Raw genomic sequence first — 57,397 nt, forward strand, 5'->3', positions numbered from 1 at the left:
CCGCTGTTCCGCGCGGCCCTGCGCTCCGCCGAAGTCCGCAGGCGCATCGAGAGTTGAGCCAAATATCTGTTCCGCGCTACGCTGCGGCCATGCCAGGCACAGGCAACGACGGGGCGACACCCGCGGCGGCCCGCCCCTTCTACGTCTCGGTGGGCAATGAGGAACAGGTCTTCAAGGCCGCTTTCCGTCAAGGCCTCTCGGTGTTGCTCAAGGGGCCCACCGGCTGCGGCAAGACCCGGTTCCTGGAGGCCATGGCCCATGATCTGCAGCGGCCGCTGATTACGGTGGCCTGCCACGACGACCTCACCACCGCGGATCTGGTGGGCCGGTTCTTGCTGCGCGGTGGGGAAACGGAGTGGGTCGACGGCCCGCTCACCCGCGCCGTGCGCGAGGGCGCCATCTGCTACCTCGACGAGGTCGTCGAGGCGCGCCAGGACACCACCGTCGTGCTGCACCCGCTGGCCGATCACCGACGCCAGCTTCCGATCGAACGCCTGGGCGTGACACTGGACGCCGTATCCGGCTTTTGCCTGGTGGTGTCCTACAACCCCGGGTACCAAAGCGTCCTCAAGGATCTCAAGGACTCCACCCGGCAGCGCCTGGTGGCCATCGAATTCGGCTTTCCCGCAGCCGATGTCGAGGAAAAGATCGTCGCTCACGAGGCCGGCGTCGGCTCAGAGGTGGCCGCCGAGTTGGTGCGTTTGGCCCAAGCGATTCGGCGGCTGGAAAACCGCGGATTGCGTGAAGTGGCATCGACCAGGGTGCTCGTCGCCGCGGGCCGACTGATCGCCGAGGGGCTGAGCACCCGGGAGGCGGCCCGCGCCGCCGTCGCCGGCCCGTTGACCGACGACATGCACACCGGTAACGGCCTGTCGGAGCTGATCGATGTCTACCTGTGCGACACCTAGCCGGTGACGATTGACGCCGCGCCGCCCGCAGCGCTAATGTCAGAACAAATGTTAGGTTTGTCGGGTCGGACGCTGACGGAGATGCAGATTTGTCCTACGAGAGCACCGCGCAACCGATCAAGATCGGCTACCTGTTCGACTTCCTCCTGCCGGAGTTCTATCCGGAGGAGATGCGTGACGACCTGACCCGGCCGTTCGAGTTGGTATTCGCCGACGGGCTGCGGCAACGGATCATCGACCGTCCGGTGCAGATCGTGTACCGGGAAGTGGAGGGGCTGCCCAAGGGCACGGTCAAGGCCGTCATCGACGCCTACGGTGAGCTGGTCGACGAAGGCTGCCTGGCGGTGTTCGGGCCGCACATCAGTGAGAACGCGGTGCCGACCAAAGAGGCGATCGACGAGCGGTTCCGGGTTCCGGCCATCAACGTGTGCGGCAGCGACGATTGGTTGGGGGAGTGGACGTTCGCGTTCCCGCAGGGGTCGATGACCGATGAGCCGATCTTCTGGGCGGACTTGCTCGTCAAGGGCGGCCACACCGAGGTGGCCGTCCTGGTCGAGCAATCGCTGGTCGGCCAGAGCTATCTGACCAACTTCCGAAACGCGGCCCGGCGCAAAGGCATTCGCATTGTGGCCGAAGCGCAGATCGCCCAAACCGCCCAGGACGTCGGCCAGGCGATGCGCACGGTGCACGAGGCGAAGCCGTCCGCGTTGGTGCATTGCGGGTTCGGCTTCGGCGTCGTGTTCATCAACCCGGCCCTGGCCGAACTCGACTGGGATCCGCCACGGTTCACCAGCACCGCGTTTCAGAACGCCTGGATCAATCCGATTATGTGGCAAGCCTTGATGGGTTGGACGGGGATCGACCAGTACGACGAAGCCAACAGTGTGGGCCAGGCGTTCCTGGACCGCTACGAGTCGGAATATGGCCGGCGGCCCCAGTATTGCGTGCCGGTGGTCAACCACGACGTCGCGAACACGCTGTTGCATGCTTTCGCCGATGCCCACCCGCTGAGCCCGCGCGGCGTGAAGGAGGCACTGGAGCGGGTGAAGATGCTGCCGGCCGCCGCCGGCGGCCCCGGGACCAGGATTTCGCTGGGAAAGTGGACGCGGCGGGCCTGGATGGGGGCCAGCTACCTGGTGGCGCGGAGGCTGGACCCCGATGGCGTCAACTCCCATCTCGTCGACCGTTTCGGCGCTGGTTGAGCGATGACGACAACCACGCAGACTGCGCCGTCGACCACGGCCGCGCGCCAGCGGGGCTCCGGGTGGGCGGTCGCGTGGATATTCATGGCCGTCGCCGTGCTCGCTGTCGTCGCTTACTACGCTCGAAAGGGCGCGGTGTCACCGCGAATTCGCAATCCGGAGGTCACCGGCGCGCCCCGCCCGGTCGAGCCGCTGTTCGGTTACCAGCATTGGCTGGGGCTGTTCCAGATCTTCACGATCATCTCGATGTCGATCATCATCGCGGTCTACGTGGTGGCCTGGCGCCGCTACCCAGCCCACCCGGTCCTTTTGATGGGCATCGTCACCACCCTGATCGTCTGGCAGGACCCGATCATGAACTGGGCGCCCTACGCGGTTTACAACCCGCAATTGTGGCACTGGCCGGAAGACTGGCCGTTGGTGTCGCTGTCGCCCACCGTGGAGCCGTTTCTGGTGATCGGCTACATCATGTTCTATCTGGGCCCCTACTTCCCGGCCATCTGGATCCTGCGCAAGGTTCAGGCCCGGCGCCCGCTCGGCTCGTTCGTCTGGCGGCACCCGCTGATCACGCTGGCGGTGATCATCCTGCCCGTGGGCATGGTCATCGACGCGATGCTGGAGATGACGCTGGTGCGCACCGGCTTTTATATTTATTCCCAGGTCATTCCGTTCGGGTCGGCGTTCGCCGGTCAGACCTACCAGTTCCCGTTCATCTGGGAAACCGTGATGGTGACTTTTGTGATGATCCCCGCGGGGGTGCTGCTCTACCGCGACGACACCGGCCGCACCGTCGCCGAAAAGCTGGCCCAGCGAGCGCGCATTTTCCCCCGTCGGCCCAAGCTCGCGATGTTCGTGGTGATGTTCGTCCTGATCAACCTCGCCTACTTCGGCTACGGCACCGGCTTCGCCATCATCAAATGGACCAGAACCGCTACCTCCGTCGCCTGCCCGTGGCCCTATCCGGAGGCCAAAGTCTATGACCCGCAAGGATTTTACGAACGCAACGGTCAGCCGGGCCCGTATTCGGTGGGCATCTGGTCGACCTGGATGAGCGCGCAACCCCACGGCCGCCCGGACGTGACGCCGCCGGCCGACGGTGGCCGCTGTGGGTGAGCCGCCGGCCGTCGTCATCACCGGCGCGTCCCGCGGGCTGGGCCTCGCGTCGGCCGCGCACCTGTACCGGTGCGGCTGGCGGGTGGTGGCCGCGATGCGGTCACCGGATTCCGGCCTGGTGGCATTGCGATCGACGGCCGGTGCCACAGCAGAGGAGTCGCGGCTGATCCCGGTTCAGTTGGACCTCACCGACGCCGCGTCCGTCGAGGCCGCCGCCAAAGCGATCGAGGCGGCGGTCGGCCCGCCGCGGGCGCTGGTGCACAATGCGGGCATCTCCGCGGCCGGAACCGTCGAGGAGACGCCGATCGACCTGTGGCAGAGGATGTTTGCGACCCATGTGTTCGGGCCGGTGCTGCTGACCAAGGCGCTGTTGCCGGCAATGCGCGCTGCGGGCCAAGGGCGCATCGTCATGATCTCCAGCCAGGGGGGCGTGCGCGGCATGCCGGAGATCGCGGCGTACTCCGCGGCCAAGGGCGCGCTCGAGCGGTGGGCCGAATCGTTGGCCTCCGAGCTGGCGCCGTTCGGACTCGGCGTCACCGTCTTGGTTGCCGGAACCTTCGACACCGACATCATCACCGACGCCGGAACGTCGGATTACCGCGACCTGTCCGGGCCCTACGCCGCGCTGCACGGCAAGGTCGACCGGCGCGGCCGGGCCGCCATGCGATTGGCGCGCCCACCCGAGCAGTTCGCCGCAGCGCTGGCCAGCGCGCTGGAAGACCGCTCGCCCTTTGCCCGGCACGCCGTCGGTCCCGACGCCCGGATGCTGATGGTTGCCAACCGGCTGCTTTCCGGTAAGGCTCTCCATAGGGTGACCCGGCTGGTGCTGGGCCTCCCGCGCTCTGGGGCACTACGAGCGCCAGAATAGTGAGCCTCGTCTGAAGAGAACTGAACAAATATGGCTGACACTGTAAAGGTCCGGTTCGAATCGCAGATGATGATCGACGGCAAGCTGGTCGATGGACAGGCCGGCACCTTCACCAACATCAACCCGGCCACCGAGGAGCCGATCGGCGAGGTCGCCGACGCATCGAAGGCGGACATGCACCGGGCCATCGACGCGGCCCGACGGGCCTTCGACGAGACTGACTGGTCGACCAACCGCGAATTACGTAAACGCTGCCTGCTGCAGCTTCAGGAGGCCATCGAGGCCGAGCGGGAGGAGCTGCGCGAGGAGCTCATCGCCGAGGCAGGCGCGCCTCGGGCGATCACCTTCGGACCCCAGCTGGATGCGCCGCTGGCCGATGCGCTGCGCTATCCCGCCAAGCTGATCGACGAATACCCCTGGGAAACCGACCTGGGCGACGTGCTGGTCAGCATCACCGGGCAGCTGACCAGCCGCAAGGTCTGGCGGGAACCGGTCGGGGTGGTCGGCGCGATCGTGCCGTGGAACTTCCCGTTCGAGGTCACCATCAACAAGCTCGGCCAGGCGCTGGGCACCGGCAACACCGTGGTGCTCAAACCCGCGCCGGACACCCCGTTCAACGCCACCCGCCTGGGCCGGCTGATCGCCGAAAAGACCAACATCCCAGCCGGTGTCGTCAACGTCGTCACCGCGTCGGATCACCTGGTCGGCGAAGAGCTGACGCTGTCGCCCAAGGTCGACCTGATCTCGTTCACCGGTTCGACCGTCGTCGGGAAACGGATCATGGAAAAAGGCGCGGCGACGCTCAAGCGGCTGTTTCTCGAGCTCGGCGGCAAGTCGGCCACCATCGTGCTCGAGGACGCGGAGTTCGGGTTGGCGTGTGCGATCGGCATCGCGCCGTGTATGCATGCCGGACAGGGCTGCGCCAACCCGACCCGAATGCTGCTGCCGCGGTCCCGCTACGACGAGGGTGTGGCGATCCTGAAAAGCATCTACGACAACGTCATGCCGGGCGACCCCCGGGACCCGGCCACGTTGTGCGTCCGGTGATCTCGGACAAGCAGCGCAAGCGGGTGCTCGGCTACATCGACAAGGGTGTCGAGGAGGGCGCCACCTGCCTGGTCGGCGGGCCCGACGCGGCCACCGGTTTCGATCGTGGATTCTTCGTCAGGCCAACGCTTTTCGTCGACGTCGACAACTCCATGACCATCGCGCAGGAAGAGATCTTCGGTCCGGTGCTGTCGGTCATCCCGTTCGACGACGAGGAAGACGCGATCCGGATCGCCAACGACAGCGCGTACGGGTTGGCCGGCAACGTGATGTCGGGTTCGCTCGAGCACTCGCTGGCGGTCGCCCGGCGGCTGCGGGCCGGCTTCATCGGTGTGCAGGGCGCCGCGCCGTACGGTGCCGACACTCCGTTCGGCGGCTACAAGGACAGCGGGGTAGGCCGGCAGAACGGTATCGCCGGGTTCGACCAGTACACCCAGATCAAGTCGGTGGGCTATCCGGCTACCTGAAGGGGGCGCGCATGCAACTGTTCGACGATCTCGAGGATTTCGGGGCCTTCGACGACGTGGTCTCCGGCGACGTCCGGGATCCCTACACCGAGCTGGCCCGGTTGCGGCGCGAGGAACCGGTGCAGCGCATCGACTTCTCGGCCATGCCGCACGAGGAATCCAAGCCCGTTTTCATCGTCTACCGCCATGAAGATGTCGCGCAGCTGCTGCGGGACAACGAGACGTTCTCGTCGGCGATCATCATCGACGCCTTCGGTGACGTGCTGGGCCGCCACGTGATGCTCGGCATGGACGAACCGGAACACGGCCGCCATCGCGCCCTGGTATCAAAGGCGTTCTCGCAGAAGGCATTGGCGCGCTGGGAGGACGGATTGGTCAGGCAGGTCGGCAACCAGCTGATCGACCGGTTCGCCGGTTGCGGCCACGCCGATCTGGTCAAGGAGTTCACCTTTCCCTATCCGACGCAGATCATCGCCGGTCTGCTAGGGCTGCCGCGCGAGGACTATCCGCAGTTTCAGCGCTGGTCGATCTCACTGCTCAGCTTCACCATCAACCCGGAGCGGGGCCGCGCCGCTTCGCAGGCGTTGCAGGAGTACTTCGCGCCGATACTCGCCGCGCGGCGCCGGGAACCGCGCGACGATCTGATCAGCGGCCTGGCCCAGGCCGAGATCGACGGGGAAAAGCTCTCCGATGAGGAGATCTTCTCCTTCCTGCGGCTGCTGCTGCCGGCCGGAGTGGAAACCACCTACCGCTCGCTGGGCAACATGCTGTTCGGATTGCTATGCAGCCCAGAGCAACTCGAGATCGTCCGGGCCGACCGCTCGTTGCTTCCGCAGGCGATGGAGGAGGCGGTGCGCTGGGAACCGCCGTTGTTGACCATCACCCGCGTCGCCACCCGCGACACCGAGTTGGGCGGGGTGCCGATTCCGGCCGGCTCCTCGGTGATGCCGATGCTGGGGGCGGCCAACCGCCAGGAGGACCGCTATCCCGATCCGGATCGGTTCGACATCTTCCGCCCGCCCAGGGCGCACATCGGCTTCGGCCACGGCGTGCACGTCTGCCTGGGCATGCATCTGGCCCGGCTGGAGATGCGGGTGGCGCTCACCCTGATGTTCGACCGGTTGCCTGGCCTGCGTCTTGATCCCGCGGGTGACGATCCACACATCCGCGGCCAGGTTTTCCGCTCACCGACCTCGCTTCCGGTGTTGTTCGAGACGACGTGCGCCGGGGTGTCCTGATCGGGCCTATGCCGATCGTCCTCTTGATGAGATCCGGGAATCACCCGGATGATCGTCGGGAACAAGGAGGACACCATGCCGCAATACGCCGCGCTGACCTACACCAGGGACGTCGACTGGTCAGCCCCCGAGCAGGCCGCCGACATGGCCGAGTACATGAAGTTCGGCCAGGACCACGCCGCCGCGATCCGTGGCGGCGCAGCGCTGTATCCGACCGCGACCGCGACGACGGTGCGGGTCACCGGTGCCCGCGGCGGTGACGTCGTCACCAGCGACGGTCCGTACGCCGAAACGAAAGAGGCCCTGACCGGCTTCTACCTCATCGAGGCGGCCGACCTGGACGAGGCACTGCGGATCGCCGCCGAGATCCCGGCCGCCTGGGACGGCGCTGTCGAAGTGCGTCCCATCATCGATTTCGGTTGAACGCGGAATCGGCGCTCGCCGAGACCGTCCGGATCGAGGGGACCCGCATCCTGGCGACCCTCGTCCGGACGGTCGGCTCGCTGCAGGTCGCCGAGGACGCGGTTCAGGAAGCGGCACTACGCGCGCTACGGGACTGGCCACGCAACGGTGTGCCCGACGAACCGCGGGCCTGGCTGACGGTGACCGCGCGCCGGGTCGCGATCGACCTGCTACGACGCGAGGGCGTTCGAGCGCACAAGGAGCGTGCCAGCGTGGAGCTCGCGGTCCCCGACCTGCCGCCCGACAGCATGGTGGCCGACGACCGGCTACGGCTGATCTTCACTTGCTGCCATCCGGGGCTGGGGATGGAAGCCCAGGTGACCCTCGCGCTGCGCACCTTGTGCGGCCTGTCCCCGGCGCAGATCGCGGCGGTGTTGCTGATCAGCGAGGCCGCCGTCGCCAAGCGCCTGACCCGGACGCGCGCCAAGATCGCTCGGGCCGGCATCCCCTATCGCGTCCCGGCCGACGAAGAGCTGCCCGCCCGGGTCGCGGCGGTATGCGCGGTGGTGCATGCTTCCTACACGATCGCCCACACGGCGGCCGGCGGCGACCGGCTCACCGACGTCGACGGGACTCGTGAGGCACTGCGTCTGGCGCGGCTGGTGTATCAGCTGATGCCCGACGAACCGGCGCCGACGGCGGTGTTGGCGCTGTTGTTGCTGACCGAATCCCGGCGCGCCGCACGGCTCGACGATGCCGGTGATCCGGTGCCGCTGTCCGAGCAGGACCGCTCGACGTGGGACACCGGCATGATCACCGAGGCACTTCGTCTGCTCGACGAATCGCTGCGCCGCACGGGTGCGATCGCCGATCCCTACCAGCTGCAGGCCGCGATCGCGGCCGAGCATGCCCGGGCCGCGTCGTATGACGCCACCGACTGGGCCGAGATCGTCCGGCTCTACGACCTACTGCTGTCGGTGCAGCCGAGCGCTCCCGCTGAGCTGGCCCGGGCGGTCGCCGTCGCCGAATCCAACGGGCCCGCCGCGGGTTTAGCGGAGCTGGAGGAGCTCCAGCCGGATCAGCGCTGGCACGCCGTCCGCGGTGAACTGCTGGCCCGTCAAGGTAAGTTCGCCGAGGCGGTCGCGGCGACGCGGCTGTCGTTGACCGATGCGATCACCATGCCGGAACGCCGATACCGCCAGCGGCGTATTGCCGAATGGTCTGCGCGACAAGGAGTGACATGAAAGTGGACGTGACAAGTGAGATCCTGATCGCCCGGCCGCGCGCCGAAGTCTTTGCCTATGACTGTGATCCGGACAACGCAACGCCATGGTACGCCAATATCAGATCGGCACAATGGAAATCGTCAAAGCCGTTAGTCATCGGCTCGCAATTAGCTTTTACCGCAAGGTTTCTCGGTCGGTCGCTGAGCTACACCTATGAGGTTGTGGATCTTCAGCCGGGTGCCAGGTTCGTGATGCGCACCCCGGAAGGGCCGTTTCGTATGCAGACGACCTACCTGTGGGAAGACGGCCCGAACGGTACGACGAAGATGAGCCTGCCAACCGGGTGAGCCGTCCGGGTTCTTCGGACTTGCGCCACCCGTTTTGGCCAAGGCAATCAAGCGGGCCAACGGCAAGGATGTAGCCCGGCTCAAGGCAGTGCTGGAATCGGCGACCTAGCGACCCTTGGTCGCTAGTTTTAGCGGGGTTTAGCGGGCTTGATGACCCGCAAGCGATGCGAATGATCCTGGTGCAGATCCTCACCGGACGCCGGGCCAGCGAGATCCGCACCCGCGATTCGACTGCCTCTCCGCCGCCCCGAGAACTACCGCGACTGGCGATGACAACGACCAAACGCTGACCATGTTCCGTTACGCGCAAGGCAAGATCGACGTCGCACCAGACATCATCCTCGTTGACCACGAGGTCACCGAAGTCATTGCCGAACAACATCGTTGGATACAAACGCAATACCCCGACAGTAGCAGACGCTTCCTGTTTGCTCGGCGCCTGGGCAACCGCCGCGGCGACACCCTGTCCAGCAGGCACCTACAACTGGGTACTGCGCACCCTCAGCGACCTCGTTCGAATCACCGACGCCAAGGGTCAGGCCGTGCGGTTAAGCCACACCCACCGCTTCCGCCACACCCGGCTGACACGGCTGGCCGAACTCGGTCTGCCGATCCACAGCGCTATGCCCAGGACTCCACCACCCGACGATGACCATGCACTACATCGCCGCCCGCGACGAACACGCCGAGCAAGCGTTCCTGGCCACCGCCAAGGTCGGGTGAGATCCGGGTTGCGGGGTTGTGCACTGCTGGCATGGGTGAACTCCTCGCTGAACCCGCTCAGCTGGTCGGTATCACAGCAGTCCGAGCAGTTGCAAGTCGGTGACGTATTTGATGATGATCGGCGCCGAGATGTGTGGAATATCGTTGTTGGAGCCGATTTTGGCTTCTTGTACCGCAGCCCGGAATCGGTCGGTCGGCGCGAAGGACCCGCGGCTCGGCTGCGCGGGCTGCAAATATTCGGAATTGCTCAACAGCAATAGCTCCAGCAGCGAGTGGTCGCGCTGTTGATCCGGCAGGGCACGCAGGGCGGTCTCAAACCGCTGCAACCACTCCCCAAAGTCATCGATGCGCTCGATCGGGTAACCGGCCTCGATCAGCCAGTCGACATATTCGTCGAGCCCGATGCCGTCGTCGTGCGGGTTCATCACGTGATAGGTCTGGTATCCAGTTGACGATTCCCGGCCTATCTGGGCGCCCAGCGTGGCGATCGCCTCGGCGACGAACTCGACGGGCAGCCCGTCAAGGTGTGCACGTTGCCGGTTGCCGTCGGCCGGATCCTCCGGGGGCCGGTAGAACGAACTGGGCGCGATACCGGTGGCCACCACGCTCAGCACCATCCGGGTGAACATGTCCGACATGTTGAGCTGGCCGGGATAGGTGGTGTCGGCCAAGATCATGCTGCAGCGAAACACCCCGACCGGCAGCCCGCACAGGTCGTTGGCCTCACGCAGCAAAACCTCGCCGGCCCACTTGCTGTTGCCGTAGCCATTGACGTAATTGTCGTCGGTGATGCGAGTGGGACTGATGACCCGGATGTCGGCATCTTCGGTGAACGCCGACGGCTCGATCTGATCACCCACGTTGGCAGTCGACACAAACACGTAGGGCTTCAGCGCGGTGGTCAGCGCGAGCCGGATCAGCTCGGCGGTGCCCACGACGTTGGGCCCGAACAGCTCGCTGTAGGGCAAGACGCCGTTGACCAGGGCTGCGGGGTCGACGATCAGATCGACGGTGTCGGCCAGCCGCTGCCACGTCGTGTCGTCTAGGCCCAGGTTGGTTTCGCCTTTGTCGCCAGCGATGACCTCCAGATGATCGGCGGCCAGTTGCTGGAAGTGCCGCTGCAATTTCGGATCGCCGGTGTCGAAGGTCTTTTCGAGGCGGCGCCGCGCCTGTTCGTCGGAGTCCGCCCGCACCACACAGATCAACGTGCCGCCACGCAGCTCCATCCGTTGCAGCCATTCCAGCGCCAGGTAACGCCCGACGAAGCCGGTCGCCCCGGTCAACAGGACCGTCCGCGCCTCAGCGCTGGGGCCGGGCAACGCCGGGGCGGCGGCCAGCGTCGCGGCGTCGATGAACTTATCCAGCGTGAGGTCAGCGGCGTGCACCTCGGTGGCCCCACCCGTATTTGACGGGCCGTGCACAGACACAAAGCGGGCATCGCCGACATGTCTGTCCAGCTGTTGGCTCAAGGCGCTCACCGACGGCGCGTTGAATAAGGCGCACACCGTAAGGTGCGCATTCAACGACTTGTTGGCCGCGGCGATCAGGCGCATCGCGGACAGCGAATCGCCGCCGAGGTCGAAGAATGAGTCGTCGACCCCGACCCGGCCGAGCCCGAGGACTTGGGCGTAGATGGCGGCCAGGATCTCCTCGACGGCGTTGGTCGGGGCGCGGTAATGCTCGGCGTCCTGGTATTCGGGTGTTGGCAGAGCACGGGTGTCGAGTTTGCCGTTGACGGTCAGGGGCAGCGCCGGCACCACCGCGACCGCGGCCGGGACCATGTAGGCCGGTAGCCGCTCGGCCAGCACGCGACGTGCGGTGACCGGGTCCACCGCCCCGGTCACCGACTCGGTGACATAGCCGACCAGGCGCTTGGTGCCGGGGCGGTCTTCGCGGACGATCACCACCGCCTGATCCACCCCGTCGAGTGCGGCCAATGCTGCGCGTATTTCACCGAGTTCGATGCGATACCCGCGGATTTTGACCTGCTCATCGGCGCGCCCCACATAGTGCAGTTGCCCATCGGTGTCCCAACTCACCAGATCGCCGGTGCGATACATCCGTGTTCCGGGGGCCTCCGCACCGCCGAACGGGCAGGCCACAAACCGCGACGCGGTCAACGCGGCCCGACGCACATACCCGCAGCCCACGCCGCGGCCGGCCACATACAACTCACCGACCACACCGGCCGGCACCGGCCGCAACCATCGATCCAGCACAAACAATGCCGCGCCCGCCACCGGCGAGCCGATCGGCACCACGCCCGACCCGCGTGTTAGCCGCGCACTGGTCGCCACGCACAGCGTGGTCTCGGTCGGGCCGTAGGCGTTGATCATCACTCGCCCGGGCGCCCACCGATCCACCAGCTCGGCCGGGCAGGGCTCAGCGGCAACCACCAACGCGGTGGATTCCAAACCCTCAGGGGACAGCGCCGCTACCGCAGAGGGGGTCTGATGTAAGACGGTGACGTGTTCAGAAACCAGCAAGGCATGGAAGTCTTCCGGTGAGGCCGCCACCGACTCGGGCACTACGACCAGCCGCCCACCATGCAGTAGCGGACCCCAGACCTCTTCAACTGAGGCGTCGAAAGCAGGGGAATACCATTGCGTCCACACCTGTCCCGGTGTCAGCAGGCTGGGCTCCAACGACTGAATCACTTGGGTTACGTTGTGGTGGGTAACAGCAACGCCCTTAGGGACACCGGTGGTGCCCGAGGTGTAGATGATGTGGGCGACGTCATCGGGAGCCGGCGCCGGTGGTGCGGTGCTGGGTTGGGTGTCAATTGCTGGGTCATCGACGTCTATGACCCGCAGGTCGGACTCGTGCAGCCGCCCACGCAGCCCGGCGGTGGTGACGGCGGCCACCGGTGCAGCGTCGTTAAGCAGAACCGCGATCCGCGCTGTCGGATGCTTCGGGTCGATGGGCACATAGGCCGCACCGGTTTTCAACACCGCCAGTATCGCCACGACGGCCTGTGCTGAGCGCTCCAGGAGCAGCGCCACACACTCGCCCGGGCCCACCCCATCGCCGATCAGCATGTGCGCCAACCGGTTTGCGGCCTCATCGAGTTCCCGGTACGTCATCGACCGGCCGTCGAAGGTCACCGCCACCGCCTCGGGCGTGCGCGCGACTTGGGCGGCGAACAATGCCGGAATGGTCGACGGCGTGGTGACCGGCTGGGTCAACACCGCCCGGTTGCCCCACCCATCCAGGCGGACCCGCTCACCGGCATCCAGCACATCGATCGACGAGAGCCGCCGGCTGGGGTCGGCGGTGACGGCCACCAAAACCCGCCGCCACCGCTCGATCAGCGCCTCGATGCTGCCGGTGTCGAACACGTCGGTGCGAAATTCCACGCCTCCCCAAATCCCTGCGGGCTCACCAGCTTCGGTCCAGCGCTCGCCAAGGGACAACGCGAGATCTGTGCGGGCGGTGTGGGTGTCCACCGGCAGGAGGGTGACCTGCAGATCCCCCAAGGCCAACCCGGCAGCGGCGCCGTCATGTTGCCAGGCGAAGTTCTGCCAGGCCAATACCACCTGGATCAGCGGGTGATGGGTCAGGCTTCGGATGGGGTTGAGCCGCTCGACGAGCTTTTCGAAGGGCACGTCCTGGTGCTCGAAGGCGGCGAGGCTGCGCTGTCGCACCTGGGCGAGCAGCTCGGCGACGGTGGGATCACCGGTCAGGTCGACACGCAGCACCAAGGCATTGACGAAATAGCCCACCAACTCATCGAGCGCGGGGTCGCGGCGCCCGGCGATCGGGAACCCGACGGCCACATCGGTGCTGCCGCTGAGTTCGGACAGCAACACGGCCAGGGCGGCCTGGATCACCATGAAGCTGGTCGCATTGTGTTCGCGCGCCACCTGAGCAACCTGGTGCTGCAGCTGCGGCGACCACTCCACAGCCACCCGAGCGCCGCGATAATCAGCAACCGGCGGATACGGACGATCGGTGGGCAGCTGCAGGCGTTCGGGCATGCCGGCCAGAGCATCCTCCCAGTAGGCCAGCTGCGTGGAGATAGGGCTGTGACTGTCTTCGAGATCACCAAGCTGCTCACGCTGCCACAGCGTGTAATCGACATACTGCACCGGCAACGGCGTCCAGCCTGGAGATTGTCCCGCGCACCGGCTGTCATACGCCACACCCAGATCACGCATCAGCGGGGTGATCGACCAGCCGTCGCCGGCGATATGGTGCACCGCGGTCACCAGCACGTGTTCGTTGTCGGTGACGGTGAAAAGCCTTGCCTGCAACGGGATCTCGGTTTTCAGGTCAAATGGGTGACCGGCCGCGGCGTCGACGGCCTCATCCAGCCGGGCCGCTGACCATCCGGTCGCGTCGATGGTCCGCCAGCCGAAGTCGGCTCGTTCGGCGGGGACCACCAGCTGCTGGGGTATACCTTCGACCGCCACAAACAGTGTGCGCAGGCTCTCATGGCGGGCCACCACATCGGCCAGCGCCGCGCCCAACGCATCGACATCGAGCCGCCCGCGCAGCCGCAACGCCGCCGCCATGTTGTAGGTCGGTGAGGGGCCTTGCAACTGATCCAGGAACCACAATCCGCTCTGCGCAAACGACAACGGCACCGCGGCGGGCCGCTCACCAGCCACCAACCGCTGCAGCCGCCCGCCGTCCCCACCAATGCGGGGCGCCAACTGGGCAACCGTGGGCGCCTCGAACACAGTGCGCACCGAAAGGTCGGTGTCCAGGCTGGCGTTGACCGCGGCGATCACTCGCATCGCCGACAGCGAATCCCCACCCAAATCGAAGAATGAGTCGTCGACGCCGACGCGCCCGAGCCCGAGCACTCGGGCGTAGATGCCGGCCAGGATCTCCTCGGTGGCGCTGGCTGGGGTGCGATAGCCACCACCGGCATCCTGGTATTCCGGTGCCGGCAGAGCCCGTTTGTCGAGTTTGCCGTTGGGCGTGAGCGGCAGCGCATGCAGCGCCATTATCGCCGCCGGAACCATATAGGCGGGCAGCCGCTCGGCCAGCGCGGCACGTGCCTGGGCTGGGTCTGCTGTGCCGGTGAGATAGCCCGCCAGGCGCTTATCGCCGGGGTGATCCTCGCGGGCGATCACCACCGCCTGCTCGACCCCATCCATCCCAGCCAAAGCTGCCTGGACTTCACCCAGTTCGATGCGATACCCGCGGATCTTGACCTGCTCATCGGCGCGCCCCACATACTGCAGCTGCCCGTCGGCACCCCAACACACCAGATCCCCGGTGCGATACATCCGTGTTCCGGGCGCCTCCGGCCCGCCGAACGGGCAGGCCACAAACCGCGACGCGGTCAAGTCCGCCCGGCTCACATATCCACACCCCAGCCCGGCGCCGGCCACATACAACTCACCGACCACACCGGCGGGCACCTGTCGCAACCACCCATCCAGCACAAAAAAGCCAAGATGCGTTAACGGCACCCCGATGGGGCTGGCCTCGCTGTCGACGTCGCCGTCGATGATCTCCCGCAACGACGCATGCACCGTCGTCTCGGTGATGCCATACATGTTGACCATGTGCGGCAATCCCGGGTGGCTGTGCAGCCACGCCCGAAGACGTTGGGGTTCAAGCGCTTCGCCGCCGAACACCACAGTCTCGAGTTTGAGTTGTTGGCCTAGCTCGGGGGAGAGCGCATCGGCGGTGTGCAGTGCATAAAACGCCGAGGGGGTCTGGCTCAAGACGTTGACTTGTTCGCTAACCAGTAAGGCGTGCAGGTCGTCCGGTGAGCGGGCCACTACTTCGGGCACCACCACCAGCCGCCCGCCGTGCAATAACGCCCCCCAGATCTCCCATACCGAGAAGTCGAAGGCCAAGGAATGGCATTGCGTCCACACCTGTCCCGGCGACAGTTCCAGGTCAGCGTCGACTGCCTCCAGCAGCCGGGTGACGTTGTGGTGGGGGATGGCCACGCCTTTGGGGCTACCGGTGGTGCCGGAGGTGTAGATGAGGTACGCGATATCGTCGGGGGTCGGCGCTGGTGGTGCGGTGCTGGGTTGGGTGTCAACAGTGGGGTCACTGACGTCGATGACCAACAGGTCATGCCCGTCGAGCCGGTCGGCCAGCCCGCTGGTGGTGATCGCGGCGATCGGCGCGGCATCGTCGAGCACGAAGCCGATGCGGGCTGATGGATGCTCCGGGTCGATCGGCACATACGCCGCCCCGGTTTGCAATACCGCCACAATCGCCACGACCGCCTCAGCCGACCGCGGCAACAGCAACGCCACGCACTCACCCGGGCCCACACCGTGGCCAGTCAACAAGTGCGCCAACCGATTCGCGGCCTCGTCGAGTTCCCGGTACGTCATGGAGCGGCCCTCGAAGGTCACCGCCACCGCATCCGGTGTGCGCGCGACTTGGGCGGCGAAGAGCACGGGAATCGACGCCGGCGTCGTGACCGGCTGGGTCAATATCGCCCGGTTACCCCACCCATCCAGGCGGGCATGTTCGCCGGCATCCAGCACATCCACCGACCGCAAGTGCCGTGTCGGGTCGGCGGCCATCGCCATTAGCACTCGCTCCAGCCGCCCCGCTAAATCGCGGACATCGCAATTCGGAAACAGTTGTCCCGCACCCGCTGTGCTGAGAAACAGTTGATCGTCGATCCGAAAAAAGACCAGCCCGAACTGATCCACGAGGCCAGAATTGGTCATTGTCCCCGTCGCCGCAGCACCGGCAAAATAGCCCAAACGTGTCGTTGGAATGATGTTGACAACGACCCGATTCGACGCAGGCCCAGCGCCGCGGAGACGCGCCTTGTTTTCGATAGCGTGCACCGGGAACCGTTGGTGCTGCAGCGCTTCGCGCATCCGCGTGTCGACATGGTGGCAAAAGTCAGCAACCGCGGACCCCGGCGACGCTTTCAATACCAGTGGCACCACCCCGGAAATCATTCCGGGCATCGTCTGCGCCCCTGGGCGCACACGCCGGTGTACCGGAAAATCGAGGACGACCTCCGAACTCTCAACGTCGTAGCCTCGCACCAGCAACGCGCACGCCGCGGTAATCACCGACGCGCTACGCACCCCCAACGCCTGCGACAGTTCGTGGATTCCGCCAACGACCACAGGGTCCAATTGAACCAGCGGGGGAAACTCATCCCGATCACGTACGTCAGCTGCGGTGTGCGGCAACCGATAACCGGCGCCGGTTTCCGGCGGAAGGTTCTTCGTCCAATAAGCCTGATCGTCAAGGTAATCGGTGGACGCTTCGTAGTCTGACTCGCAATCAACCAGATCACTCAGCGACCCAAGAAAAGCAGGCGAAATCGACGTGCCAGACGCAAGCGCTGAATAAACATCGGCCATCCGATGGCAAACCGCGGCAAGGCCGATCCCGTCGATCACAATATGATGGCAGCACGCGAACAAATAAAATTCGTCTACCCGCGTCTGCAACAACGCAAATGTGAACGGCGGGCCATCCAGCGGCATCACCGTGTCTTGGATCGATGACGCTAACCGATAGGCTTCCCGTGCAGGATCCCGGCAGCCCATGAGATCATAGCGAGCAAGCTCAACGTGAGGGTAATCAACCACTTTTTGGAAGACCCGGCCATCGGTCTCGAAGAAGGCAGCTCTGAGTGGTTCAGCCTCGCGCACCACATGACGGACCGCCTGCTCGAGCAAATCAGGCTCGATCGGACCCGCGATGTGTACGAGCACGCCCAGCTGCCACTTCGCGGCGGAGCGACCCCTTTGCTGCGCAAGCCAAATGTCTAGCTGTCCGCGCGTCAGTGGAAGTGCGTGCCCGTCGAGTTCCATCGAACTCCCCCCATCATTTAGCTATCAAAAGCACGGCCCTCGGCCAGCCGCCCGCGCAGGCTCTTCGGCCGGATATCGGGCCAGTTCAGTTATGTGGTCCAGACACGCGGCGCGGTCCGCTTCGCCGTATGCGACTCGCCAGCCCGCCGGAATGTCAGCGAACGTTGGCCACAGGCTGTGCTGTTCCTCATCGTTGACCAAGACCACGAAGCTGCTGGTGTCGTCGTCGAACGGATTGGGCTGCATCAGATCACCCCAGTCGTTGGGTAGGTAATTTCGTGAGGCCGTACGCGCGAGCGGACGTACCGGGTTCAGCGATATGCCTACGCAACATCTCGCGAAGGCTCTCCGGCGAAGTCTTGGCGTCGCCCGCCATAGCTCGCGTCGGTCCCGACGTTGCGTTGGCCGGCATGGGTATCGAGGTAGCCGCCGCGTCGAAAGAACTCATAGCCGCGGCGCTCGACTCCGTCCATGCAGCGAATACGAGTGATCACCAGGCCGCGGTTGCCGCCCCGATATGCATTGGGCCCCGAGACCACTACGCCGCCTTTCTCCTGCACGATCACCCGGCCAGGCGTACCGCCGTAACAGGCCTCGGAAACGCGCGCCTCGAGAACCTCAATCCGTTCACCTCGGTAGAAGGTGAACGCGCGCGGATAAGGGTCGGACAATGCGCGCACGAACCGTTCGAGATCCTCGGCCGGCCAGCTCCAGTCGATCAAACTGTCGCGCTCCGAACGCTTGTGGAAGTACGTCCGCTCGGCCTTGTTCTGCGGCCGCCAGACTGCCGTCCCGGACTCCAACGCGGTCAGCGCTTCGGCCAGCACACCCGGAATCAGATCCATACTCCGCATGACCAATTCGGTGCCGGTATCGGTAGGACCGATCGGCAGCGCACGCTGGATCAGAATGTCCCCTGTGTCCAGACCGTCATCCATTCGGTGCACCGTCAACCCGAACTCAGACTCGCCGCTGATCAACGCCCACAACGGTGGCGAAAATCCGGTGAACCTCGGTAAGAGCGAATCGTGCAGGTTCAGCGTGCCGTGCGGCGGCAGGGTGTACAACTCTGGCGGGATCCAGTTGTACCAACTATTGACGACGATGACGTCGGGTTCAGCGCGCTTGACCAAGTCGATGGTCTCGGGGTCAGCCCGTTCGGTCAGATGCACCGGGATGTCGTGCTCGCGGGCAAGCTCCTCGACCGAATCCGACCAGATCGCCTTATAGGATTCCTCGCTAGCCGGATGGGTGACGGCGAGCACGACGTCGTGATCCAGATCGATCAGCGCCTGCAGGGTCTTGCATCCCCAGGTCTGGAAACCGAACGACACGATGCGCATCCCGCAAACCTCTCTAAATATTTGCCGCTGGCCATCGGGTCTATAGCCCTTGCCCCCGAGCATCATCCACAGGCAAAGGACCTTACGTTAGCCTTACCTAAATTAGCAAGTCTTCGCGGCTGTCGCGCCGAGCGTGACCGGATCGATCCTTTTGCTCGACTTACTCGTGCCGGAAGACTGCGGGCCATCCGGGCGACGAGATCGAAAGTCCTTGAGCCCGAGGCGGTTTTAAGGAACGCAGTCTGGATCCGCAGATCTCCCTCGGCCTGCTCGCCCGCGCCGCCGGGCTCCGTCAACGGCAAGATTTTGGGTTACCCAGTAAAGCAATGCCGTTCGCGACCGCGGCACGCACACTGGGACAGCGGCCGAAGGCAAGTGCTGTGAAAACGTCCGACACGATTGGTTCGGCTGTTTCCTGGTGGCTATGACGCGCGCTGCACCCACCGCTTGGCGGCGTTATTGCTCAGCAGCTGCCGGGCTCGCACGTAGGGCAGCTGTTCTTCCGGGGTTTCTGGCGGTACCACGGTGGCGTAGTCATCGAACACCGGCGGGATCGCCGAGGTGATGGTGAGGCCGACCGACGTGGCTGCGTCAATTCACGCGACATCCGCAAGCATGCCGAGCAGCCAGCTCCGGTCGTCTCGGATGACGCGATTCACTGCACCGGCCAACACCGATAGCGCGCTCGCGCCAGGTCATCATCGCCTCATCGTGGGGGATTTCGCCCGCCACTCCGCGGCGACACAAAGACCGCTCGCCCCCGGCATCAAGGCGGCGCCCTAGCCTGGAGTCCGACCCCCAACCCCTGCCCGCTGATTACATTGGTTAACAATGTACTCAATATCACTCTGTCAAAGGAGACATAGTCATGGCTGAAGCCGTCATCGTCGAGGCGCTACGTTCCCCGATCGGCAAGCGAAACGGCGGGCTGTCCGGGGTGCACCCGGCGGACCTGTCCGCCCAGGTGCTCAACGGACTGGTGCACAAGGCCGGCATCGACCCCGAGCTCGTCGACGACGTCATCTGGGGCTGCGTCATGCAGGCCGGTGAGCAAGCTCTCGACATCGCCCGCACGTCCCTGCTGGCCGCCGGCTGGCCCGAGACGGTCCCCGGGGTGACCGTGGATCGCCAGTGCGGGTCGAGCCAGCAGTCCGTGCACTTCGCCGCGGCCGGGGTCGCGGCCGGTCACTATGACGTCGTCGTCGCCGGCGGGGTGGAGTCGATGTCACGCACCCCGATGGGCTCGTCGCTGGCCAACGGCGGACGGCCCTATCCCAAAGCCTTCCTGGAGCGCTACGAAGGCAAGATCCCCAACCAGGGCATCGGCGCGGAGATGATCGCGCAGCAGTGGGGCCTCGACCGCCTCGCGCTCGACGAGTTCTCCCTTGGATCGCACGAAAAGGCCGCAGCCGCACAGGATTCCGGTGCGTTCGACGACCAGATCGTCGGCATCAAAGACCCGGACGGCAATACCGTCCTCAAAGACGAAGGCATTCGCCGCGGCACTCCGATGGAGAAGATGGCGTCGCTGAAGCCGGCGTTCAAGGAAGACGGCGTGATCCATGCCGGCAACTCCTCGCAGATCTCCGACGGCTCGGCCGCGCTGCTGTTCATGTCCGCGGAGAAAGCGAAGGCGTTGGGGCGCAAGCCGATCGCCAAGGTGCAAACCGTGGCGCTGGCCGGGGCCGACCCCGTCATCATGCTGACCGCGCCCATCCCGGCCACCCAGAAGGTGCTCAAGCGCGCCGGGCTGTCCATCGACGACATCGGGGCATACGAGGTCAACGAGGCGTTCGCCCCGGTGCCGCTGGCCTGGCTGCACGACATCGGCGCCGACGAGAAGAAGCTCAATCCCAACGGCGGCGCCATCGCGCTCGGTCACCCGCTCGGCGGCTCGGGCGCGCGGCTGATGACCACGCTGCTTTACCACATGCGCGACAAGGGAATTCGCTACGGCCTGCAGACGATGTGCGAGGGCGGCGGTCAAGCCAACGCCACCATCCTGGAGCTGCTGTGACCCAAGCCGACGGCCAGCCGGCAGCGCTGGTCGAGCACCGCGGCAATGTCATGGTCATCACGATCAACCGGCCTGAAGCCCGCAACGCCGTCAACGGCGCGGTCAGCATCGCCGTCGGGGATGCGCTGGACGACGCCCAGCACGACCCCGACGTGCGGGCGGTGGTGATCACCGGCGTCGGCGACACGTCGTTCTGCGCCGGCGCCGACCTCAAAGCCATCGCCCGCCGGGAAAACATCTACCACCCCGACCACGCCGACTGGGGCTTCGCCGGTTACGTGCACCACTTCATCGACAAGCCCACCATCGCCGCGGTCAACGGCACCGCGTTGGGCGGCGGCACCGAACTGGCGCTGGCCAGCGACCTGGTGGTGGCTCACGAACGGGCCAAGTTCGGGTTGCCGGAGGTCAAGCGTGGACTGATCGCCGCTGCCGGTGGCGTCTTCCGAATCGTGAACCAGCTGCCCCGCAAATTGGCGATGGAACTGCTGTTGACCGGCGAGCCGATCACCGCAGCCGACGCCTACGACTGGGGCCTGATCAACCAGGTGGTCAGGGAGGGTTCGGTGCTGGACGCCGCGCTGACGCTGGCCGCGCGGGTGACCGTCAACGCGCCGCTGTCGGTGCAGGCCAGCAAGCGCATCGCCTACGGGGTCGACGACGGCGTCATCACCGACGAAGAAGCGGGCTGGCAGCGCACCGTGCGCGAGATGAGTTCGCTGATCCGATCCGAGGACGCCAAGGAGGGACCATCGGCGTTCGCCGAGAAGCGGGAGCCGGTCTGGAAGGCGCGCTGAGTCGCCAGTCTCAATTGGGCAAGCGAGCAGCCCCCTCCCGAAGAGACGAATGTGGCGGATGTGGCCAACCCGACCCACACGCTCGTTCACTGCGCCAGCGTGTTAACCGCCCACCGGAAAACCGAGGGCAGCAGCGCACCAGCCGGCACGATGGCCCGGCGTGCCGGGTAAGGCGTACTGGCCAGCACCAGACCCCGGGTGAGCCACCGGTAGTTACGGGTAACCCGGTGCCAGGCAGCCTCATACGACGCGGGTGCGTCGTCGACGATGGCCTGCACGGCCGCGGCCGCCTGCTTGACGGCAAGGCTGATGCCCTCACCGGTCAGGGCGTCTTCGTAGCCGGCCGCGTCGCCCACCAACAGCACCCGCCCGGCGACGCGGCGGGACACCACCTGCCGCAGCGGGCCGCAGCCGCGTGCGCGCCCGGGTTCGGCGTCGCGCAAATGATGGGAAAGCCAGGGAAACCAGGAGAGTTCGGGACGCCGACGGGACAGGATCGCCACGCCCACCAGGTCCGGTTCCACCGGCGTCACGTACGCCTCACCCCAGCGCGACCAGTGCACTTCGACGAACTCCGACCACACCGGCACCCGGTAATGCCGGCGCACCCCGTAGCGCCGTGGGCTACCCGCCGTCGCGGTGATTCCCACCGCCCGCCGCACCCCCGAATGCAATCCATCGGCCGCCACCAGCCACCTCGCGCGCACACCGGCGGCCGTCACACCGTGGGCGTCCTGCGACACACCGGTCACCCGCGTCCGAATCCATTCGGTGTCTTGTTCTTTGGCGCGCGCCGCCAACGCCGCGTGCAACGTGGTGCGCCGCACGCCGCGGCCCGGACCGCTGCGAAACCGCGCCTCGGCGCGGCGATTTTCGCTGACGTAGGCGATGCCGTGAAACGGCATGCCGGCCGGGTCGACGTCGAGCGCTGTCAGTTCGGCCAGACCGCCGGGCATCAGTCCTTCGCCGCAGGCCTTGTCGATCGGGCTCTCCCGGGGATCGGCGACGATGACCGAAAGTCCGTGCCTGCGTGCGTGCAATGCCGTGGCGAGACCTCCCGGGCCGCCGCCGACGATCAGCAGGTCGGTGTCGTAGCTCATGAATAGCCCAAAACGGAGTTCTCCACCCGCAGGCGCACCGTCAACAACATCGCGTTGGCCACCGTGAAACCGAGCGCGGTCAGCCATGCGGTGTGCACCATCGGCAGCGCGAACCCTTCGGCCACCACTGCAACATAGTTCGGGTGGTGCATCAGCCGGTAGGGCCCCCGCCGCACCAACGGCTCGTGCGGCAGCACGATGACCCGGGTGTTCCAGCGTCGTCCCAGCGACTTGACGCACCACCAGCGCAGGCCCTGGCTCAACACCAGCACACCGACCATCGGCCACCCCAGCCACGGGATGAACGGCCGGTGCAAAGCCCAGGGTTCGACGAGGCAGCCGAGCAGCAGCGCGGTGTGCAGAATGACCATCACCACGTAGTGCGGACGACCAAACTCCTTGCCTCCCTGGGCAAAAGACCAGCGCGCGTTGCGTCTGGCCACGATCAGCTCGGCGAGTCGTTCCACGCCGACGGCCAGGATCAGCAGGTAATACATCGCCTACCAGCCGAGCAGAACGAATTCGGAAGAAAAACCCGGGCCCATGGCGATCATGATCCCAAACGATCCCGGTGGCGGCGGCGGATCGGCCATGGTGGCCCTAAGCACGTCCAGCATCGACACCGACGACAGGTTGGCATTGTCGCGCAATGAGTCTCGGGTGGGATCCAGGGCGTGAACGGGTAGCTCGAGGGCATTCTCGACGGCGTCGATGACCTTGGGCCCGGCCGCGTGCAGCACCCACGTCGACACGTCGGCGGTGGTCAGCCCATGGTCACCCAGGAAATTGCGGATATCGTCGGCCACGTATTTCTCCACGACGGTCGCCACCTCGACGGACAACACGATCCGGAACCCGTCACTGCCGATCTCCCAGCCCAGTACGTCCTCGGTGTCGGGATAGGTGCGGCTGCGGCTGGCCAGCAGCCTGGGCCCGGCCCGCAATCCGGAAGCCAGCTCGGCCCCGGTCGCGACGACGGCGCCGGCGCCGTCACCGAACAGGCTGGACGCGACGAGATTGGCCACCGAGTGGTCGTCGCGCTGAACGGTCAGCGAGCACAGTTCCACCGCCAGCAGCGCTGCGACCTGGTTCGGGAAGCCCGCAGATAGTCATGTACGCGCGCCACCCCGGCGGCGCCGGCCACGCAGCCCAACCCGAACAGCGGAATGCGTTTGACCCCCTTGGGCATCGCTGCAGGTCGGCTCTGTTAGCAGGACCAGCTACCGGGCAGCGATAGCCGGCTGCCAATCCGCGCTGACGCTACGATCGCCGCATGGCCGACCAGGAGCCATCTGACGGGTACCAACCGGACGAGATCGACGACGACATGCCTGACGCGGGGGAGGATGAATCGACCCCGGCGAGGCGGGTTGCCGGTTGGCAACGCGCGTTGCCGTGGGTGGCCTGGCTAACTTTCCTGGGCCTGGCGATCGCCAACTCCGACCGCGAATCCTTCGGTCCGCTGGAGTTGTTGGTGCTAGCTGCGGCGATCGGCGTCAGCGTCTGGTCCCTGGCCAAGCCGCTGGGCAGGCCCCTGGTGGCGATGGACGAAGCGGCCGACGTGCACGGGACTTTTGTTTCCCGGACGAACTGGGGGCTGGTCTTGATCGGTGTGGCCCTCACGGTTGGCGGCATTGGCGCCATCGGCGCCATCGTCTACGACCTGTCCACCGGTCGCGCGACCGTCCATGACGTGCTAACCGACATGGGGACCTTCGTTGCGGGCTGGACGTCCGAAGCGCTCAGCGGCTGGTCCTATGACGCCCACCTGCAACATACCCATGCCTACGCCCTGTTTGTCCTGGTCGTGCCGGGTCTCCTGCTCCTGTGGTGGATGCGAGTTTCGGGTGGAACCCGATGCTTCGATTTCAGTCCGCGGCCCGCGTGGGTGGGGCCAGCTGCTCGAATACGACTATGCGGCCGTCACCGCCGATGGAACGACGATCCGGTTCACCCCTGCCGGTGACGCGACACCGGCCATCGTCCTTCCGCAGGCCCGCGTGTTTTCCCGCGTGACCGGCACGCGGCTGCGTAGTCAGGTGAGCGCAGAGCTATTTCAGCAACGCCTGGCCCGCCACGGCTTCGCCATCGAAGTGATCGACGCGAAACGCGGCAGCTTCCGCGGCCGTCGCGGTTTAGGCGCGATGTACGCGATGTAGTCGTGCAAGTCAGGCGATCATTGCACGTGATGCGTCCGAACCCGTTATCTGGGTTGGCGTGCTGATCACTGCGGGCACATCACGCTCGAGGTGATCGGTTCGACCGTGCTCGACGGCCGTTGCGGTGCCGACGCCATTGCGCGGCTAGCTTGGATGTCATGCGGATTCTGGTCACCGGCGCCACCGGCTACGTCGGATCGCGTCTGGTGACAGCGCTGGTCGCCGACGGCCACGAAGTCCTGGCCGCCGGGCGGAACCCGGCCCGGCTGCGACAGTTGGGCTGGTTCGACAACGTGACACCGGTACTGCTCGACGCCTCCGACCCCGCGTCAACGCACGCGGCGATGACCGCCGCGGGTCACGTCGACGTGGTCTACTACCTGGTCCACGGCATCGGTCAGCCCGGCTTCCGCGACAGCGACAACGCCGCGGCCGCCAACGTGGCCGTCGCCGCCCGCGCTGCCGGAGTGCGGCGCATCGTCTACCTGGACGGGTTCGTGCCCGACGCCGCCGAAAACGAGGCGCTGTCGCAGCACCTGACCAGCAGGGCCGAAGTGGCCGCGGCCTTGACCGTCGAGGACGGCCCGGAACTGGTATGGCTGGGCGCCGCCATCATCGTCGGCGCGGGTTCGACGTCGTTCGAGATGTTGCGCTATGCCGGGGATCGCTTCCCGGTCATGCCGATGCCGAATTGGATGGACAATCCGATCGACCCGATCTCCGTTCAATGACGTGCTGCATTACCTGGTCGCCGCGGCCGACACCGACCGGGTACCGGCGGGCGGCTACGACATCTGCGGCCCCGACACCACGTCCTACCGGCGGCTGCTCGAGGCGTACGCCGGCATGTGCGGCAGATGGCACGCGGCGGTGCCGGTGGGCAACGGGCTCGACACCGCGACAGCGTCACGCATCACGGCGGCCGCGCTGCCCATTCCGCAGGGCCTGGCCGCAGACCTGGTCGAATCACTGGATCACCCGATGCGGGCCTCCGCGAGCGGCCTGCGAGACCAGGTGCCCGATCCGCCGGGTGGCTTGCTCGGCATCGAGGATGCCATCGCGCTGGCCCTGGCCGACGCCCCGCATGCGCCGCCGGCTCCGGTTAATGCGCTGGCCGATCGCCATTGCCTCGCTGATTCCGACCCCTCCTGGGCTCAATGTCGTCCCCGGCCCGCTTGCCGGGGCGCTGCGAACTAGTCTGGACATCCTCATCACCCTGCCTCCGAAAGTTCTGCCCGCATGAGCCAGTCCACCGCACCCCGCCCCCGGGCGATCCACGACCTTCGCCGCGCGATGACCAATGTCGCAGTGCCGCATCACGAGTCACCCAAGGCGGTGCTGCGCCGGCGCATCGTGGTCTGCGTGGTGCTGCTGATCGGTGCTGCGGTGCTAGGGCTGTCGATGAGTCGCCGGCCCGGGGAGTCGACGTTTCACTGGCTGACCCTGGCTCTGGCCGTGGTATGGGCCGTCGGGGCGCTGGGGTCGGGACCGTTGCATCTGGGCGGCATCTGCTGGCGGGGGCGCAACCAGCGCCCGGTGATCACCGGGACCACGGTGGGGCTGGTTCTCGGTGGCGTGTTCGTCCTGGGCGGTTTGGTCACCAGGGAAATCCCGGCCGTGTCCGACCTCACTGTCCGCGTCCTGCGATTTGCCGAGCACGGATCTGTGCTGGTGGTGCTGATCACCTTGATCAACGGCGTCGCCGAGGAGATGTTCTTCCGCGGCGCGCTCTACACCGCCCTGGGCCGGTTCTATCCGGCGCTGCTGTCCACCCTGGTGTACGTCGCGGCCATCATGGCCACCGGCAACCCGATGCTCGGATTCGCCGCGGCCATCCTGGGAACGGTGTGTGCGTGGGAGCGGCGTTTCACCGGCGGCGTGCTGGCACCGATCCTGACCCATGTCGTATGGGGCCTGATCATGGTGCTCGCGTTGCCGCCGTTGTTCGGCGTCTGATCGGCTGTCCGGCCGACGCGATGATGTCATGTGCCAGCGCGCGCAGCGCGGTGGTGTAGAGCGGCCGCAGCATCGACCAGTACAACCGCCCCGGGATGCCGCGGGGAAAGACAATCACCCGCTGCATGTACCTGCTGCCGTCGGTTCGCCGGGGCGTGACCCTGATCTCCAGCCACGCCGGCCCGGGCAACCGGGTGGCCGTGGCCAGCCGCAGTGTCGTCGCGTTGCGTTCTGCCACCGTCCACCGCTGCGGCGAGCGCCGGCGCCGCGGCGCCAAGGCCAATGAGTACCACCGGCCACTGTTGGCGGCGTTTTGAGCGGATGCCCAGATGTCCTCGGGTTCGGCGGTGGTCACTGCGGTACGGACATCGGTGTAGACAATTTCGCCGGCCCACTTCGGGTCGCTGGGCAGCAGGTCGGCGGGCTCGCAGTGCAGCGAGTCCCAGCTCGCGTCCGGCAGTCCGCGGGCCGCGCGCGTGAGCGCCAACGCAACCGCCTGGCGGTAACCGGTCAGCCCGCCCCGCGGCGGCGCGACGAGGGTGTCGATATCCGAGTTGCGCATCACCGCATCGCATTCCAGCGACTCGATCAATGGGCGCGCCAGACCGGACGGGATCGGCGTCACCGTGCCGACCCACAGGCTGGCAATGCGCGGCGTCAGAAAAGGCAGCACCAACAGGTAGCGCCGGTGCAGTCCGGCGACCTCGGCATATATCCGCATCATGTCGCCGTACTCCAAGACCTCGGGACCGCCGATGTCCCAGGTCCGAGATGACGGCAGGTCCACCGTGGCCGCCGCGACCAGGTAGTGCAGCACGTCCCGAACGGCGATCGGCTGAATTCGGTTGTGCACCCATTTCGGCGTGGTCATCACCGGCAACCGGTCAGTGAGGTGCCTGATCATTTCGAACGACGCCGATCCCGATCCGACCACCACGCCGGCTTGCAGTACGACGGTCTCGATACCGGATTCGATCAGAGCCACGCCTACCGCTTTGCGCGACTCGAGGTGGGGCGAAAGGTTGCGTCCGTCGGGGTGTAGACCGCCGAGATACACCACGCGCCGTACTCCGGCACGTCGCGCCGCTTCCACGACGTTGCGCACGGCCCTGGTTTCCTCGACGGCGAAGTTCTTGGCGGTGCCCATCGAATGGACCAGGTAATACACCACCTGGACCCCGTCGAGAGCTGCGACGAGCGAATCGACATCACCGAGGTCGCCCCTCGCCACCTCGGCCCGATCCCGCCACGGCACGCCCGCCAGCTTGTTCGGGTCGCGGGCCAACGCGCGAACTCGATGGCCCTCGTCCAGCAGGCGCGGCACCAGTCGGGCACCGATGTAGCCGGTCGCTCCAGTAACGAGGCAGTTGACCTGTCCAGCCGACAATGGGATCTCCGGGGGTCTTTTTCGTTGTCCAACGTTATTCGGAGCCGCCGTCGGTAAGGATTGCCGCTTCGTCCCGGAGTCGGGAGGCCGCCCCTTCGGCCCACTCGCAACGGCAATCAGAGGTCTGGCCCGGATCGCCCGGTTGATCTCCGCGATGGTTTCGGTGCGGGACTTGCCGCGGACAACATCCTCGGCGCTCATCCCGGCTCCCGAACTGAAGCCGCGGCCCCTGCCGCCCAGGCGCACCACCCGTACCCGCGGATCGGTGGCGCGCGCTCCATCGCATCGGCGATGCCCGCCAGCACCGCCGCCGTCAGGGAATTCAGCGTCGCAGGCCGGTCGATGGTCACCGACAGCACACCGTCGGTCAGTTTGACGTCAAGCCCCGCGACTGGCGCCAGCGTGTCGATCCCGGTCTGCGGCATGGGCCCCACCCTAGGGGACCGCAACTGCACGGCCGTCGCAGCCGGCTGCAAAGATGCGAAGGCGTCCAGGCAGACGAAAGGCCGGTAGATCAATGGCAGGACCGCTGAACGGGTTGCGTGTTGTAGAGCTGGCGGGGATCGGGCCCGGCCCGCATGCCGCGATGATCCTGGGGGATCTGGGTGCCGACGTGGTGCGCATCGACCGCCCGTCAGCCGGCGGCGGCGCAGGCACCGCCAACGACGCGATGCTGCGCAGCCGGCGCATCGTCACCGCTGACCTGAAGTCCGACCGGGGACGCGAACTCGTCCTCAAACTCGTCGCCAAGGCCGACGTGCTGATCGAGGGCTACCGCCCCGGCGTCACCGAGCGGCTGGGTCTGGGACCCGAAGACTGCGCCAAGGTCAACGACCGGCTGGTCTACGCCCGGATGACCGGCTGGGGTCAGGCCGGGCCGCGCAGCCAGCGGGCCGGTCACGACATCAACTACATCTCGCTGAACGGCATCCTGCACGCCATCGGCCGGGTCGACGAACGGCCGGTGCCGCCGCTGAACCTGGTCGGCGACTTCGGCGGCGGCTCGATGTTCCTGCTCGTCGGCATCCTGGCCGCGCTGTGGGAGCGCCAGAGCTCCGGCAAAGGTCAGGTCATCGACGCGGCGATGGTCGAGGGCTCTAGCGTGCTGGTGCAGATGATGTGGGCGATGCGCGCCACCGGCATGTGGACCGACGTGCGCGGCACCAACATGCTCGACGGCGGCGCGCCCTACTACGACACCTACGAGTGCGCCGACGGCCGCTATGTCGCCGTGGGTGCCATCGAGCCGCAGTTCTATGCCGCCATGCTGGCGGGGCTGGGTCTGGACGGGGCCGACTTGCCCCGGCAGAACGACGTGACCCGGTGGCCCGAACTGCGGGCGGTGTTGACCGACGCGTTCGGTCGGCACGACCGTGACCATTGGGCCAAGGTGTTCGCCGACTCCGATGCCTGCGTGACGCCGGTGCTGGCGTTCGGCGAGGTGCAGACCGAGCCGCATATCGCCGAGCGGAACACCTTCTACGAGGTGAACGGCGGCCTGCAGCCGCGACCGGCGCCACGGTTCTCGCGCACCGTGCCGGATCAACCGCGGCCGCCCGTGGCGCCGGTGACCGGCATCGAAGCGGTTCTCGAGGACTGGGTATAGTCCCGACCAACCGGTAGGTCGGGTGCGCGACGAAAGGACTCGCATGGAAATCAGGGACGCTGTAGCCGTCGTCACCGGGGGCGCATCGGGGCTGGGACTGGCCACCACCAAGCGGCTGCTGGACGCGGGGGCGCAGGTGGTGGTGCTGGACCTCAAAGGCGACGACGTGGTGGCCCAGCTTGGCGATCGCGCGCGGTTCGCGCAGGCCGACGTGACCGACGAGGCCGCCGTGAGCGCTGCGCTGGATCTGGCGGAATCGCTGGGGCCGCTGCGCATCGTCGTCAACTGCGCCGGCACCGGTAACGCGGTGCGCGTGCTGGGCCGCGACGGTGTTTTCCCGTTGGCCGCGTTCCGCAAGATCGTGGACATCAACCTGGTCGGCACCTTCAACGTGCTGCGCTTGGCCGCGGAGCGCATCGCCAAGACGGAACCGATCGGAGAGGAGCGCGGCGTCATCGTCAACACCGCGTCGGTCGCGGCGTTCGACGGCCAGATCGGACAAGCCGCCTACTCCGCGTCCAAGGGCGGCGTGGTCGGCATGACCCTGCCGATCGCCCGCGACCTGGCCAGCCACCTGATCCGGGTGATGACCATCGCGCCCGGCCTCTTCGACACTCCGCTGCTGGCCGGCCTACCCGAACCGGCGCGCGAGTCGCTGGGCAAGCAGGTGCCGCATCCGTCGCGTCTGGGCAACCCCGATGAGTATGGGGCGCTGGCCGTGCACATCATCGAAAATCCGATGCTCAACGGCGAGGTCATCCGTCTGGACGGCGCCATCCGGATGGCCCCGCGCTAACGCCCCGGAAACGGAAAACCCCCCGCAATTGCGGGGGGGCTCACGTTGGGAAAAGCATTCAGTTATCGACGAAACCATCTGCTGATGGCAGGTTCGGCAATGAGTAGCCGTGCAAGCATGCCCATAGTGTGCCTCAGCTTGCCGTAGGCAGCGGGTGCCAGTCTTCGAGCTGCTCCGAGGTCTCGCCTTCCACCAGCATGTCGCCGTGGTAGAGAGCCTCGAAGTCGGCTTTGATGACGTCGGCACTCGAGTCGTCGATCCACATGTCACTGAGCGTAGGAGTCACCCTTAAGGAATCGCTGAGTCACGATTCGGAAAATGGTGGCAATTCTTACCTGTGGGTAGGGTGCGGCGTCCACGGAATCAATGCCGTTCAGGCGGCGCATTCGCCTCCCGGTGAACCGTAGCGGTACCCCGGTTCGTGAGTAGAGCAGGCGTTGTTTGACGCCTGTAAGTTATCGCTGGTAAGTTACCGCCGATACGGTGGGCCGCTCGGGGACGGCCGGCGCCGGCGCTGGAGGGGACGCATCATGTTGCAGGGGATCGCTCGACTCGCCATAGCGGCGCCACGCCGAATCATCGGGATTGCCTTGCTGGTGTTCCTGGCCGCCGCGGTCTTCGGCATCCCGGTCGCAAAAAGCCTGTCGCCAGGGGGTTTCCAGGACCCCGGCTCGGAATCGGCCCGCGCCATCACCGTGCTGACCAACAAGTTCGGCCAAAGCGGGCAGCAGATGCTGATCTTGGTGACCGCTCCGGCCGGTGTCGGCAGCGAGGCCGCTCGCAAGGTCGGTACTGACGTCGTCGGCCAGCTGCAGCGGTCGCCGTTGGTCTACAACGTGACGTCACCGTGGACGGGGCCGCCGCAGGCGTCCGGCGACCTGGTCAGCACCGACGGCAAGTCGGGGTTGATCGTGGTCAACATCAAGGGCGGCGAGAACAACGCGCAGCAGAACGCCCAGACGCTGGCCGACGAAATTGTCCACGACCGTGACGGTGTCACCGTCCGCGCGGGCGGGTCGGCCATGGAGTACGCCCAGATCAACAAGCAGAATCAAGCGGACCTGCTGGTGATGGAGGCGATCGCGATTCCGCTCAGCTTCCTGGTGCTGGTGTGGGTCTTCGGTGGCCTGTTGGCGGCGGCGCTGCCGATGGCGCTGGGCGCCCTGGCCGTGGTCGGCTCGATGTCGGTGCTGCGACTGGTGACGTTCACCACCGAGGTGTCGATCTTCGCGCTCAACCTGAGCACCGCGTTGGGTTTGGCGCTGGCCATCGACTACACCCTGCTGATCATCAGCCGCTATCGCGACGAGCTGGCCGAGGGCAGTGACCCGGAGCAGGCCCTGATCCGGACCATGGCCACATCCGGTCGCACGGTGCTTTTTTCGGCAACCACGGTGGCGTTGTCCATGGCTGCCACCGTGGCGTTCCCGATGTACTTCCTGAAGTCGTTCGCCTACGCCGGTGTGGCCACTGTCGCCTTCGTGGCGACCGCGTCGATCGTGATCACTCCGGCCGCGATCGTGCTGCTGGGTCCCCGTCTCGACGCATTGGACGTTCGTCGCTTGATACGCCGCATGCTGGGTCGCCCGGAGCCGGTGCACAAGCCGGTGGAGCAACTGTTCTGGTATCGGTCCACCAAGTTCGTCATGCGCCGGTGGTTGCCGATCGGTCTGGCGGTGGTCGCGCTGCTGGTGCTGCTGGGACTCCCATTCTTGTCGGTGAAGTGGGGTTTCCCGGACGACCGGGTGCTCCCGCGTACGGCTTCTGCCCATCAGGTGGGTGATCAGCTGCGCAAGAACTTCGCCCATGACCTGGCGATGGCTGTTCCGGTCGTCGTCCCCGATGCCCGCGGTCTGACTCCGGCCGACCTTGACGGCTATGCCGCCGACCTCTCGCGGGTACCCGACGTGTCGTCGGTGACCGCCCCGAGCGGAACGTTCGTCGGCGGGACTAAGGTGGGCCCGCCCGCGGGAGCCGCCGGGTTTGGCGACGGCAGCGCGTTCCTGACCGTCAACAGCACCGCGCCGCTGTTTTCCCACGCCTCCGACACCCAGCTCACCCGCTTGCACCAGGTGGCCGGCCCGGCCGGGCGATCCGTCGAGATGGCCGGCGTGGCGCAGGTCAACCGGGACAGCGTCGATGCGGTGACCGATCGGCTCCCGCTGGTACTGGGCCTGATGGCCGTCATCACGCTGGTGCTGCTGTTCTTGCTCACCGGCAGCGTCGTGTTGCCGGTCAAGGCGCTGGTTTGTAACGTGCTGTCGCTGAGTGCGGCGTTCGGCGCGCTGGTCTGGATCTTCCAGGACGGCCATCTGGGAGCGCTGGGCACAACCCCGAGCGGGACGCTGGTGGCGAACATGCCTGTGCTGTTGTTCTGCATCGCCTTCGGGCTATCCATGGATTACGAAGTGTTCCTGGTCGCCCGGATCCGCGAGTATTGGCTGGCTTCCGGGGCTGCCCGTCCGGCAACCCTGAACCCGGCCGAAGCCCACGCCGCCAACGACGAGAGCGTGGCGCTCGGGGTGGCGCGTACCGGGCGGGTGATCACCGCGGCGGCGTTGGTGATGTCGATGTCGTTCGCCGCGCTGATCGCCGCGCACGTGTCCTTCATGCGGATGTTCGGTCTGGGCCTGACCCTTGCCGTGGCCGCCGATGCCACCCTGGTGCGCATGGTCTTGGTGCCGGCCTTCATGCACGTGATGGGCAGCTGGAACTGGTGGGCGCCTAAACCGTTGGTGTGGCTGCACGAGCGGTTTGGCATCAGCGAGGGCGCTGTGGTCGAGCATGCGGCCGGGACGACGGGCCGCTGTGACCAGCCGGCGATCCCCGCAGCGTTGACGGGTAAGGGTTGACGTGTCGACGGGACTGCGCCGCACACGTGCCCCCCGCGGATCGGGTGACCGGCTACGCCGCGAAATCCTGGACGCGGCCACCGAGTTGCTGCTGGAAACTGGGCAGGCGCGGGCGGTGTCGATCCGATCGGTGGCCCAACGTGTGGGCGTCACACCGCCGTCCATCTATTTGCACTTCGAGGACAAAGACGCGCTGTTGGACGCGGTGTGCGCACGCTACCTGGCCCGGCTGGATGCGGAAATGGAGCGGGTGGCCATCGGTCAACTGTCCACCGTGGACGTGCTACGGGCGCAGGGCCTCGCCTACGTGCGGTTCGCGCTGCAGACCCCGCAGTTGTACCGCCTTGCCACCATGGGGGACTGGCGGTCGGGCAGCGACGTCGATATCGCTCTGGACAGCTCGGCGTTCAAGCACATGCGGGCCTCCGTGCAGGCGCTCATGGACGAGGGCGTCTACCGCGTGGACGACCCGACCATGATTGCCCTGGAGCTGTGGACCGCCGCGCACGGGGTGGCTGCCCTGTTGATCACCAAACCGCATCTGCCGTTCGGCGATGTCGAAGCCTTCGCCGACCGGGTGCTCAGCGCGGTGCTGTGTGGACATATGGTGGCCGGCCTGGTCGGCTCGCACGCGACGCCGCGGCAACTGATCGATTGGGTCCGGCAACATCGCACGTCGGAGGTAACCCCCGTATGACCGGCGCCAAAATCGAGCACCCGTTGTTCGCCCGCATCTGGCCCGTCATCGCCGCCCACGAAGCAGAGGCAGTTCGAGACCTGCGCCGGGAGAATCTGGCCGGCCTGTCGGGCCGGGTACTGGAAGTCGGTGCCGGTGTCGGGACGAACTTCGGCTACTACCCGCAGACCGTGACACAGGTCGTGGCCGTGGAGCCCGAGCCGCACTTGACCGCCAAAGCCCGCGCCGCGGCCGTCGATGCGCCGATTCCCGTGCTGGTGCTCGGCGATACGGCGGAGGACTTCAGCGCCGGAGAGCCCTTCGATGCGGTGGTCTGCTCGCTGGTGCTCTGTTCGGTGAACGACCCGGTCGGGGTGCTGCGACATCTGCGGTCATTGCTACGGCCGGGTGGGCAGTTGCGGTATCTCGAGCACGTTGCCAGTACCGGTGTCCGGGGTCGGTTTCAGCAGTTCGTCGACGCGACATTCTGGCCGCGGCTGGCCGGCAACTGCCACACCCACCGCGATACCGAACAGGCGATCGTCGCGGCGGGATTCGGGCTGGACACCGCACGGCGGGAGTGGACACTGCCGGCGTGGGTGCCGCTGCCGGTCTCGGAGTTGGCGCTGGGCCGGGCACACCGGCCGTTGCCCTGACCCCGAAACTGCGCTCAGCGCGCGACCCGGTGGGCGAAGCGTGATGTGTGCGCAGGGTCGATGCGATTAGCGCAGGCTCGACGCGCGAAACTCCAGCGCAGCACGGATCCGATGAATGATGTCGGCAGGGTTATCCGTTGCCACCACTCGGACGACGAGCCAGCCGAGCCGCTCCAACTCCTCGCTACGCCTGATGTCCCTGGTGTATTGCCAGCGGTCGAGGCGGTGATGCTCGCCGTCGTATTCGACGGCGACCATCAAATCCGGCCAACCCATATCGAGGTAGTACATCCGGGTGCCGTCCGGTGTTGGCACCGGGACTTGCGTGGTCGGCCGGGGCAAGCCGGCGCGGCTGACCAACAGCCGCAGCCAGCTCTCTTTGGGCGACTGCGAACCAGTGTCGACGAGCTTCAGCGCGGTTTCCAGTTGCCTTAAGCCCCGGGCACCGCGATGCCGGTCGGCCACTTCCGCGACTTCTGCAACGTTGACGCTGGTTGCCCCCAGGAGAGCGTCCAGGTGTGCGATCGCGGCGCCCATCGGCTTTCGCCGTCCAATGTCGTATGCGGTGCGTTGCGGTGTGGTCACCGGGATGCCGCCGACGAGGTCGTACTCTTCGGGTCGGAGCCGCACGTCATAGGTGTGCAGGCCCCGTGGCGGTCGCGCGTTGGACCACACCAATTCGATGGGCAGGCGTTCGTCGATCCATTTCGAGCCGTGCCACGCGGCGGCGGTCAGCCCGGCGAGCACGCCTCGGCGGTGCGACCACAGCCACGCGGCAACCGCACGGTGCCGCAGCGTCAGTTGCTGGTCGCGCCGGACGTAGACGTCGGGATACACCAACCGGAATCGGGAACGCAGCTGGTGGGGCCGCTGCGCACCGCTTCGCTGCCGACAAATGGTTCTTCGCTGGCCATGACGGCAGCATCACCTGCCCCGCCGACGTCGGCTCACCGAAACTGCGCTGAGCGCGCGGTCCTGTGGGCGAACCGCGATCTGTGTGCAGATTCGATGCGACTACCGCAGACTCAACCCTTCAGCAACGAAGGCAACCGCTGCAACAATCCGGGCAACGCCCGACTCGCCGATTGGCGAACACAGATCGTCGCGCTCCCGGACAGCGGTGTCGGCTCAGGATTGACCTCGATCACCGGAATGCCGCGTGCCAGTGCCAGCTCCGGTAGCCCGGCAGCCGGGTAGACGATCGCGGAGGTCCCCACCACCACCATCACATCGGCGGCTTCGGTCGCCTCGACGGCATGTTGCCACGGCCCTTCGGGCAGCGCCTCGCCGAACCACACGATGTCGGGCCGGATCAGGCCGCCGCAGCGGCAGACCGGCGGCTCCACTTCGATAGCCGGTTCGGTCATCACCGGCAGCGCCTCGGTGTAAGGCATACCGCAACGGGCACAACGGAATTCGAAAAGGCTGCCGTGCAGGTGGTGCACCGGTGTGCTACCGGCTCGCTCGTGCAGGTCATCGACGTTCTGGGTGACGACGGTGACGTCGGCCGCGCTCTGCCAGGCGGCGATCGCGCGATGACCCTCGTTGGGTTCGACGGTGGCCACCAGGTAGTGACGCCACAGATACCAGCCCCACACCCGCTCGGGGTTGCTCTCCCAGCCGCGTGTGCTGGACAGGTCGTAAGGGTCGAAACGGGCCCACAATCCGTTTTTGTCGTCACGAAAGGTCGGTACGCCGCTTTCCGCCGAGATCCCCGCCCCGCTGAGCACCGTCACTCGCATCCCACAAAGATAGCCGTGCTTGGTAGATACTGGATGGGTGGAGCTGCGCGACTGGTTACGGATCGACGTGAAGGCGGGCAAGCCGCTGTTCGACCAGCTCAGAACCCAAGTTATCGACGGGGTGCGAGCCGGCGCGTTACCGCCGGGAACCCGGCTGCCGACGGTGCGCGACCTGGCCGGACAGCTCGGGGTTGCCGCCAATACGGTGGCCCGCGCCTACCGGGAGCTGGAGTCGGCGGCGATCGTCGAAACACGCGGGCGCTTCGGCACTTTCATCTCCCGCTTCGACCCGACCGACGCGGCGATGGCCGCCGCGGCCAGGGAATACGTGGAAGTCGCCCGCGCACTGGGCCTGACCAAGTCCGACGCCATGCGCTATCTCACGAACGTGCCCGACGACTGAAGCCTCAGCCGAACTCGAGCAAGGTCAGGCACGGACGCAGCGCGTCGAAGACGGGCATGCGGTAGACCGTCGGCAGCGCGGCGTTGAACACCAAGCCGCGTCCCGTGGGCAACGGCACGTCGCGAACCGCGCGGATGCCCGGCACCGTGTTCACCAGGTCCGCGGCCTGCCCGACGGACAGGCTGAACGGCATCGGCGGAATCTTGTAGCGCAACGACGTCCGGATACCGAGCCGGCTGAAGATACTAAACCAGCGCGGCGGCAGGTCGAACAGCATCTGGGCGCCCGGAAAGTTCTTCGCGCACTCGCTGATCAACTCCAGCGCCTGCTCGGGCTGCAGGTACATCAGTAGCCCCTCGGCGGTGATGAACACCCCGGCGGATGAGTCGACGCAGTTCATCCAGCTGTAATCCAGCGCGGACTGGGCGCACACCGACACCCGGGCAGGCGTCGGCAGCAGCCGCGTCCGGATATCGATGATCGGTTCTAGATCGACTGTGAGCCAACGGAATTGGTTGACCGGAAGGGCCGCGTCCAAGCGCCAGAAGCTGGTTTGCAGGCCTTCTGCCAGCGCCACCACGGTGGCTGACGGATGCCGGCTCAGATAGGACAGCGTCGCGGTGTCGAACGCCCGGGCCCGCAGGGCGATGTCCTGGCGGGTGGGGCCGAATTTGGCAAAGTCGAAGTCGATCGAGTCGACCAGGGCGATGGCCATCGGGTCCTCGATGATCGGGTCGCTGCGGCAGGCCTCCGCCGCCCTGGCGTTGAGCGTCAGCAGGGCGGTCTCGGAGACTCCGGTGAGGGTGACCTTGTGTGGGGAGGCTTCGTTGGCGTGGGTCATTTCAGCACCTTGTCCAGGGTTCGCAGATTGCGGGTGGTGGTCGACGACTTGTAGCGCTTCTTTCCCATTGTTTGGCCGATGGCGCTGTCCAGAGTGCTTCCCTTCGGTACTTGCCAGTAAACGACGCCGTCGCCGCGGCTGATCTTCTCCTCCGGGCCAGCTGCCAGCGCCGTGAGTTCGTCGAGCAGTGCGGCGTCGCTGACAAACGTGACGTACGACTGGTATCCGTCGACCTCCCGGTCGAACGGGTACCCCTCGTCGATGGCGCGCACCGTGTCGATGTCGTAGACCAGCACCCACGCGTCATAGCCGAACCGCTCGCGTAACGCGGCCTCCGCCGTGGCGCGCACCTGCGCGGCATCCAAGGATGCCTCCAGCAGGACGTTGCCGCTGGCCAGGACGGTGCGTACGTTGGTGAACCCGGCGTCGGTCAAGGCCGCGGCCACGTCGGCCATCTTCAGGTTGACGCCCCCGACATTGACGCCGCGCAGGAATGCCGCGTACCGAGTCATCATCCGATTCCACCAGGTGGTCTTGGACCGTCGCGAGGCAACGTAGGCTTTCGGGCATGGGACGCCACGTCTTCGACGACAAACTGTTGGCCGTGATCAGCGGCAACTCCATCGGAGTGCTGGCCACCATCAAACGCGACGGACGTCCCCAGCTGTCCAATGTCCGGTATCACTTCGACCCGCGCACGTTGGTGTTTCAAGTGTCGATCACCGAGCCGCGGGCCAAGACCCGCAACCTGCGTCGCGACCCGCGGGCGTCGATCCTGGTCGATGCAGACGACGGATGGTCCTATGCCGTCGCCGAGGGCACCGCGGAGCTGACGCCGCCGGCGGCCGCGCCCGGCGACGATACGGTGGAGGCGCTAATTTCCTTGTACCGCAATATCGCCGGTGAGCATCCGGATTGGGACGAATACCGCGAGGCGATGATCACCGATCGGCGGGTGGTGCTGACCCTGCCGATCTCGCATGTTTACGGTCTGCCGCCGGGTAAGCGGTAGACACTCGGGTTAGGCTGCCGAGTATGCCTGAATCGAAGTCCCCCGAGGACGAGACCAAGCGTAAGTTCCGCGAAGCCCTCGACCGCAAGCTGGCCAAGTCGGCGGGTGGATCGGATCACAAGGACGGCGGCGCCAAGCAACCGCGGGCGCACGGTCCGCTGGAGAGCCGTCGGGAATTCCGCCGCAAGAGCGGCTAGTCACGGCAAAGCCTCGGCCGGGCAAGCCAATTCGATGTTGTACCGATGCTCTGCCGGCGGGCCGACCCTCGAGTTCTAGACTATGTGGGTGCCGAAACTGCAGCTTGTGCAAGAGCCGGCCGCTGACGCGCTGCTCGATTCCAACCCGTTCGCGCTGCTGGTCGGGATGCTTCTCGATCAGCAGGTTCCGCTGGAGACCGCGTTCGCCGGGCCCAAGAAGATCGCCGACCGGATGGGCGGCTTCGACGCCGGTGAGATTGCGGACTACGACCCGGACAAGTTCGCCGCACTGTGCTCGGAAAAGCCTGCGATACACCGCTTTCCGGGCTCGATGGCCAAACGCATCCAGGCGCTCGCGCAGATCGTCGTGGACCGCTACGGCGGGGACGCGGCCGCTGTGTGGACGGCCGGCGATCCCGATGGCAACGAGCTACTGCGGCGGCTCAAGGGGCTGCCCGGTTTCGGCGAGCAAAAGGCCCAGATCTTTCTGGCGTTGCTGGGCAAGCAATACGGCGTGACGCCGCCGGGCTGGCGGGAGGCCGCCGGACCGTACGGTCAACCCGGCACTTATATCTCCGTCGCCGATATCGTCGACGCCCGCTCGCTCGGGCAGGTGCGCTCGCACAAGAAACAGATGAAGGCAGCCAAGGGAAAGGCGGCAACGTGAAGACACACATAACGTGTCCGTGCGGCGAAGCCATCGTCGGCAAGGACGAGGACGAGTTGGTCGAGCTGACCCAGAAACACCTTGCCGACGTTCATCCCGGCCTGGAGTACGACCGCGACGCAATCTTGTTCATGGCGTACTGATGTCGTGAACCTCTAACGGCGCGATCGCCGGTCATGACCGGGGCAGCACCCTCCTAGGGAACCACCGTTGAGCCGATGGTCGGCATGAATTGGCACTGCCGTTCCTTGGTGGTGACCTGACCGAAAATCGTCGACATGATGCTGCCCGCACCGGTGTCGGCGATCACTGTCAATGTGGTCGGCCCGTCCGGATTGATGTCCGGCCGGGGCTTGAGCGTGGCGCTGCCGGACCTGCCGGTGGTCAGGTTCACCCAGGTGACGTTCAACGGCAGCCGCTGCACCTCGGCGGGTCCGGGGGTCCCGACTGCGGTGAACACATAGGCCGTCTGGCCCGGGCCCGGGCCGGGTGACGGAATCTTGGCGGGGCCCGCGACCGAGAGTGCGGTGGCGATCACGTTGCTGCCGTCGGCCAGGCAATTCGTGCCGATCGAGGGGTACATGAAGTCCTGTGTGGGCGGGGCGTCGGGCCCGAATCCGGGGGCCGCCGCCGGAGCCGCGGCCGGCGCAGGTGGGGCCGCGTCGGGGGCCGGCGTCGGGACGGCCGACGGTGGAGCCGGCGCGGGTGGCCCACCCGGTGCAGAAGCCGCCGCGTGCAGGCTCGACGGAGAAGCCGGTGCGGGTGCGGCGACCGGCGGGGGAGTCGCAGCGGGAGGTGCCCCACCCGGCGGGGATGCCGGTGCGGGAGCCGCAGCCGGCGCCGGGCCGGCGGCGTGTGCGGGATCAATCCCGGTCGGCAGATGCGCCAGCATGCCGGGCTCCACACCAGGCGGTGGCACGTGTGGCACCGGGGCGGTCTCGGGAGCCGGCGCCGGCGCCGGCACCCCCAGCGCAGGCGAACCGGGATTGGTCGGCTCCGCCACGAACTGGTTCACCGAAGCCGCGACGTTCTTGGCCTCGGCCGGCGCAGCCGGATTGTGGACAAACGCTTGCGCCGCGGCCATCAACAGCTGCGTCGCCTGTCCAGGGTTGCTGGCGGCCTGCTGGATTATCGGACTCAACTGGGTCAACGCCGGCAGGCCCGGTAGCTGCTGGTTGGGGTTGGGCTGCGGCGCCGGATCGGCTGCCGCGGCCGGGCAAAGCCCGAACGCGGCAGCCGAGGTGACGACGGCGGCGGCCAAACCCTTGGACAGGCTCCACGTGCTTGCCACAGTAGTTTCTCCAGTCCTCGGTGATGGTCAGCCGGTTGACAGTTGGGTCAGGGCAGGGCAGCTAGCAGCGTCTGGGGCGGACCTGCCGGTGCCCCAGGCGCGGGTGCCGCGGGCGCCGGGGCAGGGACAGCGGCCGGTAGTCCCGGAATGGCGCCCGAAGCCAACCCGGGCAGAGCGGCCTGGGCGAGACCCGGAATCGCCGATGCCAACCCGGGAAGCGCCGCTGCCGGCGCCGCGGGAGCCGCCGGGGCCAGCGGGGCGGTGACGCCCGGGATCGGTGTGGTAACCCCGGGAATGGCCGGCGTTGCCGCCGCTGCGGGAGCCGTCGGAGCCGCCACCGGTGCGGTGATACCGGGGATCGGTGTGGTCACCCCCGGAATGGCCGGAGTTCCGGCCGACGTAGCCGGTACCGCCGGTGCCGCCGGAGTCAATCCCGGAATCATGGACGCGATGCCGGGGGCGCTGAGCGCGGGTTCCGGAGCTTTGGGGACCGGCGGGGTGGCTCCCAGGGCCGTCGCAAGGTTTTGCAGAATTTGCGGCGCGTTGGCGGCCGACGCGATCAGCTGCTGCGGGATATTGGAAACCGGATCCGGCACCGGCGCCGGGTCGGCATGGGCGATACCGCCCGTGAGTAAGGCGGCGGACGAACCGACCAAGACGGCGGCGGCGCGTACGTAGGTCCAGATGGTTGGCATGACTCTCCCTGGTTAGCGGTGACAGGTCCCGCAGCCGAAGCTATCGCGGTACAGGTGTGACTCAAGTGACACGTGTGGCGTTTATGTGATCGTTACCGATACGAGCGGCGGCGGTGACCCGGCGCCCGCGGAACCTGCCCCACTAATGTCATGCGGGTAGACAGCACTTCAGCCGTCCCGACGGCGAGAACCACCCGGTGGGAGATGCGGGCAGCGCCGCTGCTGCTGATCCTGAGTGTCGCCACGCGATTCGCCTGGACCTACCTGGCGCCCAACGGGGCGAACTTCGTCGACCTGCATGTCTATGTGGGCGGGGCGGCGGCTCTGGATCACCCGGGCACCCTGTACAGCTACGTGTACGCCGACCAGACGCCGGACTTCCCGCTGCCGTTCACCTATCCACCGTTTGCTGCGGTCGTGTTCTATCCGCTGCACCTGCTGCCGTTCGGTCTGGTTGCGTTGCTGTGGCAGATCGCGACGATGGCCGCGCTGTACGGCTGCGTCCGGATCAGCCAGCGCCTCCTGGGCGTGCGGGCCGGTCACGGTCATCGGGCGGCGATGCTGTGGACGGCGGTCGCCATCTGGCTCGAGCCGCTGCGCAGCACCTTCGACTACGGGCAGATCAACGTCTTGCTGATGCTGGCGGCGCTATGGGCTGTTTACTCCACCCGCTGGTGGCTGTCGGGTGTGCTGGTCGGGGTGGCGGCCGGGATCAAGCTGACGCCGGCGATCACCGCCGTCTATCTCGTTGGGGTAAGGCGCTGGCTTGCCGCGGCCTGTTCGGCGGTGGTGTTCCTGGCCACCGTCGCCGTGTCGATGCTGATCGCCGGCGACCAGGCGCGCTACTACTTCACCGACCTGTTGGGCGATGCTCGCCGGGTCGGGCCCGTTGCCACGTCGTTCAATCAGTCCTGGCGGGGCGCGATTTCCCGGATTCTCGGTCACGACGCCGGTTTCGGTCCGCTGGTGCTGGCGGCCATCGCGGTCACGGCGGTGCTGGCCATCCTGGCCTGGCGGGCGCTCGACGCGTCCGATCAGCTGGGCAAGTTGCTGGTGGTCGAATTGTTCGGCCTGCTGTTTTCGCCGATCTCATGGACCCACCACTGGGTATGGCTGGTGCCGCTGATGATCTGGCTGCTGCAGGGCTCACTGCGGCAACGCCTCGGCGCCCGGATCATGGGCTGGGGCTGGTTGGCGCTGACCATCATCGGTGTGCCGTGGTTGCTGAGCTTCGCGCAACCGACCATCTGGGTGATCAGCCGGCCCTGGTATCTGGCCTGGGCCGGGCTGGTCTATCCGGTGGCGACGCTGGCGACCCTGGCCTGGGTGGTCGCGACGCGTCGAGCGTCGCGGCAGCGGAGCGGCGGGTCGATCACGCCCCGATGATGGCGTCGATATCGCGTGCCATGTCGATATCATGTTGGGTGATCCCGCCCTCCGAATGCGTAACCAACGCGAAAGTTACCGTCCGCCAACGGATATCGATATCCGGGTGGTGATTCTTGCGTTCCGCGTGCTCGGCCACCCGGCGCACCGCGTCGATGCCGTCGACGAACGCCGGAAACTTGACGGACCGGCGCAGGGCACCGCCGGCGCGCTCCCAGCCGTTGAGGTCGGGCAGTGCGGCGTCTACTTGCTCATCCGTTAACACAGCCATAACGCGACGGTACCCCGGTCGCAGCGAATCTCCCCAAAGCAGCCACGGCGGGCCGGGCAACCCGGTATGGTCGCCATCGGGCTAGCTCTGTCAACCGCAGCACGCACAGGACGTTAAGTGTCTGGGGGCCCGCATGTTTCGTTCGTTGGCCGTCGTGTTAGTCGTCGTCGCCGCGGTGGCGTTCGGTCCGAAAACCTCAACCGCGTCAGCCGCCGGGTTGTGCCCGCCGGGCAGCTATCAGAATTCGAGCGGTGTTTGCGTTCCGCGTCCGGACAACTCGAACGACGACGTCACCGCGATCTGCCGGGACGGCTCGCATTCGCACAGCCAGCACCGCAATGGCACCTGCTCCGGTCACGGCGGAGTCGGCCAATGGTGTCCGTGCACTTTCCCATCCGGATACTGGCAGCCAGCGCCAGGGTCGCGACGGTATACCGTGATTGCCCATGCCGGCGCAGATCGTCGTGGCGGGAGCCATCATCTGTGGCTCGGCGGTCTTGGTGGCGCAACGGGTAAGGCCGCCGGAGCTGGCCGGGCGCTGGGAGCTTCCCGGGGGTAAGGTCGCCGCGGGCGAAACCGAGCGCGCCGCCCTGGCCCGGGAGCTGGCCGAGGAGCTGGGGCTCGACGACATCGCCGTGGGCGACCGCTTGGGCGACGACATTCCGTTGGGCGCCAACGTAATACTGCGGGCCTACCGGGTGCGGCTGCTCGGTGGTGAACCGGATGCGCGTGACCATCGTGCGCTGCGCTGGGTGACGGAGGAGCAACTGCACGATCTGGACTGGGTGCCGGCCGACCGCGGCTGGCTGCCCGATCTCGCGAAGGCGCTCTGACGACGGTTCCACAGCCGCCTTCCAGCTAATGTCCAGGCCCACTCAAGGTCGCCGCCGTCCACTGGAACAAGGACGTGACAAACCAATAACCTGGGATTTGCATGCCGGTAGCGATTGCGGCGGTCCGCTGGACGTCAGTGGCCGGCTGCCATGCCGATGTTGACGCGACTTTCAGCCAACACACCGTGCGAGCCGATTGTGGTCGGCCACGCGCCGGCTTCGACCGGCCCACGAGCGCGATCGACTGCTTCCGCGCCGGCGTCGGGTCGTCCATGACGAGGAGGGTCAGCCCTTGACCATCACACCGCACGTCGGCGGAGCGATCGAGGAGCTGCTGGAGCGCAGCGGCCGCTTCTTCACCCCGGGGGAGTTCTCGGCCGATCTGCGCACCGTAACCCGGCGCGGTGGGCGGGAGGCTGACGTTTTCTACCGTGACCGGTGGAGTCACGACAAGGTGGTGCGCTCCACGCACGGCGTCAACTGCACCGGATCCTGCTCGTGGAAGATCTACGTCAAAGACGGCATCATCACCTGGGAAACCCAGCAGACCGACTACCCGTCGGTGGGCCCGGACCGCCCCGAGTACGAGCCACGCGGCTGCCCCCGCGGCGCGTCGTTCTCCTGGTACAGCTATGCGCCGACCCGGCTTCGCTACCCGTATGCCCGCGGGGTGCTGATCGAGATGTACCGGGAGGCCAAAGCCCGGCTCGGCGACCCGGTGCTGGCGTGGGCCGACATCCAGGCCGATCCGCGGCGCCGCCGCCGCTATCAGCAAGCCCGCGGTAAGGGTGGACTGGTCCGGGTCAGCTGGGCCGAAGCCACCGAACTGATCGCCGCCGCGCACGTGCACACCATCAAGACCTACGGTCCCGACCGGGTCGCCGGCTTCTCGCCGATCCCGGCGATGTCGATGGTGTCCTATGCCGCCGGCTCGCGGTTCTTCGAGCTGATCGGCGCCCCCATGACGTCGTTTTACGACTGGTACGCCGACCTGCCGGTGGCCTCGCCGCAGGTGTTCGGCGACCAGACCGATGTGCCCGAGTCCGGGGACTGGTGGGACGCGGCCTATCTGATGATGTGGGGTTCCAACGTGCCGATCACCCGGACCCCGGATGCGCACTGGATGGCCGAGGCCCGTTACCGCGGCACCAAGGTGGTCACCGTCAGCCCCGACTACGCCGACAACACCAAGTTCGCCGATGAGTGGATGCCGTGCGCGGCCGGCACCGACGGGGCGCTGGCCATGGCGATGGGCCACGTCATCCTCTCGGAATGCTATGTGCAACAGCAGGTTCCGTTTTTCGTCGACTTCGCCCGCCGCTACACCGACCTGCCGTTCCTGATCAAACTGGAACAACGGGGCGAGATGCTGGTGCCGGGCAAGAACCTCACGGCGGCGGACCTCGGCGAGGCCAGTAAGAACTCCGAGAACGCGGCGCTCAAGCCCGCGGTGCTGGACGAAACGACCGACACCGTCGTCGTGCCGCACGGTTCGCTGGGATTCCGCTACGGCGAGGACGGCGTCGGGAAGTGGAACCTCGATCTCGGTGATCTGCTGCCGGCGCTCAGCGTGCAGGGCGCGCACCGCGTCAACGGCGAAACCAGCACCGCGGTCATCCAGCTGCCCAGCTTCGACACGGTCACCGGCGAAGGCACGACGGTGGCCCGCGGGGTCCCGGTGCGCCGGGTCGGTCAGCACCTGGTGTGCACGGTGTTCGACCTGATGCTGGCCCACTACGGCGTGGCGCGCCCGGGCCTGCCCGGCCAATGGCCCACTGGCTACGACGATCCCACCCAGCCCAACACCCCGGCCTGGCAGGAGCCGATCACCGGGGTGTCGGCCGGACAGGCCATTCGGGTCGCGTGCGAATTCGCCCGCAGCGCAGAGGAATCCGGTGGCCGGTCGATGATCATCATGGGCGGCGGCATCTGTCACTGGTTCCACGGCGATGCCATCTACCGGGCGGTGCTGGCGCTGTTGATGCTGACCGGCTCGATGGGACGCAACGGCGGCGGGTGGGCCCATTACGTGGGTCAGGAGAAGATCCGTCCGCTCACCGGATTTCAGACGATGTCGATGGCCACCGATTGGGTGCGCCCGCCGCGGCAGGTGCCCGGCGCCTCGTACTGGTATGCGCACGCCGACCAATGGCGTTACGACGGCTTCGGAGCCGACAAGTTGGCCAGTCCGGTGGCCCGGGGCCGGTTCACCGACAAGCACACCATGGACGTGCTGGCCTCGGCGGTGGCGATGGGTTGGAGCCCGTTCTATCCGCAGTTCGACCGATCCAGCTTGGATCTCGCCGACGAGGCGCAGGCCGCGGGTCGTGAGGCCGGTGAGTATGTCGCAGAGCAGCTGGCTCAGCGCAAACTCAAGCTCGCCGTGACCGATCCCGACAACCCCGCCAACTGGCCACGGGTGCTGACGGTGTGGCGGGCCAACCTGATCGGCTCGTCGGGCAAGGGCGGCGAATATTTCCTGCGCCATCTGCTGGGAACCGACTCCAACCTGCAGGCCGGGCCGCCGGGCGACGGAATCCGGCCCGTCGACGTGGCCCGCGACGGCGAGATTCCGGAGGGCAAGCTCGACCTGATGATGTCGATCGACTTCCGGATGACCTCCACGACGCTGGTATCCGATGTGGTGCTGCCGGCGGCGACCTGGTACGAGAAGGCCGACATCTCCAGCACCGACATGCATCCCTATGTGCACGCGTTCAGCGCTGCGACCGACCCGCCCTGGGAAACCCGTTCGGATTTCGACGCTTTCGGCGCCCTCGCCCGGGCTTTCAGCGCCATGGCCAAGGGTCATCTCGGCACCCGCAGCGATGTGGTGCTCACCGCCCTCGAGCACGACACCCCGGATGCGATGGCATTTCCCGGCGGTGCCGAAAGCGATTGGCTGCGTACCGGCGCGACGCCGGTACCGGGGCGCACGATGGGCAAGATCACCGTGGTGGAGCGCGACTACACCGCGATCTACGACAAGTGGCTGACGCTGGGCCCGCTCGTCGAGAAGTTCGGGCTGACCACCAAGGGTGTCACGGTGCACCCCTTCCAGGAGGTCGAGGAACTCGGAGCCCGCTTCGGGGTGCTGAATTCCGGTGCGGCGGCCGGGCGTCCGGCCATCACCACCGCGGCGCGGATGGCCGACGTGCTGCTGCTGCTGTCCGGGACGACCAATGGCCGCCTGGCCGTCAAAGGCTTCCGCGAGCTGGAGAAACGCACCGGTCAGCGGCTCGCGCATCTGGCCGAGGGCAGCGAAGACCGCCGCATCAGCTACGCCGATACCCAGGCGCGTCCGGTCCCGGTGATCACCAGCCCGGAGTGGTCGGGCAGCGAAACCGGCGGGCGCCGCTATGCGCCGTTCACCATCAACATCGAGAACCTCAAACCGTTCCACACGCTGACCGGGCGGATGCATTTCTATCTGGCGCACGACTGGATCGAGGAACTGGGCGAACATCTGCCGGTTTTCCGCCCGCCGCTGGACATGACGCGACTGTTCGGCCAGCCCGAACTCGGCCCGGCCAAGGACGGGATCGGACTCACCGTCCGGTATTTGACGCCGCACTCGAAGTGGTCTTTCCACTCCACCTATCAGGACAACCTGTACATGCTGTCGCTGTCCCGCGGCGGCCCGACCATGTGGATGAGCCCGGCAGATGCGGCGAAAATCCAAGTGCGCGACAATGATTGGGTTGAGGCCGGCAATGCCAACGGCATCTACGTGTGCCGGGCCATCGTGTCACACCGGATCCCCGACGGCGTGGTATTCGTCTACCACGTGCAGGAACGCACGGTGGACACGCCGCGCACCGAGACCAACAACAAGCGCGGCGGCAACCACAACGCGCTCACCCGTATCCGAATCAAGCCCAGCCACTTGGCCGGTGGTTACGGTCAGCACGCGTTCGCGTTCAACTACCTGGGCCCGACCGGCAATCAGCGCGACGAGGTGACGGTGGTGTGCCGCCGTAGCCAGGAAGTGCGGTACTGACAATGAAAGGCCCGAGCGACGCTTGCGGAGCGAGACAATGAAAGTCATGGCGCAACTGGCGATGGTGATGAACCTCGACAAATGCATTGGCTGCCATACCTGTTCGGTCACCTGCAAGCAGGCCTGGACCAACCGCGCCGGCACCGAGTACGTATGGTTCAACAACGTCGAAACCCGGCCGGGACAAGGCTATCCGCGCACCTACGAGGACCAGGAGCGCTGGCGCGGCGGCTGGATACGGGACAACAAGGGCCGGTTGCGGCTGCGTGACGGTGGCCGCTTCCACAAGCTGTTGCGGATCTTCGCCAACCCGAAGTTGCCGACCATCGACGAATACTACGAGCCGTGGACCTACGACTACGAAAACCTGACCGCCGCACCGGCGGGTGACACCTTTCCGACCGCGGCGCCCAGAAGCCTGATCAGCGGCAAAACGATGAAGGTGTCGTGGGGGCCGAACTGGGACGACAATCTGGCCGGCTCGCCCGAGATCCTGGCCGAAGACCCGATCTTGAAGAAGGTCAACGAAGTCAACCAAGAGGTCCGGCTGAAGCTCGAAGAGACCTTCATGTTCTACCTGCCCCGGATCTGCGAGCACTGCCTCAACCCGTCCTGCGTGGCGTCGTGCCCGTCGGGTGCGATGTACAAACGCAGCGAGGACGGCATCGTGCTGGTCGACCAGGACCGCTGCCGCGGCTGGCGGATGTGCGTGTCCGGATGTCCTTACAAGAAGGTCTATTTCAACCACAAGACCGGCAAGGCCGAGAAGTGCACATTGTGTTATCCGCGGATGGAGGTCGGCCTGCCGACCATCTGCTCGGAGACCTGCGTGGGCCGGCTGCGCTACCTGGGCCTGGTGCTCTACGACGTCGACCGGGTGCTGCAGGCTGCGTCGGTGGAAAACGACACCGATCTGTATCAGGCGCAACGGCGAATCCTGTTGGACGCATGCGACCCTGAGGTCATCGCCGGTGCGCGCGCGGAAGGTATCTCCAAGGAGTGGATCGAAGCCGCGCAGCGCTCTCCGGTCTATGCGCTGATCAACACCTACCAAGTGGCGCTGCCGTTGCACCCGGAATATCGGACGATGCCGATGGTCTGGTACATCCCACCGCTGTCGCCGGTGGTCGACGCGGTCAGCCGCGACGGTCACGACGGCGAAGAGCTGGGGAACCTGTTCGGTGCGCTGGAGGCGCTGCGCATCCCGATGCAATACCTGGCCGAACTGTTCACCGCCGGCGACACGGCCGTGGTGGAAGCCGTGTTGCAACGGCTGGCGGCGATGCGCTCCTACCTGCGCGACATCAATCTCGGTCGGGACACTCAGCCCCACATTCCGCAGTCGGTGGGGATGACCGAAGAACAGATGTACGAAATGTATCGGTTGCTGGCCATCGCGAAGTACGAAGAGCGGTACGTCATTCCAACGGCGTTCAGCCCGCAGGCCCGCGAGCTGGAGCAGATGGGCTGCTCGCTGACCGGCGATGGCGGCCCCGGCATGTACGAAGACGGCGCACCGGTGCCCGTCTCGGTGCAGACGTTCCATGCCCAACAGCGTTCGACCCCGGTGGACCTGCTGACCTGGGACGGCGACCAGCCGCCGGTCGGGATGTTCCCGGAAAAGCAGCAGCGATGAAGCTGCGCTCCCGATCCCGCGAACCCGCGCTGCGCGACCGGCTGGTGTGGCAGGCGGCGTCACTGCTGCTGGCCTACCCCGACGACGGGCTGACCGAGCGCCTGGACACCGTCGAAGGCCTGTTGGCGCACCTGGATGGGACTGTCGCAGAGCTGCTCGGGCGAACCGTCGCCGCGCTGCGTGCCGCGGAGCCGATGGCCGCCGCCATGGACTACGTCGCCACATTCGACATGCGCCGGCGCGCCACGATGTATCTGACGTACTGGACGGCAGGGGACACCCGCAACCGCGGCCGGGAGATGCTGGCCTTCGCCACCGCGTATCGGGCGGCGGGTGTGGAGCCGCCGCGCAGCGAGGCGCCGGACCACCTGCCCGTCGTGCTCGAGTTCGCCGCGACCGTCGCACCCGAGGTGGGACGGCGGCTGTTGACCGAGCACCGGATCCCGATCGACGTGTTGCGGTCCGCGTTAGCCGACGCCGAGTCGCCGTACCAGCACACCGTGGCGGCGGTATGCGAGACGTTGCCGGCCGCCACCGACCAGGAGGTGCGCCGGGCGCGGCGTCTGGCTCGGCAACTTTACGAAGCCGGACCGCCCGCGGAAGCCGTTGGGCTGCAACCGTTTACCTTGACCGTGCCGCCCCGTCGTCAAGAAAGAGGGCCCGATGTTTAGCAACGTGCTGTTCTGGGACATCACCGCCTACGTCACGCTGGCGGTGTTGGTGGTCGGCCTGTGGTGGCGATACCGCTACGACAAATTCGGCTGGACCTCACGCTCCTCGCAGATCTACGAGTCGCGGCTGCTGAGCATCGCCAGCCCGATGTTCCACTTCGGCATCCTGGCGGTGTTCGCCGGGCACGTGATGGGGTTGTTCATCCCGCCGCGGGTGACGAAGGCGCTCCATGTCAGCGACTACGTCTACCACCTGCAAGCGGTGATCGCCGGATCGATGGCGGGCTTTGCGACGCTGCTGGGCGTTGGTTTGCTGATCTACCGGAGGTTCACCCGTCCGGCGGTGTCGGCGTCCACCACCCGCAGCGACAAGGTGATGTATGTGGTGCTGGTGCTGGCCATCGTGGTGGGTCTCTACTGCGACCTGATCGGGACGGGGCCGCACGGCGGCGAGTTCCACTACCGCTACACGGTCGGGATGTGGTTCCGGCGGATCTGGTTGTTCCAGCCGCACGGGGAAGTGATGATCAACGCACCGTTGGACTACCAGCTGCATGCCCTGATCGGGATGGTGCTGTTCACGCTGTGGCCGTTCACCCGGTTGGTGCATGTATTGAGCGCCCCGGTCGCCTACCTGTTCAGGCCCTACATCGTCTACCGCAGCCGCGACGTCGCCGCGAACGACGAATTGGTCGGCTCGGCGCCGCGCCGACGCGGCTGGTAACCGCGTCTCTGTCGGCGGGTACCGAGACTGCGCACAGCGCGCCGGGGCTGCGCACAGCGCGCCGGGGAACGGCCCTCAGCAGCGCTGCACGCAGAGTCGATGTTCGAGCGAGGTTTGTTTAAGGCTGCTCTAAGGCCGGATGCTGGTTTTCGCGAACCGGCCACCGGGCTGCCACAATCACCGACGTGCCATTCCGCAATGTCGCCATCGTCGCGCACGTCGACCACGGCAAAACCACGCTGGTCGACGCCATGCTGCGGCAGTCCGGCGCGCTGGCCGAACGGTGTGGGCTGCAGGAACGCGTGCTGGACACCGGCGACCTAGAGCGGGAAAAAGGCATCACCATCCTGGCCAAGAACACCGCCGTGCACCGCCATAACAGCGATGGCACCGTGACTGTGGTCAATGTCATCGACACGCCCGGACACGCCGATTTCGGCGGCGAGGTGGAACGTGGGCTGTCCATGGTGGACGGGGTGTTACTGCTGGTCGACGCGTCCGAGGGGCCGCTGCCGCAGACGCGGTTCGTGCTGCGCAAGGCGCTGGCCGCCCATCTGCCGGTGATCCTCGTCGTCAACAAGACCGACCGGCCCGACGCGCGCATCGCCGAGGTCGTCGAGGCCAGTCACGACCTGTTGCTGGACGTGGCCAGCGATCTCGACGACGAAGCAGCCGCGGCCGCCGAGCACGCGCTGGGCCTGCCCACGCTGTTCGCATCCGGACGCGCCGGGGTGGCGAGCACCGTCCAGCCGCTCGACGGCCATGTTCCCGACGGCGACAACCTCGATCCGCTGTTCGAGGTCCTCGAAGAGCATGTGCCGCCGCCCCACGGCGACCCGGACGCGCCGCTGCAGGCGCTGGTCACCAACCTCGACGCGTCGACTTTTCTGGGCCGGCTGGCGTTGATCCGCATCTACAACGGACGAATCCGCAAGGGCCAGCAGGTCGCCTGGATACGGGAAGCGGGCACCGCCACTGCCAAGATCACCGAATTGCTGGCCACCGAAGGGGTGGAACGCAATCCGACCGAGATTGCGGCGGCCGGGGATATCGTGGCGGTCGCCGGCATTCCCGAGATCATGATCGGCGACACGCTGGCCGACCTGACGAATCCCGTTGCGCTGCAGAGGATCGCCGTCGACGAACCGGCCATCTCGGTCACCATCGGCACCAACACCTCGCCGCTGGCCGGCAAGGTGCCCGGCCACAAGCTCACCGCCCGCATGGTCCGCAACCGGCTGGACGCCGAACTGGTGGGCAACGTGTCGATCCGGGTCCTCGACATCGGCGCGCCGGACGCCTGGGAGGTGCAGGGCCGCGGCGAGCTGGCGCTGGCCGTCCTGGTCGAGCAGATGCGCCGCGAGGGCTTCGAATTGACGGTAGGAAAGCCGCAAGTGGTGACCAAGACCGTCGACGGCAAGCTGCACGAGCCGTTCGAGGCGATGACCGTCGACTGCCCGGAGGAATACGTCGGCGCGGTCACCCAATTGATGGCCGCGCGCAAGGGCCGCATGGTGGAGATGGCCAACCACACCACCGGTTGGGTCCGGATGGATTTCGTGGTGCCCAGCCGCGGCCTGATCGGGTGGCGCACCGACTTCCTCACCGAGACCCGCGGCACCGGCGTCGGGCATGCGGTGTTCGACGGGTACAAGCCGTGGGCCGGGGAAATCCGGGCCCGCCACACCGGATCGCTGGTCTCCGACCGGTCCGGCACCATCACCCCGTTCGCCCTGCTGCAGCTCGCCGATCGCGGCCAGTTCTTCGTCGAGCCCGGCCAGGACACCTACGAGGGCATGGTCGTCGGCATCAACCCGCGCCCGGAGGACCTCGACGTCAACGTCACCCGGGAGAAGAAGCTGACCAACATGCGGTCGTCGACCGCGGATGTCATCGAAACCCTGGCCAAGCCGCTCGAACTCGACCTGGAGCGGGCCATGGAGTTCTGCGCGCCCGACGAATGCGTCGAGGTTACCCCGGAGATCGTGCGGGTCCGCAAGGTCGAGCTGGATGCCACCTCCCGGGCCCGCAGCCGGGCGCGGGCCAAGGCCCGGGGTTAGCTTGGGGTCGCCCGCGGCGCGCGAGCGTAACGCCACGGCGAAATCCGGCCCGGTTTTTCGCCATGACGTTACGGTCGCGGGCGGGCGGTACCCCCAGCTCGATACCCTGATGGGCGTGCTGCACCGAGCCCGTCATGTCCTGGTGATGGTCGGCGTGCTGATTTCGACGTTGGGTGTGGCGCTGTCCGGTTGCACGGTGAGCCCGCCGCCGGCGCCGCAGAGCACCGATACCACGCACGTCACGCCGCCGCCGCCGCCGCACCCCACCCAGATCATCATGGGCATCGACTCGATCGGCGCCGGGTTCAATCCACATCTGCTCTCGGATCTGTCGCCGGTGAACGCGGCGATCAGTGCGCTGGTGCTGCCCAGCGCGTTCCGCCCGTTGCCGGACCCCAACTCGCCGACCGGCTCCCGCTGGGAGATGGACCCGACGTTGTTGGTGTCGGCGGATGTGACCAGCGAAAACCCGTTCACGGTGACCTACAAGATCCGGCCCGAGGCGCAATGGACCGACAACGCGCCCATCGCCGCCGACGACTTCTGGTACCTGTGGCGGCAGATGGTCAGCCAGCCGGGTGTCGTCGATCCCGCCGGCTATGACCTGATCACCGGTGTGCAGTCGCTCGAAGGCGGCAAGCAGGCCGTGGTGACCTTCGCGCAGCCATACCCGGCCTGGCGGGAGTTGTTCAACAACCTGCTGCCGGCGCACATCGTCAAGGACGTGCCCGGCGGTTTCGCCGCGGGGCTGGCCCGGGCGCTGCCCGTCACCGGCGGGCAGTTCCGGGTGGAGAACATCGACCCGCAGCGCGACGAGATCCTGATCGCCCGCAACGACCGGTACTGGGGGCCACCGGCCAAACCCGGCCTGATCCTCTTCCGGCGGGCCGGGGCACCCGCGGCGCTGGCCGATTCGGTGCGTAACGGCGACACGCAGGTGGCGCAGGTGCATGGCGGCTCGGCGGCCTTCGCGCAGTTGTCGGCCATTCCGGATGTGCGGACCGCGCGGATCGTGACGCCGCGGGTCATGCAGCTGACGCTGCGGGCAAACGTGCCGAAGCTGGCCGACACGCAAGTCCGCAAGGCGATCCTGGGGCTGTTGGACATCGACCTGCTGGCCGCGGTGGGCGCCGGCAGCGACAACACCGTGACCCTGGACCAGGCGCAGATCCGCTCGCCCAGCGACCCGGGCTATGTGCCGACCGCGCCACCGGCGATGACGACCACCACCGCATTGGGGTTGCTGGCTGCATCCGGATATGAGATCGACAGCAACACCTCGGCGTCGACCGCGCCGCCGGGACCGGGTTCGACCACACCGGTGAGCACCGGGCCGCCCGAAGTGATCCGGGGCCGGGTCAGTAAGGACGGCAAACAGCTGTCGTTGGTCATCGGGGTGGCGGCGAACGACCCGACGTCGGTGGCCGTCGCCAACACGGCCGCCGACCAACTGCGCAACGTTGGGATCGACGCGACCGTGCTGGCCCTGGACCCGGTCATCCTTTACCGGGATGCGTTGAACGACAACCGGATTGACGCCATCGTCGGCTGGCGCCAAGCCGGCGGAAACCTGGCCACATTGCTGGCCTCCCGTTACAGCTGTCCCGCACTGCAGGCCACCCAGGTCCCGCCACCGGCTTCGCCGGCGGTTGCCCCGACCGGCGCTACGCCGACCGTGGCCCCCGACACGGTCACGCCCGCACCGCAGCCCGGCCCGCCGGCCGATCCGGGCGCGCTGGTCAAGGCGCCGTCGAACCTCACCGGGATCTGCGATCGCAGCATCGAGTCGAATATCGACGCCGCCCTCAACGGCACCAAGAACATCAACGACGTGATCACCGCAATCGAACCGCGACTGTGGAATATGTCGACCGTGCTGCCGATATTGCAGGACACCACGATCGTCGCGGCCGGCCCGAGCGTGCAGAACGTCAGCCTGTCCGGCGCGGTGCCGGTCGGCATCGTCGGCGACGCCGGCCAATGGGTCAAGACCAGGCCATAGCGGATCTCCGGAAAGCATCTTTCGGGTAAACCTGTGGGCGGTAGCCCTTTTCGCCGCGATCACGGGACCGCTCGCGGGAACCCGCACGCATTGCCCGAGTGGCAAATTGTTACTAACGGATTGCATCGAAACGGCTGAAGCGGCTCGCTGGAGGGCCAAGCCCAGCTCGGCGGTATCGCGGGCGCGATCGCTCAAAAACTCATGCTGGACGCCAACCTGATCGGCCTGACCGGTGGCGTGGTGACGCCCGCGTTGGTGGCGTTGGGCGTCGATCCGACGCCCGCGCAGGCCGTCTTGGGCGCCCCGGCTGGATTCGTGGCACAGCTGGAGCACGGGCTGATGGGCTTCAACGCCAATCTGATCGGCGCCGAACTTGCCCTCAACCATCGGCTGGTTACGGGTGAAATGGGCTTGGAACGGGCCGTTTTCGGCACCAACGGTGCCCTCAACGGGATCCTCGACCGCGCCTTCAACATGGGCAATCTGGCGTTGGGTACCGGCGAGCAATTGGTCAACACTGTCCTGGGCGCACCTGCTCCGACAGGTTTTTACGCGGCCGATTTGATCATCGGTGGTGACGGGCAGGTCTTCAGCGACGGTCAGGTCGGCGGCCTGTTGGGTGCGGTGCAGCAGAAACTGATGCTCGACAACCAGTTGGTCGGCCTGGTTCTCGGCGGCGGTGGCGAAACCGGCGGTGGCGGCGAAACCGGCGGTGGCAGCGAGATCGGCGGCGGCGGCGAGGTCGACGACGGAACGTACTGACCGCGGCGGTCAGTTGTCGGCAACTACAACGTCTGAGACGTCTTTCGCGGGATCACCGTGTCGACGATGAGTTCCAGCTCTCTGCGGTTCGGCGGCGTTCCGGTCAACATGACGTGCTGGTTGATCAGGGCGGGCCCGACCCGTGCCGTCAGCGGGGTGAGCAGGGCCGCATCGATCTGGCCGTCGCGAACAGCGGCCTGCAGTATCGACTCGACGATTTTCAGGCGCGGAGCGATCACCGCGTCGGTGAAGATGGCGCGCAGTTCGGGTTCGTGGATCAGTTGACCGATGATTTCCAGGCCCGGAAAATCGGTCTTACCGGCCAGCACGTCACGGTGCGCGGTGAAAACCGTCAACAGGTTTTCGCGCGCCGACCGGCCGGGGCGCGGGTCCTCCAGGGGCGGCACAGCGTACTGCAGCGCGGCGTGGACCAGGTCATGCTTGCTGGCCCAGCGCCGATACAGTGCGGCCTTGCCGGTATGAGCGCGCGCCGCAATCCCTTCCATCGTCAGGCCGCCGTACCCGACCGCCGCCAGCTCAGCCAACGCGGCCGCATACAGCGCACGTTCGAGCACTTCGCCGCGCCGGCGACTGCGGACGTTCGACCGGTCCTGGGTGAGCTGGGACATGGTGTGATAGTAGCCGCTCCCGTTCCTATTTGTTGCTCCTGGAGCCGGCCGTTCAGCATCGGGCCTGCGTGCGGCCGCTTCCAGGGTTGCGGGACGGCAATCGGCCCGGCCGGTAAGGCTCTCGGCGGCAGGCGGTTTCGTCCTCGGTACGGTCCCGAGCACGCAACGGATTTGGCGGGAATTGGTTCGACGATAAGCGCGGTCAACATGGCCGCAGAAGCCGCTACGACGGGGATACCGGCCGCTCTGACGGCGACGAGGTGTCGGCAGCGCTCGCGTCGCTGTTCAATGCCCACGGCCAGGCATATCAGGCGCTCAGCACCCAGGCCGCGCACTTTCACGACCAGTTTGTGCGGGCCTTGAACGCCGGCGCGAACCTGTACGCCAGCGCCGAGGCCGCCAATGCGTCTGCGATGCAGGCGGCGCAGAATCTGCTCAGCGCCCCGGGCCAGGCGTTGGCGGCGAGTTCGCCGGGCAGCCCCATGCAGCAACTCGAAACAGCTCACATCAATTTCAACACCAATCTGGTCAACAACGACCTGAGCTTCAACCGCTGGCTGGTGACCAACGAGGTGGGATTGGAGCAGCGGTTCTTCGGCACCGACAGTGCGCTCAACGGGGTGATCAACCGCAGCTTCAACGTCGGTAACCTGCTGGTGGGCACCGGCGAGCAGGCTCTCAACACGGTGGTGGGCGCACCGGTGCCGGCAAACTTCACCTCCAGCCTGCTCGCCGGCAGCGGGGCCCAGGTGTTCAACGGCGGTCAAATCGGCGGTCTGGCAGGCGCTTTCGACCAGAGCCTGATGGTCGCCGCCGACCTCGCCGGCCTCGTCACGGGCCGGTAGGGAGGCGCGTTCGGTCCGGTTGCGGTGGGCCATTGGTTGGGGCTGGATGCTGCGGCACCGGGCGGCTAGGGTGCTAGCCGA

At 66.7% G+C, this 57,397-nt stretch carries 49 protein-coding genes and 8 pseudogenes (2 of these 57 only partly in view); 38 read left to right on the plus strand and 19 right to left on the minus strand.

Annotated elements, in window-relative coordinates; genetic code table 11:
- The 10 genes and pseudogenes from CDN38_RS20110 to CDN38_RS20155 form a co-directional block, all read left to right on the plus strand.
- On the plus strand, positions 1 to 57 hold the 3' portion of the coding sequence (locus CDN38_RS20110) for a nitric oxide reductase activation protein NorD (protein ID WP_233026958.1). 1,623 nt of this gene lie to the left of the window's left edge; the window shows 57 of its 1,680 coding nt (coding positions 1,624–1,680); its start codon lies off the left edge, out of view; its stop codon occupies positions 55 to 57.
- Between the two features lie 32 nt (positions 58 to 89).
- Positions 90 to 908 (plus strand): CbbQ/NirQ/NorQ/GpvN family protein, encoded by an 819-nt coding sequence (locus CDN38_RS20115; RefSeq protein WP_075509993.1) that lies wholly within the window; start codon positions 90 to 92, stop codon positions 906 to 908.
- 89 nt (positions 909 to 997) lie between these two features.
- Positions 998 to 2,110, plus strand: coding sequence for an ABC transporter substrate-binding protein (locus tag CDN38_RS20120; RefSeq protein WP_075509992.1), 1,113 nt, complete (start codon positions 998 to 1,000; stop codon positions 2,108 to 2,110).
- A gap of 3 nt (positions 2,111 to 2,113) precedes the next feature.
- Positions 2,114 to 3,223 carry a spirocyclase AveC family protein gene (locus CDN38_RS20125; RefSeq protein ID WP_075509991.1) on the plus strand — a complete coding sequence of 370 codons (1,110 nt, stop codon included), beginning with the start codon at positions 2,114 to 2,116 and terminating at the stop codon, positions 3,221 to 3,223.
- Positions 3,216 to 4,091: an SDR family oxidoreductase gene (locus CDN38_RS20130; protein WP_075510012.1), complete on the plus strand. Its 876-nt coding sequence runs from the start codon at positions 3,216 to 3,218 to the stop codon at positions 4,089 to 4,091. Before CDN38_RS20125 ends, CDN38_RS20130 begins: the two co-directional genes overlap by 8 nt.
- Positions 4,092 to 4,160: 69 nt before the next feature.
- Positions 4,161 to 5,605 (plus strand): annotated as a pseudogene (locus tag CDN38_RS20135) (aldehyde dehydrogenase family protein).
- Positions 5,606 to 5,616: 11 nt separating this feature from the next.
- Positions 5,617 to 6,843: a cytochrome P450 gene (locus tag CDN38_RS20140; RefSeq protein ID WP_075509990.1), complete on the plus strand. Its 1,227-nt coding sequence runs from the start codon at positions 5,617 to 5,619 to the stop codon at positions 6,841 to 6,843.
- 75 nt (positions 6,844 to 6,918) lie between these two features.
- Positions 6,919 to 7,266 (plus strand): YciI family protein, encoded by a 348-nt coding sequence (locus CDN38_RS20145; RefSeq protein WP_075510011.1) that lies wholly within the window; start codon positions 6,919 to 6,921, stop codon positions 7,264 to 7,266.
- Complete coding sequence (locus CDN38_RS20150) at positions 7,263 to 8,489, plus strand: RNA polymerase sigma factor (protein WP_099319143.1); 1,227 nt, start codon at positions 7,263 to 7,265, stop codon at positions 8,487 to 8,489. The genes CDN38_RS20145 and CDN38_RS20150 overlap by 4 nt, the downstream gene beginning before the upstream one ends.
- A complete protein-coding gene (locus CDN38_RS20155; RefSeq protein WP_233026959.1) occupies positions 8,486 to 8,818 on the plus strand; it encodes an SRPBCC family protein in 333 nt (110 codons plus the stop codon). The genes CDN38_RS20150 and CDN38_RS20155 overlap by 4 nt, the downstream gene beginning before the upstream one ends.
- 621 nt (positions 8,819 to 9,439) lie before the next feature.
- Here CDN38_RS20155 and CDN38_RS32245 read toward each other — a convergent pair.
- From CDN38_RS32245 to CDN38_RS31925, 5 genes and pseudogenes are all read right to left on the minus strand, one after another.
- Entirely contained in the window at positions 9,440 to 9,574 is a 135-nt protein-coding gene (locus CDN38_RS32245; protein ID WP_306316096.1) for a hypothetical protein, read from the minus strand.
- Positions 9,575 to 9,612: 38 nt separating this feature from the next.
- Positions 9,613 to 17,304, minus strand: coding sequence for a non-ribosomal peptide synthetase (locus CDN38_RS20165; protein ID WP_075509988.1), 7,692 nt, complete (start codon positions 17,302 to 17,304; stop codon positions 9,613 to 9,615).
- Between the two features lie 17 nt (positions 17,305 to 17,321).
- Positions 17,322 to 17,550, minus strand: a pseudogene (locus CDN38_RS20170) (MbtH family protein).
- A 170-nt stretch (positions 17,551 to 17,720) separates the two neighbouring features.
- A pseudogene (locus tag CDN38_RS20175) lies at positions 17,721 to 18,647 on the minus strand (methionyl-tRNA formyltransferase); the annotation flags it as partial.
- 422 nt (positions 18,648 to 19,069) lie between these two features.
- Positions 19,070 to 19,192, minus strand: coding sequence for a hypothetical protein (locus CDN38_RS31925; RefSeq protein ID WP_267888229.1), 123 nt, complete (start codon positions 19,190 to 19,192; stop codon positions 19,070 to 19,072).
- Between the two features lie 323 nt (positions 19,193 to 19,515).
- Between CDN38_RS31925 and CDN38_RS20180 the strand changes: the two genes are divergently transcribed.
- Positions 19,516 to 20,664, plus strand: a complete 1,149-nt coding sequence (locus tag CDN38_RS20180; RefSeq protein WP_075509987.1) for a thiolase family protein — start codon at positions 19,516 to 19,518, stop codon at positions 20,662 to 20,664.
- Positions 20,661 to 21,461 carry a crotonase/enoyl-CoA hydratase family protein gene (locus tag CDN38_RS20185; protein ID WP_075509986.1) on the plus strand — a complete coding sequence of 267 codons (801 nt, stop codon included), beginning with the start codon at positions 20,661 to 20,663 and terminating at the stop codon, positions 21,459 to 21,461. The genes CDN38_RS20180 and CDN38_RS20185 overlap by 4 nt, the downstream gene beginning before the upstream one ends.
- A gap of 86 nt (positions 21,462 to 21,547) precedes the next feature.
- On the opposite strand, the gene CDN38_RS20190 is transcribed toward CDN38_RS20185, so the two are convergent.
- From CDN38_RS20190 to CDN38_RS20200, 3 genes and pseudogenes are all read right to left on the minus strand, one after another.
- Positions 21,548 to 22,561 carry an NAD(P)/FAD-dependent oxidoreductase gene (locus CDN38_RS20190; protein WP_075509985.1) on the minus strand — a complete coding sequence of 338 codons (1,014 nt, stop codon included), beginning with the start codon at positions 22,559 to 22,561 and terminating at the stop codon, positions 21,548 to 21,550.
- Positions 22,558 to 23,058 (minus strand): isoprenylcysteine carboxyl methyltransferase family protein, encoded by a 501-nt coding sequence (locus CDN38_RS20195; protein ID WP_075509984.1) that lies wholly within the window; start codon positions 23,056 to 23,058, stop codon positions 22,558 to 22,560. Before CDN38_RS20195 ends, CDN38_RS20190 begins: the two co-directional genes overlap by 4 nt.
- A 3-nt stretch (positions 23,059 to 23,061) precedes the next feature.
- Positions 23,062 to 23,738 (minus strand): annotated as a pseudogene (locus CDN38_RS20200) (type III polyketide synthase); the annotation flags it as partial.
- A gap of 96 nt (positions 23,739 to 23,834) precedes the next feature.
- On the opposite strand from CDN38_RS20200, the gene CDN38_RS20205 reads away from it, so the two are divergent.
- From CDN38_RS20205 to CDN38_RS20215, 4 genes and pseudogenes are all read left to right on the plus strand, one after another.
- Positions 23,835 to 24,527 carry a hypothetical protein gene (locus CDN38_RS20205; RefSeq protein WP_075509983.1) on the plus strand — a complete coding sequence of 231 codons (693 nt, stop codon included), beginning with the start codon at positions 23,835 to 23,837 and terminating at the stop codon, positions 24,525 to 24,527.
- Between the two features lie 46 nt (positions 24,528 to 24,573).
- Entirely contained in the window at positions 24,574 to 24,720 is a 147-nt protein-coding gene (locus tag CDN38_RS29625) for a hypothetical protein (protein WP_161951604.1), read from the plus strand.
- Between the two features lie 158 nt (positions 24,721 to 24,878).
- A pseudogene (locus CDN38_RS20210) lies at positions 24,879 to 25,963 on the plus strand (NAD(P)H-binding protein).
- A complete protein-coding gene (locus CDN38_RS20215; RefSeq protein WP_075509982.1) occupies positions 25,960 to 26,676 on the plus strand; it encodes a CPBP family intramembrane glutamic endopeptidase in 717 nt (238 codons plus the stop codon). Before CDN38_RS20210 ends, CDN38_RS20215 begins: the two are co-directional and overlap by 4 nt.
- Here CDN38_RS20215 and CDN38_RS20220 read toward each other — a convergent pair.
- Both CDN38_RS20220 and CDN38_RS20225 read right to left on the minus strand, forming a co-directional pair.
- Entirely contained in the window at positions 26,639 to 28,063 is a 1,425-nt protein-coding gene (locus CDN38_RS20220) for a DUF2867 domain-containing protein (RefSeq protein ID WP_075509981.1), read from the minus strand. The genes CDN38_RS20215 and CDN38_RS20220 overlap by 38 nt on opposite strands.
- Positions 28,064 to 28,159: 96 nt before the next feature.
- A pseudogene (locus tag CDN38_RS20225) lies at positions 28,160 to 28,488 on the minus strand (enoyl-CoA hydratase-related protein); the annotation flags it as partial.
- A gap of 92 nt (positions 28,489 to 28,580) precedes the next feature.
- Between CDN38_RS20225 and CDN38_RS20230 the strand changes: the two are divergent.
- Positions 28,581 to 29,669: a CaiB/BaiF CoA transferase family protein gene (locus CDN38_RS20230; RefSeq protein WP_075509979.1), complete on the plus strand. Its 1,089-nt coding sequence runs from the start codon at positions 28,581 to 28,583 to the stop codon at positions 29,667 to 29,669.
- 43 nt (positions 29,670 to 29,712) lie between these two features.
- Complete coding sequence (locus CDN38_RS20235) at positions 29,713 to 30,465, plus strand: 3-hydroxyacyl-CoA dehydrogenase (RefSeq protein ID WP_075509978.1); 753 nt, start codon at positions 29,713 to 29,715, stop codon at positions 30,463 to 30,465.
- 133 nt (positions 30,466 to 30,598) lie between these two features.
- Here the strand turns inward: CDN38_RS20235 and CDN38_RS31930 are convergent, their stop codons facing one another.
- Positions 30,599 to 30,730, minus strand: a complete 132-nt coding sequence (locus CDN38_RS31930; RefSeq protein ID WP_023366671.1) for a hypothetical protein — start codon at positions 30,728 to 30,730, stop codon at positions 30,599 to 30,601.
- Between the two features lie 265 nt (positions 30,731 to 30,995).
- Here CDN38_RS31930 and CDN38_RS20240 point away from each other — a divergent pair, with 265 nt between their 5' ends.
- The 3 genes from CDN38_RS20240 to CDN38_RS20250 are packed head-to-tail and all read left to right on the plus strand — an operon-like array spanning position 30,996 to position 34,649.
- Positions 30,996 to 33,317, plus strand: a complete 2,322-nt coding sequence (locus tag CDN38_RS20240; RefSeq protein WP_075509977.1) for an MMPL family transporter — start codon at positions 30,996 to 30,998, stop codon at positions 33,315 to 33,317.
- 1 nt (position 33,318) lies between these two features.
- Complete coding sequence (locus CDN38_RS20245; RefSeq protein ID WP_075509976.1) at positions 33,319 to 34,014, plus strand: TetR/AcrR family transcriptional regulator; 696 nt, start codon at positions 33,319 to 33,321, stop codon at positions 34,012 to 34,014.
- The gene (locus CDN38_RS20250) at positions 34,011 to 34,649 is read left to right on the plus strand and encodes a class I SAM-dependent methyltransferase (protein WP_099319144.1); all 639 of its coding nucleotides are present in this window, start codon (positions 34,011 to 34,013) and stop codon (positions 34,647 to 34,649) included. Before CDN38_RS20245 ends, CDN38_RS20250 begins: the two co-directional genes overlap by 4 nt.
- A 66-nt stretch (positions 34,650 to 34,715) precedes the next feature.
- Here CDN38_RS20250 and CDN38_RS20255 read toward each other — a convergent pair whose 3' ends face one another.
- Complete coding sequence (locus tag CDN38_RS20255) at positions 34,716 to 35,486, minus strand: type IV toxin-antitoxin system AbiEi family antitoxin (protein WP_332909388.1); 771 nt, start codon at positions 35,484 to 35,486, stop codon at positions 34,716 to 34,718.
- Between the two features lie 188 nt (positions 35,487 to 35,674).
- Entirely contained in the window at positions 35,675 to 36,391 is a 717-nt protein-coding gene (locus tag CDN38_RS20260) for an NAD-dependent deacylase (RefSeq protein ID WP_075509974.1), read from the minus strand.
- A gap of 37 nt (positions 36,392 to 36,428) precedes the next feature.
- Here CDN38_RS20260 and CDN38_RS20265 point away from each other — a divergent pair, with 37 nt between their 5' ends.
- The gene (locus CDN38_RS20265) at positions 36,429 to 36,794 is read left to right on the plus strand and encodes an Rv1152 family transcriptional regulator (protein WP_036414293.1); all 366 of its coding nucleotides are present in this window, start codon (positions 36,429 to 36,431) and stop codon (positions 36,792 to 36,794) included.
- 4 nt (positions 36,795 to 36,798) lie between these two features.
- Here CDN38_RS20265 and CDN38_RS20270 read toward each other — a convergent pair whose 3' ends face one another.
- Positions 36,799 to 37,635 (minus strand): class I SAM-dependent methyltransferase, encoded by an 837-nt coding sequence (locus CDN38_RS20270; protein ID WP_075509973.1) that lies wholly within the window; start codon positions 37,633 to 37,635, stop codon positions 36,799 to 36,801.
- The gene (locus CDN38_RS20275) at positions 37,632 to 38,147 is read right to left on the minus strand and encodes a DUF1697 domain-containing protein (RefSeq protein ID WP_075510010.1); all 516 of its coding nucleotides are present in this window, start codon (positions 38,145 to 38,147) and stop codon (positions 37,632 to 37,634) included. The genes CDN38_RS20270 and CDN38_RS20275 overlap by 4 nt, the downstream gene beginning before the upstream one ends.
- A gap of 56 nt (positions 38,148 to 38,203) precedes the next feature.
- Between CDN38_RS20275 and CDN38_RS20280 the strand changes: the two genes are divergently transcribed.
- The 4 genes from CDN38_RS20280 to CDN38_RS20295 all read left to right on the plus strand — a co-directional run bounded on the left by CDN38_RS20280 (position 38,204) and on the right by CDN38_RS20295 (position 39,654).
- A complete protein-coding gene (locus CDN38_RS20280) occupies positions 38,204 to 38,647 on the plus strand; it encodes a PPOX class F420-dependent oxidoreductase (RefSeq protein ID WP_075509972.1) in 444 nt (147 codons plus the stop codon).
- Positions 38,648 to 38,670: 23 nt separating this feature from the next.
- A complete protein-coding gene (locus CDN38_RS20285) occupies positions 38,671 to 38,844 on the plus strand; it encodes a DUF5302 domain-containing protein (protein WP_099319145.1) in 174 nt (57 codons plus the stop codon).
- Positions 38,845 to 38,932: 88 nt separating this feature from the next.
- Positions 38,933 to 39,511, plus strand: a complete 579-nt coding sequence (locus CDN38_RS20290) for an HhH-GPD-type base excision DNA repair protein (RefSeq protein ID WP_075510009.1) — start codon at positions 38,933 to 38,935, stop codon at positions 39,509 to 39,511.
- Entirely contained in the window at positions 39,508 to 39,654 is a 147-nt protein-coding gene (locus tag CDN38_RS20295) for a hypothetical protein (protein WP_064774821.1), read from the plus strand. Before CDN38_RS20290 ends, CDN38_RS20295 begins: the two co-directional genes overlap by 4 nt.
- A gap of 53 nt (positions 39,655 to 39,707) precedes the next feature.
- On the opposite strand, the pseudogene CDN38_RS20300 reads toward CDN38_RS20295, so the two are convergent.
- Both CDN38_RS20300 and CDN38_RS20305 read right to left on the minus strand, forming a co-directional pair.
- Positions 39,708 to 40,863, minus strand: a pseudogene (locus CDN38_RS20300) (Rv1157c family protein).
- On the minus strand, positions 40,850 to 41,497 hold the full coding sequence (locus tag CDN38_RS20305) for a hypothetical protein (protein WP_075509970.1): 648 nt from the start codon (positions 41,495 to 41,497) through the stop codon (positions 40,850 to 40,852). Before CDN38_RS20305 ends, CDN38_RS20300 begins: the two are co-directional and overlap by 14 nt.
- Positions 41,498 to 41,647: 150 nt before the next feature.
- Here CDN38_RS20305 and CDN38_RS20310 point away from each other — a divergent pair, with 150 nt between their 5' ends.
- Positions 41,648 to 42,883, plus strand: a complete 1,236-nt coding sequence (locus CDN38_RS20310) for a mannosyltransferase (RefSeq protein ID WP_075509969.1) — start codon at positions 41,648 to 41,650, stop codon at positions 42,881 to 42,883.
- Here the strand turns inward: CDN38_RS20310 and CDN38_RS20315 are convergent.
- Positions 42,870 to 43,154 (minus strand): 4a-hydroxytetrahydrobiopterin dehydratase, encoded by a 285-nt coding sequence (locus CDN38_RS20315; protein ID WP_075509968.1) that lies wholly within the window; start codon positions 43,152 to 43,154, stop codon positions 42,870 to 42,872. The two genes, CDN38_RS20310 and CDN38_RS20315, sit on opposite strands and share 14 nt — an antisense overlap.
- A 133-nt stretch (positions 43,155 to 43,287) precedes the next feature.
- On the opposite strand from CDN38_RS20315, the gene CDN38_RS32250 reads away from it, so the two are divergent.
- The 9 genes from CDN38_RS32250 (at position 43,288) to CDN38_RS29635 (ending at position 55,842) form a co-directional block, all read left to right on the plus strand.
- Complete coding sequence (locus tag CDN38_RS32250) at positions 43,288 to 43,713, plus strand: DUF3761 domain-containing protein (RefSeq protein WP_180276361.1); 426 nt, start codon at positions 43,288 to 43,290, stop codon at positions 43,711 to 43,713.
- Complete coding sequence (locus CDN38_RS20325) at positions 43,601 to 43,987, plus strand: (deoxy)nucleoside triphosphate pyrophosphohydrolase (RefSeq protein WP_099319146.1); 387 nt, start codon at positions 43,601 to 43,603, stop codon at positions 43,985 to 43,987. The genes CDN38_RS32250 and CDN38_RS20325 overlap by 113 nt, the downstream gene beginning before the upstream one ends.
- 292 nt (positions 43,988 to 44,279) lie before the next feature.
- On the plus strand, positions 44,280 to 47,987 hold the full coding sequence (locus tag CDN38_RS20330; protein WP_075510008.1) for a nitrate reductase subunit alpha: 3,708 nt from the start codon (positions 44,280 to 44,282) through the stop codon (positions 47,985 to 47,987).
- A 37-nt stretch (positions 47,988 to 48,024) separates the two neighbouring features.
- Entirely contained in the window at positions 48,025 to 49,623 is a 1,599-nt protein-coding gene (gene narH, locus CDN38_RS20335; RefSeq protein WP_075509966.1) for a nitrate reductase subunit beta, read from the plus strand.
- Positions 49,620 to 50,294 carry a nitrate reductase molybdenum cofactor assembly chaperone gene (gene narJ / locus CDN38_RS20340; protein WP_075509965.1) on the plus strand — a complete coding sequence of 225 codons (675 nt, stop codon included), beginning with the start codon at positions 49,620 to 49,622 and terminating at the stop codon, positions 50,292 to 50,294. The genes narH and narJ overlap by 4 nt, the downstream gene beginning before the upstream one ends.
- Positions 50,287 to 51,018: a respiratory nitrate reductase subunit gamma gene (gene narI / locus CDN38_RS20345; protein WP_075509964.1), complete on the plus strand. Its 732-nt coding sequence runs from the start codon at positions 50,287 to 50,289 to the stop codon at positions 51,016 to 51,018. Before narJ ends, narI begins: the two co-directional genes overlap by 8 nt.
- 185 nt (positions 51,019 to 51,203) lie before the next feature.
- Positions 51,204 to 53,078, plus strand: coding sequence for a translational GTPase TypA (typA, locus tag CDN38_RS20350; protein WP_075509963.1), 1,875 nt, complete (start codon positions 51,204 to 51,206; stop codon positions 53,076 to 53,078).
- 109 nt (positions 53,079 to 53,187) lie between these two features.
- Positions 53,188 to 55,080, plus strand: coding sequence for an ABC transporter family substrate-binding protein (locus CDN38_RS20355; protein WP_075509962.1), 1,893 nt, complete (start codon positions 53,188 to 53,190; stop codon positions 55,078 to 55,080).
- Between the two features lie 201 nt (positions 55,081 to 55,281).
- Entirely contained in the window at positions 55,282 to 55,842 is a 561-nt protein-coding gene (locus tag CDN38_RS29635) for a hypothetical protein (protein WP_075509961.1), read from the plus strand.
- Positions 55,843 to 55,865: 23 nt separating this feature from the next.
- Here CDN38_RS29635 and CDN38_RS20365 read toward each other — a convergent pair whose 3' ends face one another.
- Entirely contained in the window at positions 55,866 to 56,471 is a 606-nt protein-coding gene (locus CDN38_RS20365) for a TetR/AcrR family transcriptional regulator (RefSeq protein WP_036414531.1), read from the minus strand.
- Between the two features lie 171 nt (positions 56,472 to 56,642).
- Between CDN38_RS20365 and CDN38_RS33100 the strand changes: the two are divergent.
- Positions 56,643 to 56,929 (plus strand): annotated as a pseudogene (locus CDN38_RS33100) (PE family protein); the annotation flags it as partial.
- A gap of 467 nt (positions 56,930 to 57,396) precedes the next feature.
- On the plus strand, position 57,397 holds a 1-nt sliver of the coding sequence (gene mshB / locus CDN38_RS20375) for an N-acetyl-1-D-myo-inositol-2-amino-2-deoxy-alpha-D-glucopyranoside deacetylase (RefSeq protein WP_075509959.1). Its footprint extends 896 nt past the window's final position; only 1 of the gene's 897 nt is visible here; the start codon is cut by the window's right edge — 1 of its three bases falls inside, at position 57,397; its stop codon lies off the right edge, out of view.

Origin of the sequence: Mycobacterium ostraviense (assembly GCF_002705925.1) — a bacterium.
GTDB classification, from domain to species: domain Bacteria; phylum Actinomycetota; class Actinomycetes; order Mycobacteriales; family Mycobacteriaceae; genus Mycobacterium; species Mycobacterium ostraviense.

What these genes read in the sequence shown, in the direction of transcription:
- CDN38_RS20115 (WP_075509993.1), top strand. Translation starts at nt 90, where the DNA reads ATGCCAGGCACAGGCAACGACGGGGCGACACCCGCGGCGGCCCGCCCC.
- CDN38_RS20125 (WP_075509991.1), top strand. Translation starts at nt 2,114, where the DNA reads ATGACGACAACCACGCAGACTGCGCCGTCGACCACGGCCGCGCGCCAG.
- CDN38_RS20140 (WP_075509990.1), top strand. Translation starts at nt 5,617, where the DNA reads ATGCAACTGTTCGACGATCTCGAGGATTTCGGGGCCTTCGACGACGTG.
- CDN38_RS20145 (WP_075510011.1), top strand. Translation starts at nt 6,919, where the DNA reads ATGCCGCAATACGCCGCGCTGACCTACACCAGGGACGTCGACTGGTCA.
- CDN38_RS20155 (WP_233026959.1), top strand. Translation starts at nt 8,486, where the DNA reads ATGAAAGTGGACGTGACAAGTGAGATCCTGATCGCCCGGCCGCGCGCC.
- CDN38_RS32245 (WP_306316096.1), bottom strand. Translation starts at nt 9,574, where the DNA reads ATGCCAGCAGTGCACAACCCCGCAACCCGGATCTCACCCGACCTTGGC.
- CDN38_RS20165 (WP_075509988.1), bottom strand. Translation starts at nt 17,304, where the DNA reads ATGGAACTCGACGGGCACGCACTTCCACTGACGCGCGGACAGCTAGAC.
- CDN38_RS20180 (WP_075509987.1), top strand. Translation starts at nt 19,516, where the DNA reads ATGGCTGAAGCCGTCATCGTCGAGGCGCTACGTTCCCCGATCGGCAAG.
- CDN38_RS20190 (WP_075509985.1), bottom strand. Translation starts at nt 22,561, where the DNA reads ATGAGCTACGACACCGACCTGCTGATCGTCGGCGGCGGCCCGGGAGGT.
- CDN38_RS20195 (WP_075509984.1), bottom strand. Translation starts at nt 23,058, where the DNA reads ATGTATTACCTGCTGATCCTGGCCGTCGGCGTGGAACGACTCGCCGAG.
- CDN38_RS20205 (WP_075509983.1), top strand. Translation starts at nt 23,835, where the DNA reads ATGGCCGACCAGGAGCCATCTGACGGGTACCAACCGGACGAGATCGAC.
- CDN38_RS20215 (WP_075509982.1), top strand. Translation starts at nt 25,960, where the DNA reads ATGAGCCAGTCCACCGCACCCCGCCCCCGGGCGATCCACGACCTTCGC.
- CDN38_RS20230 (WP_075509979.1), top strand. Translation starts at nt 28,581, where the DNA reads ATGGCAGGACCGCTGAACGGGTTGCGTGTTGTAGAGCTGGCGGGGATC.
- CDN38_RS20235 (WP_075509978.1), top strand. Translation starts at nt 29,713, where the DNA reads ATGGAAATCAGGGACGCTGTAGCCGTCGTCACCGGGGGCGCATCGGGG.
- CDN38_RS31930 (WP_023366671.1), bottom strand. Translation starts at nt 30,730, where the DNA reads ATGTGGATCGACGACTCGAGTGCCGACGTCATCAAAGCCGACTTCGAG.
- CDN38_RS20240 (WP_075509977.1), top strand. Translation starts at nt 30,996, where the DNA reads ATGTTGCAGGGGATCGCTCGACTCGCCATAGCGGCGCCACGCCGAATC.
- CDN38_RS20250 (WP_099319144.1), top strand. Translation starts at nt 34,011, where the DNA reads ATGACCGGCGCCAAAATCGAGCACCCGTTGTTCGCCCGCATCTGGCCC.
- CDN38_RS20260 (WP_075509974.1), bottom strand. Translation starts at nt 36,391, where the DNA reads ATGCGAGTGACGGTGCTCAGCGGGGCGGGGATCTCGGCGGAAAGCGGC.
- CDN38_RS20270 (WP_075509973.1), bottom strand. Translation starts at nt 37,635, where the DNA reads ATGACCCACGCCAACGAAGCCTCCCCACACAAGGTCACCCTCACCGGA.
- CDN38_RS20275 (WP_075510010.1), bottom strand. Translation starts at nt 38,147, where the DNA reads ATGACTCGGTACGCGGCATTCCTGCGCGGCGTCAATGTCGGGGGCGTC.
- CDN38_RS20280 (WP_075509972.1), top strand. Translation starts at nt 38,204, where the DNA reads ATGGGACGCCACGTCTTCGACGACAAACTGTTGGCCGTGATCAGCGGC.
- CDN38_RS20285 (WP_099319145.1), top strand. Translation starts at nt 38,671, where the DNA reads ATGCCTGAATCGAAGTCCCCCGAGGACGAGACCAAGCGTAAGTTCCGC.
- CDN38_RS20305 (WP_075509970.1), bottom strand. Translation starts at nt 41,497, where the DNA reads ATGCCAACCATCTGGACCTACGTACGCGCCGCCGCCGTCTTGGTCGGT.
- CDN38_RS20310 (WP_075509969.1), top strand. Translation starts at nt 41,648, where the DNA reads ATGCGGGTAGACAGCACTTCAGCCGTCCCGACGGCGAGAACCACCCGG.
- CDN38_RS20315 (WP_075509968.1), bottom strand. Translation starts at nt 43,154, where the DNA reads ATGGCTGTGTTAACGGATGAGCAAGTAGACGCCGCACTGCCCGACCTC.
- CDN38_RS32250 (WP_180276361.1), top strand. Translation starts at nt 43,288, where the DNA reads ATGTTTCGTTCGTTGGCCGTCGTGTTAGTCGTCGTCGCCGCGGTGGCG.
- CDN38_RS20325 (WP_099319146.1), top strand. Translation starts at nt 43,601, where the DNA reads ATGCCGGCGCAGATCGTCGTGGCGGGAGCCATCATCTGTGGCTCGGCG.
- narH (WP_075509966.1), top strand. Translation starts at nt 48,025, where the DNA reads ATGAAAGTCATGGCGCAACTGGCGATGGTGATGAACCTCGACAAATGC.
- narJ (WP_075509965.1), top strand. Translation starts at nt 49,620, where the DNA reads ATGAAGCTGCGCTCCCGATCCCGCGAACCCGCGCTGCGCGACCGGCTG.
- narI (WP_075509964.1), top strand. Translation starts at nt 50,287, where the DNA reads ATGTTTAGCAACGTGCTGTTCTGGGACATCACCGCCTACGTCACGCTG.
- CDN38_RS20355 (WP_075509962.1), top strand. Translation starts at nt 53,188, where the DNA reads ATGGGCGTGCTGCACCGAGCCCGTCATGTCCTGGTGATGGTCGGCGTG.
- CDN38_RS29635 (WP_075509961.1), top strand. Translation starts at nt 55,282, where the DNA reads ATGCTGGACGCCAACCTGATCGGCCTGACCGGTGGCGTGGTGACGCCC.
- CDN38_RS20365 (WP_036414531.1), bottom strand. Translation starts at nt 56,471, where the DNA reads ATGTCCCAGCTCACCCAGGACCGGTCGAACGTCCGCAGTCGCCGGCGC.